Here is a 55831-nt window from a genome sequence, read left to right on the forward strand (position 1 = left end):
CTCGCGCGAAGTCAGACAACGCGAGTCACGCCCCAGAACACCGCGAGTCACGCCCCCACACACACCGAGTCGTCGATCTCGTGCACACACACCCCAACGACACCAGCACAAAACACACAACTCGCTACGCCCAGGAGCGCGACTCGCGCGAAGTCAGACAACGCGAGTCACGCCCCAGAACACCGCGAGTCACGCCCCCACACACACCGAGTCGTCGATCTCGTGCACACACACCCCAGCCGCACCTGCACGAAACACACAACTCGCTGCGTTCAGGAGCGCGACTCGCGGTGTTTGTGCGCGTGACTCGCGGGTTTGCTGGTGGATTGGGGGTGCGGGTTAGTGGACCTGTGTCATTAGGTCGCGTCGCGTTGCGAAGATGGTGGAGGTCGCGAGTGCGGCGGCCGCCACCAGCAATGGCGGGGCTGCCAGGGCGTCGACCGGCGTCATCAGCACGTACAGCGCTAGTGCGGCGGTTACCGCCAGCGGGGCCGACGGCCGCCACCCGGTCGACACGCCGAGTGCGAACACCAGCACCAGAAGTGCCGGCTCACGGACCTCGGTCGGCCCGAGCGCGACCGCGCCGAGCACCACCGCCCCCACCGCCTGCCCGATCGCCGCGGTCGTCCGCCCGAACGCGAGTGCCGCGGCCACCACACCGACGATCAGGACCGGCACGACGGGGTCCACCCACGGCACGACGCGGAGCACGAGGAACGCGGCGGCCGCGAACACCGGTGGCGTCGGGTGCCGGACCAGGAGCGGCACGGCGACGAGCACGGTGAGCAGGTCGAGCACGGGGGCGTCGAACGGTCGCGCGACCCCGAGCGCGACGAGCGCGACCACGGCCAGCGCGGGCCCGGCCGGGACGGGCAGCCAGTGCCCGAGCGCGGCCGCGACCAGCGCGGTGACGAGTGTGAGCCATCCGACCTGCACCTGCAGGGCGATCCCGACGAGCCCACTGGCGGCGACGACCGCGGCCCCGGCGGCGGCGTAGGCGGGCCGGATCCCCCGCGTGACCAGGTCCCGGACGCGCGGAAACCGGATCGCGACGAGCGCGAGGACGACGATCCCCGCGAGCGGCCACGCGTGCGCGGGCTCCGGCGTGACGAGAACGGTCACGGCGAGCAGCCCGGTGACGAGGTCCCGGCGCACCGCGGCCGTCATGAGCAGCACGGCGGCGACCAGTGCCGCGACAACGGAAACCTCTCCGAGCAGGGCAGCCCCGGCGACGGCACCGGCGAAGTCACCCCACCGGGCCCGCCTCGGCGCGAACACCACGACCACGGCGGGCAGGATCGCCAGAAGGGGCACGGGAGAGACCGCGAGCACGACCAGCACCCCCGCGCCAGACGCCCAGACCGGCGGCCCAGTGGCGGCGAGCGCAAGGAGGACGAGCGCGGGCAGCCCGTACCGGACCAGGTCGGGGTCGGCGACGCTCCCTAGCAGCCCGGCCCCGACGGCGACGAGCGCGGTACCGACGGTCCGCACGGTGCCGTCGGCGTCCGGCAGGAGGCGGACCCCGACCCCGACCGCCGCCACGGCGACCGCCACCAGCACGCGGACCACGTCACCGGTGACCGAGGCGAACCCGACGACGACCGCCGCACCGAACACCAGCGCGGCGGCCACCACGAGGAGAGGTGCGATGGGCCGGGTCACCCTCCCGTTCTAACGCAGGAGGGGCTCGCTGTCGCGGCGCGCCAGCGCCACCATGGCGGCGGCGAGCAGCACCACCGCGGGTACCAGCGTGCGCGGGGTCCCCTCCGGGACCACGAGCAACGCCACGGGCACGAGGCACGCCACCCCCACGACGAGGCGGCTGCGCTCGTACCGGGCCAGCGCCAACAGCCCCGCGGCGATGAGGACCGGGGCGAGCAGTCCAGGCGCCCAGGCACCCAGCACGACGGCGACTCCGGCACCGAGGCAGGCGATGCTGATCACCGCGGCGGTCCGGCGCCGCGCACCGAGCCGGGAGTACGCCCCGGCCAGGACCCCGAGCACGACCAGCGGCAGCCAGATCGACGGGACCGGCTCCCCCGGCCTGACGGTCGCGTCGGCGATCCCCGCGATGGCGTAGCAGACCCAGATGGCCGCACTGGCGCCCAACGCCACCGCCACGTGCCCCCGCACGGAGCGCCCGGCCCGCCGGGCACGCACGGCGTACCAGGCGACCGTCCCCACCAGGCACGCGGTGAGCAGCACCAGCCATCGCCCGGACAGATCGGGGTAGGTCGCGAGGAGCGGCACCGGGGAGTCGTGGTAGGCGACGGCGGTCAGCACGGTCTGGGACATCCCGGGGCCGGCCGACTCCGGGGCGTAGGCGAACCAGCCGACGTCCTCGGTGGTGGGCACGCTGTCCCAGACGAGCAGCGCCAGCATGCCGAACCCCAGCAACGCCAGCGGGAACCAGTACCCGGACCGTCCGTCGCCCGCCGTCCGCTCACCCATTCGCCGGAGCGTACCGAACCTGGCCATCTTCCCGCCCTGGCCAGTCCCATTGGGCATGATGTGCCTCGTGGACGCTCCCCCAGCCGCGTACCGGCAGGTCTCGCAGGCGCCGACCCTCCCGGGCGGCGCCCCGCACGAACCTGACTTCGACGTCGCCGCCCTGTACGAGACCCCGCTGGGCACCGGCCCGGCGCCCGGCACGCTGCCGCTCGACGAGAAGCTCCGCCAGGCGTACTTCTGGATCGTCAACCACGCGATCATCAGCCCGCACTACGACATGGAGTTCTCCGACGGCCCCTCCCCGTCGGTCACGCTCGGTGACACGAAGGCTCGTCTGACCCTCCCGAGCGGGCAGAGCTACTCCAGCTTCGTGCTCATCCCGCTGCTGACGTTCGCCGTCCGCCGCCGGTGCCTGCTCGTGGGCGGGCCCGGCCGCGGCAAGACCGCCAGCGCCATCCTCATGGGCGTGCTCGCCGGCTACCCCCTGCGCGACGTCCGGCGCGCGATGCAGCACGGCCACCCGCAGCTCACGATCTCCGACCTCCTCGGCACCCCGCTCCCGGCCGACCTGATCAAGGCCGAGCGCGCCCAGGACATCGACATCGCGTGGCGCAGCTGGCTGTCCATGCGCGTGAAGATCATCGACGAGTACAACCGCATCCCGACGCGCACGCAGTCCGCGCTGCTCACGCTGATGTCCGACGGGTACGCGGAGGTGTTCGACCAGATCTACGAGTCCGCCGACTCCGCCTGGTACCTCACGGCCAACGACGACGCGGGCGGCGGCACCTACCAGGTCATCGAGGCGCTGCGCGACCGCATCGACGTGGTGGTGCACGCGCTCGCGTTCAACTCCCGCTTCCTCGGCGAGCTGGTCGCGCGGGTCGAGCAGCGCCTCAAACCGGAGGAGCTGGTGCCGGAGGAGATCGTGTTCTCGCAGGACGAGCACGACCGGATGTCGAACGAGATCCTCCGCGTCCGCCTGCCGGACGCGGTGCGCCGCCGCCTCGAGTTCTTCTCCGCCCAGTTCGAGCTGCTCGAACCGGCGGGCGAGCAGTTCGAGTACCGCACGAAGGACACCGCGAAGCTCGCCGGTGTGGAGCCGCACCTGCTGGCCGCGGGCGAGACCGGGCGCGACCGCATCGCCGACATCGGCGCGCAGACCACGGGCGGCCTGTCGGTCCGCGCGTTGCAGAGCGTCCTGCACTACGCGAAGGCGCTCGCCTACTTCCGTGACCGCGACGAGGTCGGCCTCGACGACCTGCGCGCGGTCCTGCCCTATGTGCTGCACGACAAGCTGGGCGCCGACGACACCAACCCCGCCTTCGACGACCCGGGCAACCAGGCCTACCGCACCGACCGCGTCAGCTGGATCCGGCACCTGTTCGACCGCGCCTGCGCCGAGTACGACCGGCTCGACCTCGACGTGCAGGACCCGGTCGGCGAGCTGCTCACCGAGTTCGCCGACGGCCTCGACGGGCTGGACGAGCAGACGGTCACCGCCCGGCTCGCGAAGATCGAGGGGCTGCTCACCGAGTGGAGCGCGGGCCGCAAGCTGTACGGGCACGTCTACGACGACGCGCTCGCGCTCAAGTACCTGCACCAGCGGTACGTCAACTACCGGACGTGGTTGCGGTGGAAGCGCTGAGCCCGTTCCACACCGTTCTGGCCGCGCGCCGCGAGCGGTACAACCAGCAGTTCCGCCTCGCCCGCCACCACACGAAGGGCCTTGACCCGCAGGAGTTCCTCGCGCACCTGCGGGACGTCGTCGGGCCGATCGTCGACGCCGTGCCCGACGACCCGGAGCCGGTGTGCGACGCGCTGGTGGAGCTGTCGCTCGCGCTCGCGGCACGGGGGCGGCTGGGCTCGTCCGGCGCGGTCGCCGCCGGGCTGCGGCGGTTCCTGCCGGCCGTGCCCGGGCTGGTGGCGGCGCAACCGCGCAGGCTGCCGCTCGCGGTCGTGAACGCGGTGCACCACCTCGACGTCTCCCCGACCGGCGACCCCGACGGCTGGCTCGACACGATGCTCGAGCTGAGCCGGCACACCGCAAACGTTTCCGAACTGCTCGACGCGGGTGCGGTGGCGGCGTGGCGGCGCGGGCTCGCCCAACTGCGGACCTCGGCGCTGGCGACCGCGGCCCGGCTGCCCGAGGCCCTGGTGCGGATCGCGCTCGGCACGTCGTCCACTGTGGACCTAGCACGGTTGGCGGCGGACCCGTGGCTGGACCCCGCGCTCACCGGGCAGGAGTCCTCGGCGTTGTTGCTGGCGCGACGGGTCGGCGGCTTCCGCGGGTTCGGCGGCACGTTCCGCCGCCCGCCCACGGTGTCCACATCGGACGGTCGGTGGTACGCGACCGACGGCGCGGACGCGTGGCGGGTCTTCGCGGACCGGTTCGGGGTGAGCCTCGGCCGGGTCACGTCGTTGCCCGCCGGGCCGGGTGACGTGGGCCCGCTCGTGCTCAAGGCGGGTGGCGTGGTCGTCGACACGGCCAGCGGCGCGTCGCTGGAGCTGCCGGAGCTGGCCGACGCCACGGGCTGGGCCAGCGCGGACGGCACGCTCGCGGCGACCACCCCGTGGACGCACGGAATCCTGTTCGTGGCCCGGACGGTGGGCTGATGGACCTCGCGCAGACGTGGCGGACCCGCTGGCCGGACGCGCTGCGGGCGTGGGGCCCGTTCGTCAACCTGCACGACCCCGACCTGTTCGCGTCCACGGCGGCGGCCGCCGAGGCGGGCCTGACCGGCTCGTTCGCGGCGTTCTCGCTGTACGACCGGCAGGTGATGATCGACCTCGCCGCGGTCACCCGGCTCGGGCTGGCGGACATGCCCCTCGAGGTCCTCGCCCACGAGGTCGGCCACCACGTGCTGTGCCCGGCCGACCTCGCCGACCAGGGCAGGCTGCTCGCGCGGGTCCGCCGCGGCCTGCCCGGGCTGGAACAGCACGCGCCGCTGATCCAGAACATGTACGCCGACCTGCTGATCAACGACCGGCTGCAACGCAGCAGAGGCCTGCGCATGGCACAGGTGTACCAGCGGATGCGCGGCTCGGACGATCCACTGTGGACGTTCTACCAGCGGATCTTCGAGATCCTGTGGGCACTGCCGGCCGGCATGCTCGTCGCGGGCGAGGTCGACGCGGCGGCGGAGGGCGACGCCCAGCTCGGCGCGAAGCTCGCGCGCGTGTACGCGACCGACTGGCTCGGCGGGGCTGGCGGGTTCGCGGCGCTGTGCCTGCGCTACCTGGAGCAGTCGGTCCAGGAGGCGACGGAGCGCATGCGGCGGCTGCTGTGCGTCGGTGTCGTCGACGAGAACGCGCAGATCCCCGGCCTGGCGAGCCGCGACGACGGCGAGATCCTGCACCCGGCGCTCGACCCGAAGGTCAACGAGTACGCGGCCGAGCCGGTCACGGACCAGGACGGCCCGCCGTCCGGCGGCCAGTACCGGCAGCCGTTCGAGTACGGGCAGCTGTTGCGGCAGCTCGGGCTGGACGTGTCGGAGCAGGAGGCGGCGGCGCGCTACTACCGCGAGCGGGCGCTCCCCCACCTGGTGCGTTTCCCGGTGCGGACCACGCCGCTGTCGACCGAGCCGCTGCCGGAAGGGCTCGGCCAGTGGGACGTCGGCGAGCCGGTGGAGGCGGTGGACTGGCTCGCGACCACGCTGCGCTCGCCCGTGGTGGTGCCCGGGGTGACGACCGTGCAGCGACTGGCGGGCACGGTCGAGGGCGACCGGCGGGACAGGCAACCCGTGGACCTGGACATCTACGTGGACTCGTCGGGCTCGATCCCCAACCCGGCGCGGCACGAGTCGTTCCTGGCGCTGGCGGGCGCGATCCTCGCGCTGTCGGCGTTGCGGGTCGGCGCACGGGTGCAGGCGACGCTGTGGAGCGGCACGAACCAGTTCACGAGCACCGACGGGTTCGTCCGTGACGAGCGGGCCGTGCTGTCCATCCTGACCGGCTACTTCGGTGGTGCGACGGCGTTCCCGCTGCACGTACTGCGCGACACCTACCGCGACCGCGACCGCCCGACGCACATCGTGGTGATCTCCGACGACGGCGTGGACACGATGTTCCGCCCGCCGGACGAACACGGCACGCCGGGCGCGGTGATCTCGGCGAAGGCACTGGAGGCGGCGGGCGCGGGCGGCACGCTGCTGTTGCTGCTGCGGTCGGAGAAGGAACGCGAGCGGATCACCGCGCTGGCGCACGGCTGGGACGTGCACAAGGTGACGAGCTGGGCGGAGCTCGTCGACTTCGCGGCCACGTTCAGCAGGCGGACCTACGAGAGGAGCGACCGGTGACCGAGGTGCCCGTCGCACGGCTGACGCGCAGGCTGGCGGACACGCCGCAGGACTTCCTCGCCGACCCGGCGAGCGTCGCGGTGCCCGCGGTGGTGTCGGACGTGCTGCTGATGGCGGGCGGGCGGCCGTTGGACGCGCGCGAGGCGGAACGGTTCGAGGCGGACGAGCCGCGGTGGCGCCGCGTGCTGCTGGTGGCGTGCTGGCTGCTCGCGGACCCGGATCTGCTGGGCCGCGGCCCGGCCGTGCTGACGCGGTGGCTGACCGCGCCCGAACTGCTGAAGCTGTCGCGTCTGGTGGACCCGGCGCGGTTCGTGCAGGACCCGGACCGCCGCGAGGAGCTGGCGCGGCTGGCACTGCGGGCCCTGTCGCTGTCCCCGGCGGGCGAGTCGGCGGAACAGGCCGCGGACCGCCTGTCCACGGTGGACAGCGTGCGCCGCCAGGAGGTGCTGGTGGCGGCGAGGGCCGCGGAGGAACGAGCGGCCGCCGTACGCAAGGCCATGGAGGAACAGCGGGCCAAGGAGGCGGCGGCGAGGTACAGCCAGGTATGACACACGTGGACTACCCGGTGGCCGACTACGAACCGATGGCGGCGACCGCGCTGACCGACGAGGAACGGTGGCCGCTGATGACCCCTGCCGCCGAGGTGATGCTGGACCGGCTGCGCACACACCCGTGCGCCCCGCGCTACAACCACGCGTGCGGCGACCGCCTGTCGGCGAAGGCACGGGACAACCTGGTCGCGTACCGGTCCCAACTGGCGATGGGCCACCCGCCCGAGGACTGGATCATGCCGCTGGTGGAGCGGGTGTACGCGACGGTGCCGCGCTACCGGAACAAGCCGACCCCGACGTCCCTGGCGGAGGTGCCGACGACCGACCGGCACGACCTGCTGTCCCACGCGGAGGCCCACGTCCCCGACGACGCGGACCTGTCGGAGTTGATCGTCTACCGCACGTCGGGGTCACGAGGCCCGGCGGCGACGGTGCCGATGACCCCGGAGTTCTGCGCGCTGGACCTACCGGTGATGCAGTACCTGTTGTCGTCCCTGAACATCCAGCTGACCGGCGGCACGTCGAGGGTGTCGCTGGTGAACGTGTACGACCAGCCGGTGGCATACCAGTTCGCGTCGGTGTCGTCCTATCTGGATGGTGCGGGTGTGGTGAAGGTGAACCTGCACGAGTCCGGCTGGCACACCCCGTCGGACCGGACGACGTTCCTGGACGCGTGCGCACCGGAGCTGTACACGGGCAACCCGATCTCACTGGCCAGCCTGGCGACGCTACCGCTGACCACCCGCCCCAAAGCGATCTTGAGCGGCGCGATGGCGCTGGGTTCGGGCCTGCGGACACTGCTGTCGGACCGCTTCGGCTGCCCGGTGATCGACCTGTACGGCATCACGGAGGCGGGCTTGATCGCGTGGCGCCCCGGCAACGGCCCGCACCGGCTGCTCCCGAGAAAGCTGCACGTGGAAATCCTGACGCCAGAAGGCAACCCGTGCGCGCCAGGCGAACGCGGCGAGATCACGGTGACGTGCGGGGAGAACCCGCTGCTGCCGCTGCTGCGCTACAGAACAGGCGACCAGGCCGCCCTGGAGTGGGACAACGGCGAACCGGTACTGACGGGCCTGGAAGGCAGAGACCCGGTCCGCTACCGGGCGGCGAACGGAAGGTGGGTGAACTCGATCGAGCTGACACACGTGCTGTCCCCGCTGGCCCTGGCCGCATGGCAACTACACCAGGACGAACAGGGCGCGGTGAGGGTGGAAACACACGGAACAGCGGACCCGGCGGCGGTGGGGGCGGCGGTGCGCAGTCTGCTGGGCCAGGTCCCGGTCACGGTACGCGAAGGAAACCTGGCCCGGGACGCGAAACCACAACGCTATTCGTCCACCATGCCCGGTGCGCTGGTGTCCTGAGCAGACGAGGTCGGCCTCCGCCCGACCCGCCGCTGGGGCACGAGTGGCCCGCCTGGGTCCCGTCTCGTCACGTAGGCTTCGCGCCCCGGCCGTTGGCCGGGCTCATCTCGGAGGGTGAAATGGAATCGGTGGAAAGGCCGCAGCCTGATGTGGTTCTCGCTGCGTGGGCGCCGGCGGGGATGGGACGGATCGTCGTCGTTCTCGGTCAGGGCGTGGTGATCCACAAGGCCGTCGTGTCCGGCAAGGCCGGAGCGATCGGCATCGCGCAGGGTGTGGGCCTGGCGGCCGGTGTGAGTCTTGGCGCGGCCGGAGGTGCGATCGTCGGTGCTGCTCGTGTCAACGAGATCTACGGCAGTCCCTTCGTCGAGAAAGTGCTGCGCAACGGTGTCGACGGGCTGCTCGCGTCGCCGCGCAAGACGTTGGTGCGTTGGGACCAGATCATCTCGGCGGAGTACCGCAAGCTCGTGCTGGGCCGGGGCCGGATGACCATCCGCACGAGCGATGGCGAGCACGTGCTGAAGTTCCTGCAGAACACCTACGTCGCCGGTGATCCGTCGGCTGTCTTCGCGCATTTCCTGGCCGGCCGGTTCACCGGCCCCACATTTCGCTGACGCGTCCCGCGTCTGAACGACTCACTTCACACCGGCGGCATCCATCCCACGAAGTTCCTTCTTGAGGTCGGCGATCTCGTCGCGGAGGCGGGCCGCCAGTTCGAACTGCAGGTCGCGGGCGGCGTTCATCATCTGGTCGGTCAGCTGCTGTACCAGGTCGGCCAGCTCCGAGCGGGCCATGGAGCCCACGTTTTCCTTGACGTAGACCCCCGACGAGCGGCCGCCCGGCTCGCCCGCGGCGCGGCGGCCGCGCGAGGCGTTGCGGCCCGAGCCGCCGATCGGGACCTCTTCGCCGTCGGACGCTTCGGTGTAGACGCGGTCGAGGATGTCCGCGATCTTCTTGCGGAGCGGCTGCGGGTCGAGGCCGCGTTCGGTGTTGTACGCGATCTGCTTCGCGCGCCTGCGGTTCGTCTCGTCGATGGCGTGCCGCATCGAGTCGGTGATCCGGTCCGCGTACATGTGGACCTGGCCCGACACGTTCCGCGCCGCCCGGCCGATCGTCTGCACCAGGCTCGTGCCCGAGCGGAGGAAGCCCTCCTTGTCCGCGTCGAGGATGGACACCAGCGAGACCTCCGGGAGGTCGAGGCCCTCGCGGAGCAGGTTGATGCCCACGAGCACGTCGAACTCGCCCAGCCGCAGCTGCCGCAGCAGTTCGACGCGGCGCAGCGTGTCCACTTCGGAGTGCAGGTAGCGGACCCGGATGCCGAGCTCCAGCAGGTAGTCGGTGAGGTCCTCCGCCATCTTCTTCGTCAGCGTCGTGACCAGGACGCGTTCGTCGCGTTCCGCGCGGACCCGGATCTCGTGGACCAGGTCGTCGATCTGGCCCTCCGTGGGCTTCACGACGACCTCGGGGTCGATCAGGCCCGTCGGGCGGATGACCTGCTCGACGAACTCGCCGCCCGCCTGGCCCATCTCGTACGGGCCCGGGGTGGCGGACAGGTACATCGTCTGGCCGATGCGGTCCTGGAACTCCTCCCACGTGAGCGGGCGGTTGTCCATCGCGCTCGGGAGGCGGAACCCGTGCTCGACGAGGGTCCGCTTGCGGGACATGTCGCCCTCGTACATGCCGCCGACCTGCGGCACCGTCACGTGGGACTCGTCGATGACCAGCAGGAAGTCCTCCGGGAAGTAGTCCAGGAGGGTGGCCGGGGCGGTGCCGGGGCCACGCCAGTCGATGTGCCGCGAGTAGTTCTCGATGCCGGAGCAGAAGCCGACCTGGCGCATCATCTCGATGTCGTACTGGGTGCGCATGCGCAGCCGCTGCGCCTCCAGCAGCTTGCCCTGCTTCTCCATCTTGGCGAGCTGCTGCTCCAACTCCTCCTCGATGCCCTTGATCGCGCGTTCCATGCGCTCCGGGCCCGCGACGTAGTGCGTCGCCGGGGAGATGCGGACCGTGTCGACCTGCTTGACGATGTCGCCGGTCAACGGGTGCAGGTAGTACAGCGCCTCGACCTCGTCGCCGAAGAACTCGATGCGGACCGCGAGTTCCTCGTAGGCCGGGATGATCTCCACCGTGTCGCCGCGCACCCGGAACGTGCCGCGGGTGAAGGACACGTCGTTGCGGGTGTACTGGGTGTCGACGAGCGCGCGCAGCAACGTGTCCCGGTCGACCTCCTCGCCCACCGTCAGCGCGATGGTCCGGTCGAGGTACTCCTGCGGCGAACCCAGGCCGTAGATGCAGGACACCGACGCGACCACCACGACGTCGCGGCGCGACAGCAGGCTCCACGTGGCGGAGTGGCGCAGCCGCTCGACGTCCTCGTTGATCGAGGAGTCCTTCTCGATGTAGGTGTCCGTCTGCGGGACGTACGCCTCGGGCTGGTAGTAGTCGTAGTAGCTGACGAAGTACTCGACCGCGTTGTCCGGGAAGAACTCCCGCAGCTCGTTGGCCAGCTGGGCGGCCAGGGTCTTGTTCGGGGCGATCAGCAGCGTGGGCCGTTGCAGCCGTTCGATCAGCCACGCGGTGGTGGCCGACTTGCCGGTACCGGTGGCGCCGAGCAGGACGACATCCTTCTCACCCGCCCTGATCCGGCGCTCCAGCTCGTCGATCGCCGCCGGCTGGTCACCAGCGGGCTGGTAGTCGCTGACCATGCGGAATCGCCCGTCGGTGCGAGGGATGTCACCGATGGGCCGGAACTCGGAGCTAGCAGTCACGATTGCCACGGAAACAGGCTACGCCGGGGCACCGACAGTTTTCGTTCGCCCTGGTCAGGGGCGGTTTCAGCAGTCGCAGTCGCAGCCCCTGCCGCCGCACCCGTCGCAGGGACAGCAGTCGCAACCGTCGCACCAGGTGTCGTGGTGCTCCCCGGACCACGGGCCCGGCCACGGGTCGCGGCAGCACTGCTGGCAGGTGCAGCACTGCCAGAGCGCGATGCCGCAGCCGGGGAGAAGGCCCCGCCTGCGCGGCGGGACGCGCAGGCGGGGCAGCCACAGCCCGCCGCCCTTGCCGTCGTACACGTCGCCGGGCCCCACGTGCCGGTGCTGGTGCCCGAACGCGCGGACCACCGCCTGCTCCAGCTCGTGCACCAGCAGGGCGTGGACCAGCCTGCCGTCGCGGAACGACACGTCCGCGAGCGCCAGCCGCACCCCGAGCACCGCGTCGTCGCACAGCCGCCGTGCCTCCTCGAGCGACGTCCCGGTGGCGGTCAGCGGATTCCACACGCCTGACTCGGTGTCCTCGTCGAGGTCCTCCACCGCGTCCACGAGGTGGACCACACGACCGAACAGCCGCCCCACTTCCCGCAGCGGCGCCTCGTTCTCCGGACGACCTGCCAATACAGCCGTATGAGCACACGCCGCCGCGGTCGCCGTCTCCGTCGGCTCGGTGACCAGCAGGAGGTCACCGGGACCGGCCGCGGCCTCGATGGCCGACTGCCTGCCGACCGCGTCGACCAGTACGTCCGTATCGAAACCGACGCCCTGCCCGGACGCGCCGCCCTGCCGCGCCCACCGCCGCGCCACCAGCCGCGCCGCACCCGCGACCGGCTGCCTGCCGAACGCGCCGTCACCGTCCTCGACGTGGTCGCGCACCTTCGCCGACGCCAGCACCAGCGACGCCGCCGCGGCCAGCCGGGTGCCCGCGCCGATCGACACCTCCGCCGACCGCATGCCCCGCAGTGGGCACGGTCCCGCCACGCGGCGCGGTTCCCCGGCGGGTGCCTGTGCCTCGACCAGCGCCGAGATGATCAGCCCGTCGTAGTTGGTCGCGGCACGGCTGAGCTGCCCGTGCTCGTCGCGGAGGGCGAGGCAGAGCCCGCACAGGTGCGCCCACCACGAGGTGCGGAGCGACTCGGACAGCCGGTGGCGGCAGGGGCGGATGATCCCGAACACGCCGTGAGGCTAACCAGGCGGAGTTCTCGTGAGGGCAGGTTCCACCACAGTTGCGGGCGAATTTGCGTGACGGGACTGGCACCCTGATCACGTGACCGACCTGCACCCGCCGAAGATCGAACTGTTCGACGTCGCCGCGATGACCAACACCGATCCCAAGGGGTTCGTGCGCGCGGTGGACAGGTACCGGACCACCGACGTCGGGCTCTACATGGCACGGCCAGTCGACGGGCACCCCGACATCGCGTACTTCCGCGCGTGGCTGCTCCCCGAGCGGGGACTGCGGGTCAGCCGCTGGGTCCCGCACCCCGGGAAGCGCCTCGACCACGACGTCTACATCGACATCGTCGACATCGAGCCGGGGCCGGTGTGGCGGACCGTCGACCTCTACCTGGACATCCTCGTGTTCGACCACACGAGCCTGCGGGTGGACGACACCGACGAGGCCCTCGAGGCGCTCAGGGCGGGGCTGCTCGACGGGGTGACCCTCCAACGCGCGTTCGAGCGGACGTTCTCCGCCGTCGAGGGCATCGCGGCCGCGGGCTACGACGTCGAGGCGTGGCTGGGGATACCGTTGACCTGGGACGACGCCGAATAGCGACAGATCCACTCTCGGTCAATGGTTACTTCACGTCCGAGCGACAGGTTCATCAGATCGGTATCTCTCTGCGCACGAGACGTGACATAACGAATCAAACCCGTGGATCACTGACAGCATCGTGACGGCTACCCTTCGACGCGTGGGCACGGCGATCACCCCTCAGCTCGTCGACATCGTCGACACCTTCACCTCGTCGCGCACGTACTCGTCCGGAACGACCCGACATCTGCGGACGTGCCAGGTGGAACGCTGGGGCCTGCGCACCGAGTGCCCGACGCCGGAGGACCCGTTCCACGACGCCGAGGTGACGTGGCTGATGCCCACGCTCAGCCTGCGGCTCACCCACCAGAGACCCCGTTCCCGCCACGCGAAAGCGGCGCCGAGCGTGCTCACCGCCGTGCGCGCGACCAGCGACGGCCGGTACTGGCGGACCACCGACCTGCTGCTCGGGCTGGAGACGCCGACCGGCCAGCGGGCGCGGATCGTCCAGTCCGAGGAGTTCGCCGCCGCGGTCGCCGGCCGGGTGCTGCTCGTCGGCGACGCCGACCTCGCCCTCTGCACCGTGCACAAGACGCTCGAGGAGTTCAGCCAGTTCCGGCACGACCTGTCCGCGTGGCTGGCCTACAAGCACATCTTCGACGTCTGGCCACCCTACTGATCGGGGGTCCACCGATCGGTTGATCGACGGACCCACCTCAGCGGCCCACCGCCGCAGCCGCGCGGTCGATCCGGGGAAACCCCAGGTCACGGCACGCTTGCGGCATGGCAATCATCGAGGTTGACAACCTCGTCAAGCGCTACGGCGACACCACCGCCGTCGACGGGGTCAGCTTCGCCGTCGACGAAGGCGAGATCTTCGGCATCCTGGGCCCGAACGGGGCGGGCAAGACCACGACCGTCGAGTGCGTCGAGGGGTTGCGCTCGCCGGACGGCGGCACCATCCGGGTCGGCGGGCTCGACCCGCGCCGCGACGAGGACGAGCTGCGGAAACTGCTCGGCGTGCAGCTGCAGGAAAGCCGGCTGCCCGAGAAACTGCGGGTCGGCGAGGCGATGGAGCTGTTCAGCTCGTTCTACCGCGACCCGGCCGACTGGCGCGGGCTGATCGACAGCCTCCACCTCACCGACAAGGTGAGCACCCAGTTCCGGCGCCTGTCCGGCGGGCAGAAGCAGCGGCTGTCGATCGCGCTCGCGCTGATCGGCAACCCGAAGGTGGCGGTGCTCGACGAGCTGACCACCGGCCTGGACCCGCAGGCGCGCCGCGACGCGTGGGACCTGATCGAGGACATCCGTGCCCGCGGCGTGACGATCGTGCTGGTCACCCACTTCATGGAGGAGGCGGAGCGGCTCTGCGACCGGCTCGCCGTGATCGACGCGGGCAAGGTCGTCGCCGTCGACTCCCCCGCCGGGCTGGTGTCCTCGGTCGACGACCGGCAGCGCGTCCGGTTCCGCCCGTCCGCACCCATCGACCACGGGCTGCTCATGGCGTTGCCCGAGGTCGCGGCCGTGGAGCGGGCAGGCAGCCAGCTGGTCGTGACCGGCACGGGCAACCTGCTGCTCGCCGTCACCACCGAACTCGCCCGCAACCAGGTCGTCGCCGCCGACCTGCGGCTGGAACAGACCTCCCTGGACGACGCGTTCGTCGCCCTCACCGGCCGCTCGATCGACAACTGAGGAGACCGTCGTGTCCGCCCTGTCCCGTCTCACAATGACCGAGACGAAGCTGTTCTTCCGCGAGCCGCTCGCGGTGTTCTTCATGCTGGCGTTCCCGCCGATCCTGTTGGTCATCTTCGGCGCCATCCCGGCGTTCCGGGAGGCCGACCCGGACATCGGCGGGCTGCGGGTGATCGACCTGTACGTGCCGGTCGTCGTCGCGATGGCCCTCGCCATGACCGCCCTCAGCGGGCTGCCGCAGATGCTGGCCACCTACCGCGAGCAGGGCGTCCTGCGCCGCATGCGGACGACACCGGTCAAGCCCGGGTGGATGCTCGGCGCGCAGCTGCTGCTGTGCACCGCCGCGTCCGTGGCGGTCATGCTGGTGCTGCAGGCCATCGGCCGGGTCGCGTTCGACGTGTCCCTGCCCCGTCAGGCCGTCGCCTACCTGCTGGGTTACGTCCTGAGCACGCTGTCGATGCTGGCGCTGGGCCTGCTGATCGCGTCGCTGGCGCCGAGCGGCAAGGGCGCGAACTCCATCGGGACGCTGCTGTTCTTCCCCGTGATGTTCTTCGCCGGGCTGTGGGCGCCGCGCGACACCATGCCCGACCTGCTGCGGAGGATCAGCGACTTCACCCCGCTCGGCGCGGGCGTGCAATCATTGCAGGACGCCACCGCGGGCCACTGGCCGCAGCTGCTGCACATCGCGGTCATGCTGGGGTGGACGGTCGTGGCAGGCGGGCTGGCCGCGCGGTACTTCCGCTGGGAGTAGATCGTTGAGCATCGAGGCCGAGCTGCGCGAGGAGTTCGACCGGTGGGAGCGCCAGGAGAGCGCGGCCGTCAACGCCCTCCCCTACATCCTGCTGGCGGTCAGCATCCTGTTCGCGTTGCTGCAGCCGATCGTGGGCCTGCCGCCGGTGAGCTACCCGGTGATGTTCGGCCTCGCCGCCGCGGTCGTGCTGTGGCTGCTCTGGTTCCACACGCTCCACCCGGAGTGGCAGAAGAACAGCAGGCTGATGGGCCTGTACTTCGCAGGCTGGGTCGCGCTCGCCACCGGTCTCGTGACGCTCTCGCCGTTGTTCGGCTTCTTCACCTTCGTCGGCTACATCCACTCGTTCGCCTACCTGAAAGGTCGCTGGCGCTACGTGGGTGTCGCCACGACCGCGCCGATCGCGGCGGTGTCGTACATCGGCGGGGTGCAGAACATCGACGCCGACTCCTGGTGGGCGTGGGCGGGCATCAGCCTGATCACCATGACGCTGGCCGGGGCGTTCTCGTTCTTCGGCGACATGACCGACCAGCGCAACCGGAAGCAGAAGGAGGCGCTCGCCGAGCTGCACGAGGCCAACGTGAAGCTCGAGGCGGCACTGGAGGAGAACGCGGGCCTGCACGCCCAGCTGCTGGTGCAGGCCCGCGAGGCGGGGGTGCAGGACGAGCGGCAGCGGATGGCGCGGGAGATCCACGACACGCTCGCGCAGGGGCTCGCCGGCATCCTCGCCCAGCTGCAGGCGGCCGAGCAGGTGCCGGAACAGTGGCGGCGGCACGTCACGACCGCGATGAACCTGGCGCGTGAGACGCTCACCGAGGCACGCAGGACGGTGCACGCGGTCGAGCCGTCCGTGCTGGCCGAGTCCCGCCTTCCGGACGCGCTCAGCGACGTGACCAGGCGGTGGGCGGAGGTCAACGACATCGACGCGGTGCTGACCACGACCGGTGACGCCCGCCCCATGCACACCGACGTCGAGGTGGCCCTGCTGCGGACCGCGCAGGAGGCGCTCGCGAACGTGGCGAAGCACGCGAAGGCCAGCCGTGTCGGCCTGACACTGTCCTACATGGAGGATCTGGTGACCCTCGACGTGCGCGACGACGGCGTCGGTTTCGAACCGGCCGCGAAGCGCGTCAACGGTTCCACGAGCGGGGGCTTCGGGCTGGCCGGCATGCGGCAGCGGGTGCAGCGGCTCGCGGGCAGGCTGGAGATCGAGTCCGAACCGGGTGGCGGGACCGCGATCTCGGCGTCCGTGCCCGCCATCCCGGCCGGAGGTGCCGAGTGATCTCGCTGCTCATCGTCGACGACCACCCCGTCGTGCGGGACGGGCTGCGCGGCATGTTCACCGCCGACCCCCGCTTCGAGGTGCTGGCCGAGGCCGGGGACGGTGCGGAGGCCATCGCGGCGGCCGAGAAGCTGCGGCCTGACGTGGTGCTCATGGACCTGCGGATGCCGCGCACCGACGGGGTCACCGCGATCAAGGAGCTGGCCAAGCGGGGTGTGCCGTCGCGCGTGCTCGTGCTCACCACGTACGACACCGACAGCGACGTCCTGCCCGCGATCGAGGCGGGTGCCACCGGCTACCTGCTCAAGGACGCGCCGCGAGAGGAGCTGTTCCGCGCCGTCGAGGCCGCGGCGCAGGGGCAGGCGGTGCTCTCCCCCTCGGTCGCGACCAGGTTGATGGGGCAGATGCGCCAGCCCGCGTCCGAACCGCTGTCGCAGCGTGAGCTGGAGGTCCTGGAGCTGATCGCCCGCGGGTCGACGAACCGCGAGGCAGCCAGACAGCTGTTCATCAGCGAAGCAACCGTGAAGACGCACCTGCTCCACGTGTATGCGAAGCTGGGGGTCAACGACCGGGCGGCCGCCGTGGCGACCGCGTTCTCCCGTGGTTATCTGACTGCGGAGCGTTGAATTGCCCGCATTTTCAGAATACTTACAAATTGCGCAATAAATCGCACCTGTCACCATTATGGCGTGAATGCGTTTCGGCCTATAGATTGAACAGGTGTCCGAACGTAACGACGCGGGGCTGGTGCTCGACACCTACCGCCGCCCGCTGCGCAACCTGCGGATCTCCGTCACCGACCGGTGCAACCTGCGGTGCCGGTACTGCATGCCGGAAGCCGAGTACACCTGGCTGCCCCGGCGTGACCTGCTGACGTTCGAGGAGATCTCGACGCTGGTCGACGTGTTCATGGACCTGGGTGTGAACAAGGTCCGGCTGACCGGCGGCGAGCCGCTGCTGCGCCGCGACGTGGCCTCGCTCGTGTCGATGCTCTCGGCCAAGCCGCTGCGTGACCTCGCGATGACCACCAACGGTGTGTTGCTGGCCGGACACGTGGAGGAGCTGAAGAAGGCGGGCCTGAACCGGATCACCGTCAGCCTGGACACCCTGCACGCCGACCGGTCCAAGACGCTGTCGCAACGCGCCACGCACCCGTCGGTGCTGAAGGGCATCGCGTCGATCGCGCCCGCGGGCTTCACCGACACCAAGATCGACACGGTGGCGCTGAACGGGATCAACGACGACGAGCTGGTCGACCTGATCGAGTTCGGGAGGACCGTGCCCGCCGAGGTGCGGTTCATCGAGTACATGGACGTCGGCGGGGCCACCTCGTGGTCGCCGGACCTGGTGCTGTCGCGGGCGGAGATGCTCACGCGGTTGGCCGCGCACTACGGGCCGATCACGCCGCTGCGCAACCACGACGCGGCGCCCGCGGACCGGTTCGCGCTGCCGGACGGGACGACGTTCGGCATCGTGTCGTCGACGACCAAGCCGTTCTGCGCGACGTGCGACCGGAGCAGGCTCACGGCGGACGGCCTGTGGTACCTGTGCCTGTACGCGATGGAGGGCGTGAACCTGCGCGACCCGCTGCGCGACGGCGCGTCGAAGGCCGAGCTGTCGACGATCATCACGGACGCGTGGACGGCCAGAACCGACCGCGGCGCCGTGGACCGGCTCGCGCAACGCGACCGGACGCCGTTCATCCCGCTGACCGCGCTGAAGAACGACCCCCACCTGGAAATGCACACCCGCGGCGGCTGACGTGCGCTGAAGGACCCCTTCAGCACCACCGACACACCGAAGTCAGTGCGACGGGTGCCAGCCGGTGCGGGACGCCCACTCCTCCGCGCGCGGGCCCGCCGCGTCGAACCAGGACTCCTTGGCCACGGCGTAGTTCTCCGTGTCGTCGTCGCCCGCGAAGCGTTCGGCGAGTTCCTTCTTGGTCGCCTGGTACGCGTCGCGCTCGTCGGGGTTGGCGCGCAGCCAGTCCGGGAACAGCAGCGCGTACCGCCACCCGGGGCCGCCCTCGACGCGGATGTGCACGTTCGCGGGACGCCCCGGGTCCGCGCTGCCGTGGTAGCGCTTGCGCCACTGCTCCGGGTCCGGGGCGTACGGCTTCGGGTTGTCGCGGTCGATCGTGGGGTGCTTCGGGAAGCCCGCGGTGGCGAGCTGGTCGGCCATCGCGTCCGCGTCGGCGAGCGAGGCGACGGTGACCTGCAGGTCGATGACGTCCTTGGCCGGCAGCCCGGGCACCGACGTGGAGCCGATGTGGTCGACACGCCGCGCCAGGTGGCCCGCGGCCATCGCGATGCGCTCGCGCAGGCGCGTCGCCTGCGCCGGCCACGTCGGGTCGGGTTCGACGATGCGCGGGGTGCCGTACCGGGCACGGCGGCGCAGGCGGACGTTGGCCTCGTAGCGGACCAGTCGGTCGGCCCACAGCGCGTCGACGACGGCCAGCACCTCGTCGGGGCTGCCGCCGTTGTCGAGCCACACGTCGGCGGCCGCACGCCGCGCCTCCTCGGTGGCCTGTGCCGTGATGCGCGCGCGGGCGTCCTGCTCGCTCATGCCGCGGTCGCGGACGACGCGGTGCACCCGTTCTTCCTCCGGCGCGTCGACCACCAGCACCAGGTGGTAGGCGGGGCCGAGGTGGTTCTCCACGAGCAGCGGAACGTCGTGGACGACGATCCCGTCCTCGGGCGCGGCGGCCATCAGCTCGGCGGTCCGCGCACCGATCCTCGGGTGGACGATGCCGTTGAGGGTGGCGCGGGCGGCCTCGTCGGTGAACACGCGTCGCGCGAGCCGCGCCCGGTCGAGGGCGCCGTCGCTGATCACGTCGTCGCCGAACGCCGCCCGGATCTCGGCCAGCCCGTCGGTGCCGGGCTCGACGACCTCGCGGGCGATCCTGTCGGCGTCGATCACGACGGCGCCGTGCTCGGCGAGTCGCCGGGCCACGGTGGACTTGCCGGAGCCGATCCCGCCGGTGAGGCCTACGCGCAGCATGCGGGCATTCTGGCAGGCGTCACCGCGGGGTCAGTGCGTGGTCGGCGACCTGACCGAGCAGCATGCCGGCGTGGTCCTCGCGGACCAGCACGGGGATGACCTGCACGACGACCGTGACCCGCCCCCGCCCGGCGACGAGCATCCAGTTGTCGTCCCTGATCAGCACCCCGCGGTCCGCGCCGACCTTGACGTCGCTGACCGTGGCACCGGCTTCCCGTTCCTCGGCGATGGTGGTGGTGAGCCGTTTGCGGGCGGCCTGCTCGTTGACGTAGCTCGCGAGCCCGACCCAGACCTTGGCCTTGGCGAGCGGCTGCCGAGATGGGACCCCGTAGTAGCAGTCGATGCGCGCCGTGCGGCCGATGTTGTCCTGCGGCACCCCGATGACCGGCTGCACGGTGCCGGTGACCAGGTTGTTCAGGTCGCGGGTCAGCTCGTCGAGGGTGGCGACGTCCCCGCAGTCGTCGGGCACGGTCCGCTCGGCGCCGACGTTCGCGGGCGCGGTGCTGAACACGGGCACGGCGGGAGCGTTGCTCGGCGGCGCGCCCTGGGCACACCCGCCGAACGCGAGCACCGCTCCGAGGACGACGAGCCGCACACGCATCGGTCCACGGTAAGCGACGCACAGGTGCGGGCGGATAACGAAATGACCGGGCTTGGCCGCCGGCCCCCTCGAACCACGCTACCGGAGGCCACCGACGGTTTTCGGCGACGGCGGGCCGGTGGTGGACAGCCGGGTGGGCTGTGGACAGGTGCGCGCTGACCAGCGGGAACTGTCGGTGGTCGGGTCTAGGCTGGCTACCGGGGGCCGGAGGCCATCCCTCCCAGGGAGCGGTCCGGCGAAGCTGCCACGCCGCCGCCGAGCCGGCCCGGACATGCGAAAGGCCCCACCGATCCCGCGGGATCGGTGGGGCCTTGTCAGCTGGCTAGGCGTTCAGGATCAGACGCCGCCGGACAGCTTCTCGCGCAGGGCGGCCAGCTGCTCGTCGCTGGCCAGGGTGCCGCCGCTCTTCTGCTTGTCGGAACCGGCGGAGGAGTACTCGCGCTCGGTGCCCTCCTCGGCGCCGCCCTCGGCCTCGGCGGCAGCGTCGGCCTCGGCGGCCTTCTTGACCTGGGCCATGTGCTGCTCGTAGCGCGTGTGGGCCTCGGCGTACTGCCGCTCCCACTCCTCGCGCTGCTTGTCGAAGCCTTCCTGCCACTCCTGGGTGTCCGGGTCGAACCCCTCGGGGTAGATGTAGTTCCCCTCGTTGTCGTACTCGGCCGCCATGCCGTACTGGGTCGGGTCGAACTCGGTGTCCGGGGTGAAGCCCTCGTTCGCCTGCTTCAGGGACAGCGAGATCCGGCGACGCTCCAGGTCGATGTCGATGACCTTGACCATGACGTCGTTGCCGACCTGCACGACCTGCTCCGGGATCTCCACGTGGCGCTCGGCCAGCTCGGAGATGTGGACCAGGCCCTCGATGCCCTCGTCGACGCGGACGAACGCACCGAACGGCACCAGCTTGGTGACCTTGCCCGGCACGATCTGGCCGATCGCGTGGGTGCGGGCGAACTGGCGCCACGGGTCTTCCTGGGTGGCCTTCAGCGACAGGGAGACGCGCTCGCGCTCCATGTCGACGTCGAGCACCTCGACCGTGACCTCCTGGCCGACCTCGACGACCTCGGACGGGTGGTCGATGTGCTTCCAGGACAGCTCCGAGACGTGCACCAGACCGTCGACGCCGCCGAGGTCCACGAACGCACCGAAGTTGACGATCGAGGAGACGACACCCTTGCGGACCTGGCCGCGCTGCAGCTGGTTGAGGAACTCGCTGCGCACCTCGGACTGGGTCTGCTCCAGCCAGGCACGGCGGGACAGGACCACGTTGTTGCGGTTCTTGTCCAGCTCGATGATCTTGGCTTCCAGCTCACGACCCACGTAGGGCTGGAGGTCGCGCACCCGGCGCATCTCGACCAGCGACGCGGGGAGGAAGCCCCGGAGGCCGATGTCCAGGATGAGACCACCCTTGACGACCTCGATGACCGTGCCCTTGACCGGCTCGTCGCTCTCCTTGAGCGCCTCGATCGTGCCCCAGGCGCGCTCGTACTGAGCACGCTTCTTGGACAGGATCAGCCGGCCCTCCTTGTCCTCCTTCTGGAGAACCAGGGCCTCGACCTCGTCACCGACCTTGACGACCTCGTTGGGGTCGACGTCATGCTTGATCGACAACTCACGAGAGGGGATGACCCCTTCGGTCTTGTAGCCGATGTCGAGCAGGACCTCGTCCCGATCGACCTTAACGATGGTGCCCTCGACGATGTCCCCATCGTTGAAGTACTTGATGGTCTTGTCGATGGCGGCGAGGAAGTCCTCACCCGTCCCGACGTCGTTGATGGCGACCTGCTGCTTCGGCGCGGTGTCAGCCGGGACGATGGTGGTGTCGGTGGACATTAGCTAGGAGGCTCCGGTACGGCTTGGTTGAGAGTTGGCGGATGGGATTTGCAGTTGTCGTGCGACAGCGGCATAGTGCCGTCGGCGACGAACCCCGAACCAACGAGACAACCACCGACAACGCCGCGCGACCGGATCTGATTCCCGAGTTGAACAGACGGCAGCACGAAACCACTGCGCGGAGGTATCCTACGCGGCCGTGCGTAGACCGGGCAAACCTGGTCCTAGGGGATTACTCGCGCGGGGCGCACCGAGGGGGATTGGATGTCGACGCTGGAAGCTGGCGCCAGCATGCCGCAAGAAGGCGACAACCCGGGAACACCGCCGCAGCGGACCGCCGAGCGCCTGCTCGGGACGGTCGGCAGCGAGCGGCGCTGGGCGGGTTCCGCCGAGTCCGTGGCGGCCAACAGCGCCTGGTGGGACGCCGACGCCGACGACTACCACGTCGAGCACGGCGAGTTCCTGGGCGTCGCCGACTTCGTGTGGTGCCCGGAGGCGCTGCGTGAGAAGGACGCGCGCCTGCTCGGCGACGTGGCGGGCCGCGACGTGCTCGAGGTCGGCTGCGGGTCCGCGCCGTGCGCGCGCTGGCTCGCCGCGCAGGGCGCCAACGTCACCGCGTTCGACCTGTCCGCGGGCATGCTGCGGTACGCGGCCGCCGCCAACGAGGCCACCGGCATCGACGTGCCGCTGGTCCGGGCCAACGCGGAGAGCATGCCGTTCGCGAGCGGCTCGTTCGACGTCGCGTGCTCGGCGTTCGGGGCGGTGCCGTTCGTCGCCGACCTGCCCGGCACGTTCCGCGAGGTCGCGCGCGTGCTGCGGCCCGGCGGCTCGTGGGTCTTCGCGGTCACTCACCCGATGCGGTGGATCTTCCCGGACGACCCGGGGCCGAACGGCCTGCGGGTGACCGGCTCCTACTTCGACCGCACGCCGTACGTCGAGGTCGACGCCGACGGCGGCGCCACCTACGTCGAGTACCACCGCACGCTCGGCGACTTCGTGCGCGCGCTGAGCTGGGCCGGGCTGACGCTGGTCGACCTGGTCGAGCCGGAGTGGCCGGACGACCTCACGCAGGTGTGGGGGCAGTGGAGCCCGCTGCGCGGCGAGCTGTTCCCCGGCACGGCGATCTTCCTGACCCGGCGCGCGGCGTGAGGGTCGCGGGCACCCTGCTCGACGCACAGACCACCCGGTTCGAGCGGCTCGACCCGATGCTGCCGCCGGCCGCTCCCCCGCCGGACGGGCACGTGCTGACCGCCGCGCTGTCCGCCGGTGACCGGGTGGCGGGCGTGCTCACGCACGGCGAGTTCGAGCCCGGCAGCGCCACCACGCTGTGGTCGGCACTGGAGCTGTGGGAGCTGCACCCGCTGGTCGGCGCGGCGGGCGGCGCGGGCATGGAGGCACTGCTGCGGGAGTGGGCGCAGCTGCTCGCGCGCAACACGACCGGCGCGGACTCCGCGTGCCTGGTGACGTGGCCGAGCCGGGACGCGGAGGCGACCAGGGCGCTGCTCGCGCACGGTTTCACGCCGCTCACGAGCCTCGCGGTGCGACCGGTCCGGGCGGGCGGCGCGGTGCGGCGGGCACCGCAGGCCGGGGTGACGGTCCGCCCCGCGACCTCGGCCGACGTCGAGACGGTGCTGGCGCTGGAGCTGGCAGAGCTGAGGTACTCGGCGCTGGTCGGTGCCGCGGTGCTGCGACCGGACGCGGAGCGGATCAAGCGCGCGACCGTGGTCCGGCACTTCGAGCAGGGCGACCCGATGTGGCTCGCGGAGCGCGACGGGGTCGCCGTGGGGCTCGCGCACTGCAGGCTCATGGACGTGGTCGCGGACTCGCTGATCGCCACCCGGCTGCGGCCCGGGCGCTGGGGCTACGTGAACTGCGTGTCCGTGGTGGACGGGGCACGCGGTTCCGGTGTCGGCAGCGAGCTGATGGCCGTCGCGCACCACGAGCTGCACCGCCGCGGCGCGAGCGGCACGTTCCTGTACTTCAACCCGCCCAACCCGCTGGCCTCGGTGTTCTGGGCCCGGCAGGGCTACCGGCCGCTGTGGACGAACTGGGAGCTGCGCCCGGCGTCGGCACTGCGCTGAGACCGTCGGGAACCTGGTGCGCCGGTCGTGCCTCTTGCACGGTGAGAACGGAGCATTGGGGGCGCGATGGCCGACGAGACGTGGTTCGCGCAGCTGTACCAGGGGTCCTACCGGCGCCTGGTGCTGACCGCGTACGGCATGACGGGTGACCTCGGCACCGCCGAGGAGATCACCCAGGACGCGTTCGCGATCGCCTACGGCAGGCGCGGCAGGGTGTCGCGCACGGACAGCCCGGAGGCGTGGCTGCGGACCGTGGTGGTGAACCTCGCCCGCAGACGGTTCCGCCGCAAGGCGACCCTGGACCGGATCCTGCGCAGGCACCAGGCCGAGCCGCCACCCGACGTGAAACCTCCCGACGAGCACCTCGACCTGCACGAGGCGATCAAGGGCCTCGTGCCCGAGTACCGGGCGGTCGTGGTGCTGCACTACCTGGCCGACCTGCCCGTGGACGAGGTCGCCGCGGTGCTCGACGCGCCGGTCGGCACGGTGAAGTCGCGGCTGTCGCGCGCCCGCGCCGTGCTGGCCGAACGCCTGCACACGGAGGTGGACCATGTCTGAGCTGGACTCGAAGCTCGCGGCGCTGCGCGACGACCTGCACGAGTCGATCAGCCCACCCGAGATGGCACACGTCACCGCGCGGGCACGGCAGCGGACCACGCGGCGGCGCATGCAGGTCGCGGCGGTCGCGACGGTCGTGGCGGTCAGCGTCGCGGTGCCCGTGTTGCGTGCCCTGCCGGATGACCAGCAGCCCGCCAAGCCGCCGCTGCCGGACTCGATGACCTTCCAGCTGGACTTCGCCGACCCCGACCACGGCTACGCGCTGGGCAGCGACTGTGTCGAGCCCGACGGTCCGTGCACCCTGGCACTGTTCGCGACCGCCGACGGTGGCCGGACGTGGGAGCGGCGGTCCCTGCCGGACGGCGACAAGCGGTACGCGCTGGGCGATGTCAGCGTGCTCGACGCGGACCGGGTGCGGCTCGACCGCGTGTCCGGGCAGAAGCAGTGGGCGCGCGTCGTCAGCGACGACGGGGGCCGCACGTGGCGCGCCGCCACGGCGGGTCCGCCCGCGGCGCCCGCGCCGATTCCCGACGGGGCGTGGCTCCAGCCGGTGTGCGTCGGCGAGGAACAGGACGACTCGGGCTGTCGCCTGGGTGTCGGCGCGGTGTCGCGGGACCCGGCACGGGTGGCGCCCGCACCGACCCAGCCGCCGCTCATCGAACCCGTGATCGGCAGGTCGGCGACCGAGGGCGGCCGTTACTGGGCGGCGGGCGTGGAACGGTCGAGCGGCCGCTGGGCGATCTCGGTGACCTCCGACGACGGCCGGACCTGGTCGACGACTCAGGTGACGCTGCCGGGTGAGCCCGCGATGAACGACGCCTGGTCGGTGGTCGAGAACGACGGCGTCATGTACACGACGCTGCAGGGGTCGATCGCGAAGGGCCCGTACGGTCTGCTGGCCGTGTTCCGCAGCACGGACGGCGGCGTGACCTGGACGAACACGTGGCGTGCCACGCCGAAGACGGTGCTGCAGGCGATGCTCGGCGCCCCGGTCGCCACCGACGACGGGCGGCTGCTCGTGTACTCGGCGGCGACGGGCACCTACGAGAGCGGCGACGGCCGGACGTTCACCAGGTCCGACCGGCGGCTGCCGGGCGAGGTCCTGTGGACGCGCGGCGGCTACGTGGCGAAACGCGGCCCGCACGCGTACGCGATCTCGACGGACGGCCTCACGTGGCGCGACTTCGACATCCGCTAGAGAGCCGGATAACTGTGCGGAGTCTGGGCCTGACGAGGCGGACTGGCTAGTGGGCCACGCCCCGGAACTCGCCGACCTGGTGCACGTGCGGGGGCTTGCCGTCGAGCGCGCGGTGCACGGCGTCGAGCACGCCCGCCGAGACCTCCTCGTGGGTGAGCCATCGGGTACGTCCGGCGTGCCGGACGTACCCGAGCACGACCTGCTGCGTCGGGTGGCCGGGAAGGATCGGATCGGGGCAGCCGCCCAACGGGTTGGCCGACGCGCTGCCGTGCACCTCGACGACGGGCGCGCCGTCGGCGAGCAGTGGCGCCACCGCACGGAGGACGGACACCCGGACCTCGCGGTGCACCCAGGCGACCAGCAGGTCGGCGGGCCCGTCGAGGGCCTCGGAGACGGTGGCGACGAGCGCGGCGGGCTCGGTCCAGTCGGCCTTCACCCAGCTGGCCAGGTGCCCGTTGGTGGTCGGCATGGACGGTCTTCGCCTGCTGGGCAGCACCACCTGCCAGCCGTCGTCGAGCAGTGCGGCGGCCACACCCGCGAGCATGCCGGTGCCACCGAGAACAAGGGCGCGACGCGCGGTCATACGACCTCCGCAGGACGGCGACGGGCCCCCAGGTTACCGGCGTTTACCGGTTTTCCGCCCGCCACAGCGCCTGGGTGAGGCTGTAGACGTTGCCGGAGTCGTCGCGGAAGGTGGCTTCGATGCCGTAGGGCCGCTCGGTGGGTTCGGTGAGGAAGACGACGCCACGCGCCGACAGTTCTTGAAGGTGCCGTGGCAGTCGTCGGTCGCGAGGACCGCGCTGCCCATCGCGCCCTTCGCGACCAGCTCACGGATCGTCTCTGCGTGCTCGGGCGCGTGCCCCATCCGGCAGTCGGCCAGGACGAACCGCACGTCCGGCTGCCCGGGCGGGATGACGGTCAGCCAGCGGAACCCCTGACCCGCGCCGTCGAAACCCTCGCCCATCACGAGGTCCTCGCCCACCCGGAAGCCGAGCTTCTCGGTGTAGAAGGCCTTGGCGGAGTCCTGGTCGAGCACGTAGACGGTGGTGTGTGTCAGCGATGTGATCATGCGGCAACGCTAGGACCGAGTGTCGTCCGCGTGCTTGTCCGCGATTGCTGGTCTCCCCCACGTCATGGCGATGCACCCGGGGATGGCCGGCGGCGCGGCCCGCCGCTGGTACTCGCTGGGCGAGCACCCCACCAGCGCCCGGAACCGCCGCGAGAACGAACCGAGCGAGGAGAACCCCACCACCATGCACACCTCGGTGACGGTGAGGTTGGCGTGGGCGAGCAGGTCCTTCGCCCGCTCGACCCGGCGGCGGCTCAGGTACGCGGCGGGTGTCTCCCCGAAGGCGTGCCGGAACTCCCGCGCGAAGTGGAACCGCGAGTAGCCCGCGACGGACGCGAGTGCGTCGAGGTCGAGCGGTTCGGCGTACCGCGCGTCCATGACGTCCCGCGCCCGGCGCAGGTGCACGACCTGGGAGACACTCACGCGTCGACGGTAGCGCCCGGCAAAGAGTGGTGGCGGAATTGTGCCGGGTCGGCCTCCAGCTCCACGCTCCGGCTCGGAGGATCGCGCGACGCCCGGCGCGGACCCGCGAAGAGAACCCCACGCAAGGCACGACAGCCCGCCGCCCGGAGCACCTTCCGTTCGGCAGCAGCGGCTCCGGGTCAGTGCGCTGCGGCGTTCCACGAGCGGCCGAAGCCGACCGAGACGTCCAGTGGCACGTCCAGCTTGTAGGCGGACCCCATGCCCCTGCGCACCAGCTCCTCCGCCGCGGCGCGCTCCGGGGTGCGCACCTCGAGCACCAGTTCGTCGTGGACCTGCAGCAGCATGCGGGTCTGCAGCCCGGCGTCCCGCAGCTCGCGGTGCACGTTCAGCATCGCGACCTTGATGATGTCCGCGGCACTGCCCTGGATCGGGGCGTTCAAGGCCATGCGTTCTGCCATCTCGCGGCGCTGGCGGTTGTCCGACGTCAGGTCCGGCAGGTAGCGGCGGCGGCCGAAGATCGTGGACGTGTAGCCGTCCTTGCGGGCCCTCGCCACGACCTCCTGCAGGTAGTCGCGGACGCCGCCGAACCGGTCGAAGTACTCCTCCATCAACCCGCGGGCCTCCTCGGTGGAGATCCGCAGCTGCTGGGACAGGCCGTAGGCGGACAGCCCATACGCCAGGCCGTAGTTCATCGCCTTGATCTTGGCGCGCTGGGCGCCGGTGACCTCGGTCGGTTCGACCGAGAACACGCGGGCGGCGGTGGCGGCGTGGAAGTCGAAGCCCGAGTTGAAGGCCTCGATCAACGCAGCGTCGCCGGACAGGTGCGCCATGATCCGCATCTCGATCTGGCTGTAGTCCGCGGTCATCAGCTCGTCGAACCCGTCGCCGACGACGAACGTGTCGCGGATCGTGCGGCCCTCGTCCGTGCGGATGGGCACGTTCTGCAGGTTCGGTTCCGTCGACGACAGGCGACCGGTGGCGGCGATCGTCTGGCTGTACGTGGTGTGGATGCGGCCGTCGTCGGACACGGACTTGATCAGGCCCTCGACCGTGATCTTCAACCGGGTCGCGTCGCGGTGTTCCAGCAGGTGCGCCAGGAACGGGTGTTCGGTCTGCTCGAACAGACCGGTCAGGGCGTCGGCGTCGGTGGTGTAGCCGGTCTTGGTGCGCTTGGTCTTCGGCATCTGCAGCTCGTCGAACAGCACCACCTGCAGCTGCTTCGGCGAGCCGAGGTTGATCTCCTTGCCGATGACGGAGAACGCCTCCTGCTCGGCGTGCTTCACCCGCGACCCGAAGTGCGCCTCCAGCGACGCCAGCTGCTGCGTGTCGACCGCGATGCCGAACGCCTCCAGCTCGGCCAGCACCCGCAGCAGCGGCAACTCGATGTCGGTCAGCAGGTTCGTCTGGCCGGTCTCCTCCAGCGCGGTCGCGAGCGCGTCGGCCAGCTCGGCGATGGCGCGGGCCCGCACGATCTCGCCCTCGGCGATCTTCGCGTCGTCGCCCTCGACGCCGTCGAGCAGCGACAGCTGCCGCTCCTCTGGCTGCTGCTCGACCCGCAGCTCCCGCTTCAGGTACCGCAGCACCAGGTCGTCCAGCGCGAACGACCGCTGGCCCGGCCGCACCAGGTACGCCACGAGCTGCGTGTCGGTCGCCAGCCCGCCGAGCGTCCAGCCGCGGTGGCGGATCGCGTGCAGCGCGGGCTTCACGTCGTAGGTCAGCTTCGACACCGACTCGTCCGCGAACCACGTCGCCAGCGCCTGCTCGTCAGCTTCGCCCAGAGTGGTGACGTCGACGTACACGCCGGTGCCGTCGGCCTTCGAGATGGCGACCGAACGCAGCTCCACCGACTCACCGGCGACACCGGTCGAGCCGAGCTGGAACGAGAGCCCCACTCGCGCGCCCGACGGCGCGTTCGCCGACAGCCACGCGCCGAGCCGCCCCGGCTCGTACGCGCCACCGGACACCTCGAACCCGTGGTCGGCCTCCGGCTCGGCCGTCGTCAGCTCGCCGAACAGCCGGTCGCGCAGGATCCGGAACTCCAGGTCGTCGAACAGCTGGTGCACCGCGTCGCGGTCCCACTGGCGTCGCGCCAGCTCGTCCGGGCCCACCTCCAGAGCCACGTCCCGCACCAGCTCGGTGAGCTGCCGGTTCATCAGCACGCTCGACAGCTGGTTGCGCAGCGCGTCGCCCGCCTTGCCCTTGACCTCGTCGACCCGGTCGACCAGGTCGTTCAGCGAACCGAACTGGTTGATCCACTTCGCCACGGTCTTCTCGCCGACGCCGGGGATCTTCGGCAGGTTGTCCGACGGGTCGCCGCGCAGCGCCGCGAAGTCGGCGTACTGGTCGGGCCGCACACCGGTCTTGGCGAGCACCGCCTCGGGGTCCATGCGCGAGACGGCGGACACGCCCCTGGTCGGGTAGATCACCGTGACGTGGTCGTTGACCAGCTGGAACGCGTCCCGGTCGCCGGTACAGATGAGCACCTCGTAGCCGTCTGCGACCGCCTGCGTGGTGAGCGTCGCGATCAGGTCGTCCGCCTCGAAGCCGTCCTTCGACAGGAACGGGATGGCCAGCGTGGTCAGCACGTCCTGGATGAGGCTGATCTGCCCCTTGAACTCGTCGGGCGTCGCGGACCGGTTGGCCTTGTACTCGGCGTACTGCTCGCTGCGGAACGTCTTGCGGGAGACGTCGAAGCACACCGCGACGTGCGACGGTGCCTCGTCACGCAGCAGGTTGATGAGCATCGAGGTGAAGCCGTAGACACCCTCGGTGTGCTGCCCGGTCTTGGTGACCAGGTTGGCTTCCTTCAGCGCGTAGAACGCCCGGTAGGCCATCGAGTGGCCGTCGATGAGCAGCAACCGGCGCTCGGAGGTCTTGACAGGTTCTGTGGCGGGCGTCTCAGGCACACGGCGAGTCTAGGGTGAGGCACCGACAATTCCCGGCTGACCCCTTCTAGCTGCGAGGAGTGCGTGTGAACACCTTCCCGGAGAACCTGCCGGGCATCCGGTACGACCTGGCGGACCAGTTCCTGCCGACGAAGATGGGCATCGACATCACCGAGTGGGACCCCAAGCGGGTGGTCGCCACGATGCCGGTCGCGGGGAACCTCCAGCCGTACGGGCTGCTGCACGGCGGCGCGAACGCCACGCTCGCGGAGACCATCGGGTCGATCGCGGCCGCGCTCAACGCGCCGGACGGCCGGGTCGCCGTCGGGCTGGAGCTGTCCTGCACCCACCACCGCGCCGCCACGAAAGGCCTGGTCACCGGGGTCGCCACACCGTTGCACACCGGCCGGTCGACGTCCACGTTCGAGATCGTGATCACCGACGAGGACGACAAGCGCACCTGCACCGCCCGCCTCACCTGCGTCCTGCGCGACGCGGCCCCCGGGTCCTGACAGCACGGCGCCCCCGAGGAGTCCCCGGGGGCGCCGTCCGTCTCACGGAAACTACGTGCCCAGGTACGCGGCCCGCACCCGCTCGTCGGCGAGCAGGTCGTGGCCGGGCCCTTCGAGCGTGGTCTGGCCGAGGTCCACGACGTAACCCCGGTCCGACAGCGCCAGCGCGGCCAGCGCGTTCTGCTCGACCAGCAGGATCGTGGTGCCCTGCTGCTGCAGCTCGGAGATCGTGTCGAAGATGAGCTGCGTCATGATCGGCGACAGGCCCATCGACGGCTCGTCCAGCATCAGCAGACGCGGCTTGGACATCATCGCCCGCCCGATCGCCAGCATCTGCTGCTCACCGCCGGAGAACAGGCCCGCCTTCTGCGTGCGCCGCTCCCCCAGCACGGGGAACAGCTCGTACACCCGGTTCATGTCGGCGCGCACGCCGGACTCGTCCCTGCGGGTGTACGCCCCGAGCAGGAGGTTCTCCTCCACGCTCATCCGCGCGAACACGCGCCTGCCCTCCGGCGAGTGCGCGATGCCGCGGCTGAGGATGACGTGCGCGGGTTCCTGCGCGATCGACTTGCCCTCGAACCGGATGTCCCCGGCCCTCGGACGAAGCAGACCGGAGATCGTCCGCAGCGTGGTGGTCTTGCCCGCGCCGTTCGCGCCGATGAGGCAGACGATCTGCCCCTCCTCGACGACGAACGACACGTTGCGGACGGCCTCGATCGCGCCGTAGGCGACGCTCAGCTCGTCGACTTCCAGAAGAGCGGTCACGAGTCCTCCCTGTGCTGCTGAGCGGCGGCCTCGGCGACGTCCGCCTCGACCTCCTCGCGTGGCTTGCCGAGGTAGGCCTCGATCACGCGCGGGTCGTCGCGGACCGTCTCCGGTGAGCCCTCCACCAGCACCTCGCCCTGCACGAGCACGGACACCGAGTCGCACAGCGAGAAGATGAACTTCGTGTCGTGCTCGATGACCACGACCGACACCCCGGTGTCCCTGATCCGGAAGATCAGCTGCCGGGCGGCCTCGGTCTCCTGCGGGTTCATGCCCGCGGTCGGCTCGTCGAGCAGCAGCACCTCCGGCTCGGTGGCCAGCGCGCGGGCGATCTCCAGCCTGCGCTGGTCACCGTAGGGCAGGTTGCGGGCGGCCTCGTCCTCGGCGCCGCGCAGCCCGACGAACTCGAGCAGCTCGCGCGCCTTCGCCTTGGCCGCCGCCTCGCCCTTGCGGAACACGGGGCCGTGGAACACCGACGCCAGCGGCCCCTGACGCATCCGGATGTGCCTGCCGACCAGCACGTTCTCCAGCACGGTCATGTTGGGGAACAGGCGGATGTTCTGGAACGTCCGCGCGATCCCCGCAGTGGTGACCTTCGCCGGGTCGGACGGCAGCGTCTTACCGCGCAGCCGCACCGCGCCCCGCGTCGGCGTGTACAGCCCGGTCAGGCAGTTGAACAGCGTGGTCTTGCCCGCGCCGTTCGGCCCGATCAGCCCGACGATCCTGCCCTCGGTCAGCTCCAGAGACACGTCGTTGAGCGCCGTGAGACCACCGAAGATCATCGTCACGCCGGTGGCCGCGAGCACCGGTTCGGTCGCGCGATGCTGTGCCGCACTCATGCCCGGTCCCCCTTACCCACCGCGGGGAGCTGCGTGGTCTGCTCCTGTTCGAGCACCAGCTGTTCCCCTTCGCTCTCGATGGACTTGCCCTCCGCGGTCTCACCGGCCAGCTCGGCCCGCCGGTGCCGGTCGGGCACCAGGCCCTGCGGGCGGAACCGCATGATGAACACCAGCGCGAGACCGAAGACGAGCAACCGGTAGTCGTCGAACTCGCGCAGCTTCTCCGGCAGCACGAACAGCAGCGAGGCGCCGAGCACCGCGCCCGGGATCGTGCCCATGCCACCGAGGATGACCGCCGCGAGCAGCGTCACCGACTCGAGGAACCGGAAGCTCTCCGCCGAGGCGGTGCCCAGGTTGTGCGCGAAGATCGCACCGGCGAGACCGGCCACCGTGGCGCCCACGAGGAACGCGAGGATCTTGGCCTTGCCGGTCCGGATGCCCATCGCACGGGCGGCGTCCTCGTCCTCGCGGATCGCGATCCAGGCGCGGCCGATGCGGCTGTTCTTGAGGTTCGCGAACACCGCCATGATCAGGCCGACCACGAGCACGATGAGGAAGTAGTACAGCACGCCCGTCGGCAGCTCCGCGCCGAACAGGTCGACGGACTCGTTGAACGGCTGGCCGAACAGCTCCACCGGCGGGATGCCGGGGATCGAGTTCGACCCGTTCGTGAGGCCGCCGACGTCGTTCAGCGCCGACCGGTAGAAGATCTCACCGAACGCCAGCGTCACGATCGCCAGGTAGTCGCCGCGGACCCGCAGTGTCGGCGAGCCGACGATGGCACCGAAGATGCCGGCCACGACCGCGGCGATCAGCGCCGCCACCGGGAACGGCAGGTGGATGTCGAACTCGGCGGCGGTCGCACCGGACAGGTTCGCCGCGACGAACGCGCCGATGCCCAGGAACGCCACGTAGCCGAGGTCGAGCAGCCCGGCGAGGCCGACCACGATGTTCAGGCCGATCGCGGTGACCGCGTAGACGCCGATGGTCGCGGCGACCCGCATCCAGTACGAGTTGCCCGCCTCGGTGAACGGCAGCGCGAACGCGCACACCAGCAGCACCACGATGCTGAACGCCCGGTGCCGCTCCGACAGCTGGGAGATCACCCGCGTGACGCCCATGCCGTGCAGCGCGCCGAGCAGACCGCCCGCGAACCCGAGGAACGCCAGGAAGACGGGGCCCGCGTAGGGGAACGCCGCACCGCCGATGCCGCCCGCGGTGAGCGTCAGCGACACCATGTAGAGCACCCCGGCGAACGCGACCGCGAGCAGAGCCCACGCGGTGAGCCTGCCGCCCCAGCCGGTCATCCCGAACAGCCTGCCGGTCAGGTCGGGGATGTCGGTGATCCCGGTGGCCGTGCCGCCGAGGATCAGCGCGACGCCGGCGATGACGCCGACGATGCTGCCGAACGCGACGTTGCCGTCGGCCGCGGTGATCGCGCCGAACCCACCGCCCTCCGAGAGGATGAAGACGGCGCTGACCGCGGAGATCGCCAGCCCGCCCCAGCCGAGCGCACGGAGCACCCGGCCCTTGCCGGGCACCGGGATGAACGTGACCACCAGTGCCGCGATGCCGAACAGCAGCAGGTGCCAGCGGAACCCGGTGAGCTCGAACGGCGCGTCGAAGAACTGCAGCGTCGACTTCTCCGGGTACGGCCCGTCGTTCAGCAGGAACGTCGCCCACGGCAGCATCGCCGCCACGAGCAGGAGAAGGGCACCGACCACGCTCAGCGGCCGGGCGAGAGCGGGCGGGATCGCGCCCGTGAGCTTGCTCATGCGCGCACCCTTTCCGCCTCGCCGAACAGACCCTGCGGCCGGAACACCAGCACGAGGATGAGGACCACGAAGATCCACACGTAGTCGTACTGGGTGCCACCCGGCAGGTACTGGCCGCCGAGTGCCTTGATCAGGCCGATGATGAACGCGCCGATCACGGCGCCGCGTAGGCTGCCGATACCGCCGAGCACCGCGGCCGTGAACGCGAAGATGCCGTTCTGGAAGCCGATGGCGTTGTCCACGTTCGTGATGTAGGAGCCGTACAGGACACCGGCGATACCCGCCAGCGCGGCACCGAGGATGAACGTCAGGACGATGACCCGGTCCGGGTTGACCCCCATCAGCCGCGCGGTGTCGCGATCCTGGGACGTGGCACGCATCGCGCGGCCCATCCTGGACCGGCTCACGTAGGTCTGCAGCAGCACCGACAGCACGATCGACACGACGATCAGCAGCAGGCCGGACGCCGAGATGCTGATGTCACCGAGCCCGATCCGGGCGTCGATGAACACGCGCGGGAACGGCTGCGCGGCGTCGGCGTTCGGGTACCACAAGCGAATGGCTTCCTGCAGCGCCACCGAAACACCGAGTGCGGTGATCAGTGGCGCGAGTCTTGGTGCGTTGCGTAACGGCCGGTACGCGAATCGCTCCATGAGCACCGCGATCACCACAGCCACCACCACGCCGCCGACCAGCATCGCGGGCAGCGAGATGTACCAGTCGCCGCGCACGTCCTCTGGCAGCACCCACCGGTACACGGCGAGGCCACCGAACGCGCCGACCATGAACACCTCGCCGTGGGCGAAGTTGATCAGCTGGATGATGCCGTACACCATCGTGTAGCCCAGCGCGATCAGGCCGATCGTGGCGCCGAGCACGAGCCCGTTGACTATCTGTTGTAACAGAGTCGTCACATCTACCTCCACAGGCGGCGGGGGTGGGCTCGGCCCACCCCCGCCGTCGCGTCACTCATCGATGGATAGATCTACGAACTCGTGGATCAGCCCTCGAACTTCCCGGTCTCGACCGACTTCCAATCGCCGCCGGTGACCTGGTAAACGGTCAGCACGGTGTTGGTGCTGTCGCCGTTCTCGTCGAACGCGAGCTCACCGGTCGCACCGTCGCCCTTGTAGTTCTGGGCCTCCTCGACGACCTTCTCGCGCAGGTCCTCGGACCACTCGCCGTCACCGATGGCCTTGGCCACCGAGGCGATGATCACGTTCGCGGCGTCGTAGGAGAACGCACCGTAGGCGGAGAAGCTCTCCGCGTAGTCGGCCTTCTCGTAGGCGTCCACGAACGCCTTCGCGCTGTCCAGCTCCTCGGTCGGCGCGCCGACCGAGGTGGCGAGGTCGCCGTCCTTGCCGCCCAGGGCGATGAACTGCGGGTCGAAGATGCCGTCGCCGCCCATGACCGGGATGTTCAGGCCGGCCGCCGCGAACTGCTTCGACAGCGGGCCCGCCTGCGGGTACTGGCCGCCGTAGTAGATCGCGTCCGGCGCGAACGGCTTGACCGCCGCGATGACGGACGAGAAGTCAGTGTCCCGCTCACCGATCTTCTGGCGGGTGACGATCTGCGCGCCGTTCTTCTCGGCCTGCTCGATGAACGAGGCCGCGAGGCCCTCACCGTAGGTCAGACCGTCGGTGATCACGGCGATCTTCTTCTTGCCCGTCTTCTTGATCAGGTAGTTCGCCGCGAACGGCCCCTGCAGCGAATCGACCGTGCAGGTGCGGAAGTACGTCTTGTACGGCCGCTTCGGGCTGTTGATGTTCTCGCCCTTGGTGAGCGAGTCGGCGGTGTTCGCCGGCGAGATCTGCAGGATGCCCGCCTGGTCCAGAATGGGCTGGACGCTCTGGGACACCGACGAGTTCAGCGTCGACACCACACCGATGATCTCCGGGGTGGACGCGAGCTTCGTCGCGGCCTGCGCGCCGAGCTGCGGGGTCTTCTGGTCGTCCTCCGCCTGGAGGGCCAGCTTGTAACCCTTGACCGTGCACTTCTCGTTGGCCTGCTTGACCGCGAGGTCGGCCGAGTGCTCGATGCCCTTGCCCAGCGCCGAAAGCTCACCACTCAGCGGGGCGATCACGCCGAGGGTCAGCGTGCCCTTGCTGGTGTCGCAGGACTGGTTGCTCCCGCCACCCGCAGAGCCGCCGCCTTCCTCCTTGTTCGTGCCGCAAGCCGACAGCAGCAGCAAGCCCGCTGCCACGACAGCCGCGGCTTTCACCGTCTGGTTTCGCACGTGACGTGTCCCTTCTCCGCATTTCCGTCCGGCGTGTAGTCGCATAGCATGCCGAACCATGCCCTCGTCCATGTCGGAGGGCTGGCCGGAACCTAGTAACCGAGCGCAGTTCTAGTCACGTCCCAAGAGCGCTCGTGACCAGACTGCAACGAAATTGACCGTCCGTGTCCGCTCACCGGACGAACCGGGACCTTCCGGTCATGGCGGGGTAACACGATCTCAACTTCGCAACGGACCCCCTGGCAGATACCGGCCGAGCCTAATCTGCGGTGGTGCCCACCGGAAGGCGAGTGCTCATCTGGCTCGGCGCCATCGCGCTGATCGCGACAGCCGTGGTCACTCTCCGTATGACGGAGGGCCCTCATAGCAGCGACACGGACGGTGACGAACCGTCCGAGCCCGTGACGGTCGAACGGTTCTCGGCGGACAACGTGGTGCTGCCCGCGCCGGGCGACGACCCGGCCCCGCCGGCCCGGGTCGTCGCCGAACCGGAACGGGACGCGTTGCGGGTGGCGTGGGCGAACGCGCTGCCCGGTGGCCAGGTCCCGAAGGGTGCGGCCGGGTACGAGGTCCGCTGGCGGCCGTCGGACGGCAACGGCAGCGACCGCGACTTCGGCACCCGGCTCGTCGCGACCCCCGACGTGCGGCTGGCGGGGCTCACGAACGACCGCGAGCACGTCGTCGAGGTGCGGACGGTCGACGCGTTCGGGCAGCGGTCCGAGCCGACCAGGACCACCGGCACGCCCGGCGCGCCGCCCGACGACTGGACCGAGCCGCTGACCGGTCTGTACGACGACTTCGCCGACCCCTCGGGCTACGCCGGCCGCTGGCACCTGTCCGGGTACCGCGGCTGCGTCGACGTGGTGACCGAGCGGGGCCGGGGCCTGCCGATCGAACTGGGCTGCGGCGCCGACCTCGCCACGCTGCGGGCGAAGCAGCCGATGACGCTGACCGCGCCGGCACCCTCCGGCGAGCTCGGCCGGGTCGCGGTCCGGACCGACACGGCGGGCATCGGCGGGGAGCTGACGATCACGCTCGCGCCGGGCCCGGTGGACCGGGTCGGCGCCGACACGCGGCGCGCGAACCGGTTCCCACCGAGGGACGGCGCGCTGCCGGGCGGCACGATCCGGGTGGGCGTCGACGACGGTGGTGTGCACGTGAGCGCGGCGCCGGACGTGCCCGCCGTGACGCCGCGGCGGCTGGAGGTGTTGTCGGCGCCGGTGCGCGGGCCGTACGTGGAGCACCTGTTCGAGGTCGTGCTGACGACGTCGGGGCTGCGGGTCTACCAGGACGGGCTGCTGGTGGCGGTGGCCGGGGTCGTCCCGTCGTGGCGGTCGGCGTCGGTGCTGCTGGGGTTCCGCGGCCCGGAGCGACGGCGGTCGCGGGTGCACCTGACGGGCGCCGGTTTCACCGGGCCCGCCGCCGCGGTACCGGGCGTGGTGGACGTACCGGTGACCGCGGCCACGCAGCGGGTGCTGAACCTGACCGAGCCGTCACCGCAGGTCGGCATCGCACGCTCGCCGCTGGAGTCGGCACGGGCGGCGAAGCTGGTGGCGACGCTCGTCGTCGCCGAGGGCGTGGACCCGCGCGGGGTGGTCGTGCAGCTGGGCGACCTGCGGGTGCCCGCGCGGCCGGTGGTGGCGAGGCCGTCGGCGCAGGACGGCGCTGCCCTCACCGTGGCCGCCGACGTGCCCGCGGCCCTGCTCGGCGCGAAGGGCGGGGCGTCGATCACCCCGTTCGTCCTGCGTGCACCGGGCGCGACGCGGCAGGTCCGGCTGGTGGAGACGTACCTGCGGATCACGCCGGTGCCGGGGTGGCGACCACCCGAGCCGGAGCTGGTGGCAGGCCGCCCCCGCGGCGCGGACGGCCTGCCGTCCGTCGATGCCGTGCTGGCCAACTCGGCGGGCGAACCACTGACGTCGGCCGTGGTGGCGCCGAGGGGCCAGGTCGTGCTGAAGGTGAACCTGGACGCGTCCACCAACCAGTGGGAGACCGGGTCGGTGGGCGGCGTCCAGGGTTTCGAGGTGTGGCTCGACGGCGAGCTGATCGCCGGGGTGCCGACCAGAACGGACGGGCCGGGCCTTGGCGGTCAGCACGCGCTGTCGATCGCACTGCCGGGCATGGCCCGCGGCTCGCACGTGCTCGAGGTGCGCGAGTACACCATGTCCGGCGCGGACCGCCCGGTGTCGGCGGTCCTGAACTTCACCGTCAGGTGATGTTCTCCACCACGGCCTCCGCCACGGCCTTCATCGTGGCCCGGCGGTCCATGGCGGTGCGCTGGATCCAGCGGAACGCCTCCGGTTCGGACAGGCCCTGCTTGGTCATGAGCAGGCCCTTGGCCCGTTCGATGAGCTTGCGGGTCTCCATCCGCTCCGTCAGCGTGGCGACCTCGGTCTCGAGCGCGGCCAGCTCGGAGAACCGGCTGACGGCCAACTCGATCGCGGGCACCAGGTCGTGCTTGGCGAAGGGCTTCACCAGGTAGGCCATCGCCCCGGCCTCGCGAGCCCGCTCGACGAGGTCACGCTGCGAGAACGCGGTCAGTATCACGACAGGCGCGATCCGCTCCCCCGCGATCTGCGCAGCCGCGTCGATGCCGTCCATCCGTGGCATCTTGACGTCGAGGATCACAAGGTCGGGCCGCAGTTCCTTGGCCAGTGCGACGGCCTGCTCGCCATCAGCGGCCTCCCCGGCGACGTGGTAGCCCTCTTCCTTGAGCATTTCCACGAGGTCGAGCCGAATGAGCGCCTCATCCTCCGCGACGAGCACACTTCGTTGCACGGCCGGGACGGACTGGGCCTCGGCAGCCTGATCGGTCACCGGGGTCCTCCTGAATCGATCGGTCTGAGCCTCCAGCGTACCGGCGGAGAGGGGCCGAGGACCCGCACACAGGCCGTGATCAGCACAACGTTAACGCCGTGGCAACACACGCCCACCAGCAGGATGACGAGCACCACACCTGCGGGAACGTCGGTGAGCGTTCGTGACGCTGCGTGTAACGCTCATGGACGTCCGGCGGTGACGGATAACCCTGAAGACCAGCCGCCGAGCCATCCCGTAAAGTCTTCCCACGCGTACGCCCCCGTAGCCCAACCGGCAGAGGCAACGGATTCAAAACCCGTCCAGTGTGCGTTCGAATCGCACCGGGGGCACCCATCCAAACCGCCGTTGACCAGGCCGTTTGACCTGCATAGACACCCCAAAGCTGATCAAGGGGCACCCGGCTCTGTCCCGCTCGATCCGCTCGTGGGCCGCCGCCTCCAGGCCGTTGATGACCTTCGCGCAGATCTGGTGCAGCACCGCCACGCTGTGACCGGCCCACTCAGCGCACTGGGTCGAGGGCACTCCCGCCGCGAGCCACGTCGACACACACGCGTGCCGGAGGTCGTACGGCCGACGCGCCAGCAGCGAGGCGTACTCCTGCTCCGAGAACGCTGCCTTCCGCGCCTTGTCCCACACGCGGGCAATGGTCGACTCGGCGAGATCCCCGCCCGTCAGGTTCCGGAACAGCCGTCCGTCCGCCGCAGTCCCGAACCGAGTCAGGTGGTCGTGCAGGATCCGCGTCAACGGCGGCGAAGTAGGGACGTGACGTACCTCTCCGACAGCACGTTGCTTCAACTGCCGACGGTCCCGCCGCTCACCGGAGTCCGTCCACGAGCTACCCGCGATGGGGGCCGTCTCGGTCAGCAGCAACTCACCCCACCCCTCTTGCCCCGACGACCGCCGAGGCTGTCCCTCCACGACCTGAGCGGCCACAGCGTCGAGCAGCCGTTCCCCCTGCCGGACGTTGATCACAACCCGCTTGTCGATAGCCCGGACCGTCTTGGGCGCGGTCCACTTCACCGAGCCCAGGTTGTTCGCTCCGAGCGCCTTCAACTCAGCCGCGTAATCCAAGGCGTTGTAGAACACCGCCCGCTTCCGCGTGAACGTCTTGGCGGCAGCCTGCTTACCGTCGAGCTTCAACGACAGGGCATCAAGGCGGCGCGCAAGCGCGCCGCGCGGGCGGACGGCCTGCCGCTCCGCTCACGGCCGCCGCCCGCCAAACGCACAGCCTCGCCCCCGCCCTCAGTTCAGGATCGTCCCCGGTCCCGCACCCTTCCAAGACTTCGTCATGCTCGCGCGAGCCCATGCACCTCATCAAGAGGTCGCGTGCCGGGCTGCCCACTGTGCCTGCGAGGTCAAGCCCCCGTCGTTCAGCCTTGAGGCAATCTCTCGCTTGGTCGTCGCATCCAGGGTCTCCGGCAGGCTGTCGAACGACGTGGGCAGGACGTCGAGTAGCGAGATGATCTGCTGGCCATCACGGACGGTCAGCAATAGTGCGCACCGCCAGTGCGGCGAGACCTCCGGTCGGTGGTCCAACTTGTGGACCAACACAGGCCACAGATAATGAGTCACTGACTCGGCAGCGTGCAGGCCAAGCCATCCGGCTCCGTGATTCCTGTTCAGCCCGCAGCGTTGCGCCTCTTCATCCAGGTCGATGAGCTGGGTAGTGTCGACTGCTTTGACTGTCCGCGGAACTCCGGCACCCACAATCCGAGTCTCCCACGGCGCAACCTGCGCACACACCTCGCAATGCATCGCGACTCACCATCGGCCGTCCCTCGAACAGCCGGTGATCCTTTAACGCCAGCCCGCCGCCCTCACGGACGCTCCTCGGTCGCGTCGGATCCGCCGATGGGCTGCGCCCACCCTTGACACCGACGGCCCAGCGCTAACCGACGGCCAGTGCGAAGGAACGGACCTCTGCAGCGCCCGGCCCACAGGACAGGCGACCTTCTGACCGTCAGGCCTCGCCGGGCAACTTGGGGTCCGCCAGCAGGACCACACCACCCGCCTTGGGCTCAAACCCCAGCACTGGATGGCCCGCGTCCCCCTCTGGGGTCATCCGCACAGGCTTCCCCAACGTACGACCGATCGTGGTCAGAAATCTGCATTAGGAGATCAACCCCGGCCTGGCCCTGCAACTCGCGCAGATCGACTTCGAACGAGACTTCGCCAACGACGTACAGACGGAAGATCACCTCAACACCCCGAACCGGCCAGACCCGCAAGTCAGCCGTCACTTCGCGGTCCACGGCCGAGACCATGTCCGCAGCCGAGGCCAGCGGCACCGCCACGCCGTCTTCTCGGTACTCCCACTTCCAGCCGCGGTCGCGCACCAGATCCAGAACCGTCTGCCAGTCTTCTACTGTCGTCCCCGGCACAGCCACGTCCGGCAACGCACCCATCAACTCAGGGTCGAAGAAGTTCTTCACGTCGTCCCACAGCAGATCTGGCACCCCGCCATGGTGCCCGGTCATGCTGACTCACGCAGCCGCTTTGCAGGCGACCGCATGCCTCTCCCCATTTCCTCCCCACGAGGCAGCACGGCCCCCTGTTCGTGCAGGTCAGACGTACGTTCCAACGTGGGTTCAAACCCGTCCAGCGTGCGTTCGAATCGCACCGGGGGCGCCCCTCTCTGACCAGCCGCGATGTTCACTCGGCGTCTGGTTGCAGTGGGCGCCGGACAAGCTCTTGGTTCGCGCCGACGGCGGGTCGGGGCTGCTCAGCCTCGCCGGCTGAACGGTAAGATCGCCAGCCTGCAGGACATGCGCTCCTCGCTCGCCCGGCTCGCCGCCACCTGCACCCGACCACGGACCGAGGACCTCCGATCATGAGCCTCACGATCGAACTGTGGCACGTGCCGGGCTGTCCCCTGGTCGACCAGGTCCGCGCCACTCTCCAGGAATGCCTGCGAACGGCCGACATCCATGTGCCCGTCCACGAACGCCAGGGCGCCTACCCCTCACCGACGCTGGTCATCAACGGCATCGACGTCGTCACCGGCACCACGCCCAGCGACAGCGTGTGCTGCCGCCTCGACCTACCCACCCGGGCCCAGATCCACACCGCACTGGGCGAACGGCCCGCCGGGTAACCCGCGACAGTCCGGGTCCGGTGGTGCTTCGACGACGCCGGTCGTGCGTCTCGCGAGCGGGTCTCTGCCTCTACCGCGTCTTGCGTCTTCCACCGGTTTGGCCTGTCACAGCCTGAGGCGTCCCGGCACACCCGTTGAGGCGATGAACGGATCGTGTCACTGGCCCGATCGTATGTACACCTTGGGCATAGTGGGGTCATGAAGTATGTCTTCCTGATCTGTGACGATGAGTCGGCGTCGCCGTCCATGGAGGAGATCGCGGCGGACCCGGCGCATCAGGCGTACGACGCGGAGTTGGGGCGGCGGGGTGCCAGGCTCGGTGGTGCGCGGCTGCGTCCGGTGGCGAACGCGACCACGGTCCGCGTCCGCGAAGGCGAGACGCTGGTGTCCGATGGCCCGTTCGCGGAGACGAAGGACTTCGTCGGCGGCATCGACATCGTCGAGTGTGCCGACCTGGACGAGGCGATCGCGCTCGCGGCTCGGCACCCCTATGCGGGCTGGGGTTGTGTCGAGGTCCGCCCCGTGTGGGAATGACCGCGCCGCAGGCGGTTCGTGCCGCTGTCGATGCGGCCTATCGGGACGAGTGGGGCCAGGTGGTCGCCACGCTGATCGGGCTGACCCAGGACTGGGACCTGGCGGAGGACTGCGCGCAGGACGCGTTCGCCGCCGCGTTGGCGACGTGGGCGCGCGATGGAATTCCGGCTCGTCCGGGTGCGTGGCTGACGACGACGGCACGTCGCCGGGCGGCCGATCGGCTGCGACGTGACGCGACGGGGGCGGCGAAACTGCGGCAGCTCGCCGTGTTGGAGCGGGACCCGCTTGAGCCGTCGACAGAAGAGATTCCGGACGAGCGGTTGCGGCTGATCTTCACGTGCTGCCACCCCGCGCTGCCGTTCCCTGCCCGGGTCGCCCTGACGCTCCGCACGTTGGCGGGGCTGACCACTGGTGAGATCGCCAAGGCGTTCCTGACCGCCGAGCCGGCGATGGCGCAACGCCTGGTACGCGCCAAGCGCAAGATCGTCGAGGCCGGGATACCGTACCGGGTTCCACCGGCGGAGCTGCTTCCGCAGCGGCTGACAGCCGTCCTCGCGGTGCTGTACCTGATCTTCAACGAGGGCTACGACGAGGAGGACGGGCGCAGAGCACTGGCGACCGAGGGGATCCACCTCGCCCGGACGCTGGTCCGTCTCATGCCGACCGAGCCTGAGGCGCGTGGCCTGTTGGCGTTGATGTTGCTGCTCGAGGCCCGCCGCGCGAGTCGCACCGACGACGGCGTGCTGGTCACGTTGGAGAACCAGGACCGGTCCCGGTGGGATCGCGCGCTGATCGCCGAAGGCCTCGCGACGCTCGACGAGGCGTTGGCCGTGCGGCGCTCCGGGCCGTATCAGGTGCAGGCCGCGATCGCCGCCTGTCACGCCACCGCACGCGACGCCGCCGCTACCGACTGGCCACAGATCGCCGCCCTCTATACCGAGCTCGCCCGGTTGGCGCCCTCTCCCGTGGTGGACCTCAACCGCGCCGTGGCGGTCGCGATGGCCGAAGGCATCTCCGCCGGACTCGCCCTCGTCGACGAGCTCGCCGAGTCCGGCAAGCTCGCCGGCTACCATCTGCTGCCCGCGACGCGCGCCGATCTTCTCCGCCGGGACGGCCGCCCAGCCGAGGCCGCCACGTGCTACGAGCAGGCGCTGGAACTCGCGCCGACCGATGCCGAACGTCGCTATCTGAGGCGTCGTCTTTCCGAGCTCTGACCAGCGCAACGGTCATCGCGGCCGAGGCTTTTTCGAAAGTTCCTTCCCGGTGGATGTCGAATCCGGGCCGCCTTCTTCGTCGGTGTGGCAAAACTTACCAGACAGAGAGAGGCGAGAACGATGTCGAACACCGAGTACCTGACCGCCACCATGACCGTCGACCAGGCGCCGGACGAGGTTGTTCAGGCCATCACCAACGTCCGCGGCTGGTGGAGCGAGAACCTCATCGGCGACACGGCCGCGCCGCACGACGAGTTCGTCTTCACCGACGACAGCGAACACCCCGGTGAGGCCGCCCAGGACAAGAAGGGCATCCGCTTCGCCCGGTTCGTTGTCACCGAGGTCGTGCCCGGGAAACGGGTGGTCTGGCGTGTCGTGGACTCCTACCTCGACTTCATCGACGACCACCACGAGTGGACCGACACCACCGTCGTCTTCGACGTCACCACCGACGCGCGGGGCACGACGCTGCACTTCACCCACGTCGGACTCACCCCCAAGGAATCCGCCTGCTTCGAAGCGTGCTCACGCGGCTGGACCTTCTACATCACGAGGAGCCTGCCGCAGCTGATCACCACCGGTACCGGCCAGCCCATTCCGAGCTACCGCCGGTGAACCCTGGCAGGAATTCGCCGCGGCGAACCTCACCGCGTTCACGAAAGTAGTTGCAGCCTGGAACCAATTAGTTCTAGAGTGGAACTATGTTGGATGGTCTGGACGCCGAGGAGTTCTCCGAGGCGTTCGTCAGCTTCGTCCGCGGGTTCGGCTTGCTGGAGCAGGACACGACCCCGTGCGGCTCGCCGATGTCGACCGCGGAGGCGCACGCGATCACGGCCCTGCGCGCGGATGGCCTGCACCAGGGCGTGCTGGGTGAGCAACTCGGGTTGGGCAAGTCGTCGACCAGCAGGCTCGTCGATGGCCTGGAGGCACGAGGCTGGGTCCGGCGCGTTCCCGATCCTCATGACGGGCGTGCCCGCGTCCTCGTGTTGACCGACAAGGGTCGCGAGGTGGCCGCCGATGTGATCCGGCGCCGTGCACAGCGGCTGTCCAGGCTGCTCGAGAACGTTCCCACGGCCCGGCGCCGAGCCGTCATCGACGCACTGCGACTACTCACGGAAGCGGGACGTAACGATGCGCCGTAGTTCGCTGACGCTGCTGGTCTCGGCTCTGGTCGCCCTGGGCGGTTGCGCCGCGCAGCCGGATGATCCACAGCAGACCGGCCGCCAGGCCGAGGTGGCCGAGAAGGGCAGCTCGGTGATGCCGTTCGATCTGGAGAAGACCACCCACCGGTTCCTGCCGACTCCTGACGGGCTCCGCCAGGAAGTCGTGTCCGACGACCCGCAGGACGCGACACAGGTCGAACTCGTCCGCGAGCACCTCACCAGCGAGGTCGACCGCTTCCGCGACGGCGACTTCAGCGACCCCGCACGTATCCACGGCCCGGACATGCCCGGCCTCGCCGACCTGTCGGCTGGGGCCCAGTCGATCACCATCACCTACACGGACCTGTCCGATGGCGCCGCACTCGACTTCCGCACCTCCGACCCGTCGCTCGTCCAGGCGCTGCACGACTGGGGTGCGGCACAGGTGTCCGACCACGGAAGCCACGCGCAGGACCACAACTGAGCGGCTGATGCCCATGTCGTGCGCGTGGTTTCCTCACGCGTGCTGCCGGGTCACCAGCGAGAGCACCGTCCTGGCGAGCCGGTCCGGGGCGGTCGACGGGCTGGTGCGGCCCGCGTCGGCTTCGTCGGCCGCGGCGTGCAGGACCGCGTAGAACATGGCCACGAGCCAGTCGAGTGGCAGGTCGGTGCGGAACAGGCCGTCGTCCTGGCCTCGGCGGATCAGCTGGTCGACGTGGTGCAGAGTTCGGTCGTGGTGGCGGCGCAGGCGTTCGGCGCCGAGTTCTGCCAGCGCGGCGGTGCGCAGGCGGCGGAAGCGGTCGAGGATGGGCCAGGACGTGCGCACGAGGCGCTCGAGTGCGACGTCGGCCCGGTCGCGGTCGAGCCCGAGTGCGGTCAGCACCTCGTCCGTGTGGGTGATCGCGTGGGTGATGACGGCGTCGATCAGCTCCTCGCGGGACGGGAAATGCCCGTACAGGGTGGCCCGGCGTACTCCCGCCGCGGCGGCGACCTCGGCCATCGACGGTGACTGGCCCCGGCCGAACAGGTCGCTCGCCACGTCGATGATGGTCGCGATGTTGCGTTCGGCGTCCGCGCGGCGCCGGTGCTCCGCATTGGACAAGGTGGCCCCCTCAGGACGAGTGCTGGTCAGCGAACATTCTCGCGAGGTGGCTCTCGCCCGCTGGGAGGGGCTGCCGCGCGACCGCCCATGCCATCGCGGCGATCGCGCAGGCGAGCCCGGACCGGGCGGCAACCCCGGCACCGGCCAGGACGGCGGTCAGGGCGAGGTACCGCGGGTTCCGGTGGCGCCCGGCCACGGTGACCAGAGCACCCGCCACCGCGGCTCCGCCGGCCACGGCCGGACCAGCCCGCAGTGGCAGCGGCCAGGTCCGGTGCCGGACGGCCAGCGCGTAGGCACCGGCGTTCGCGAGAGCGGCGTTGTAGGTCAACACCGCCGTCCTGGGCGTGATCGTTCGTTGGCCCAGTAGTCGGCCGCGATCCTGCGGACCGCGCGGGCAGCGGTCAGGGCGGCGGTGGCCGCGAGTACGGGTTCGAGGAGTTGGCGCACGTCAGTGTCCGTGGCCGGTGACGGCTCGGGGGCGGCCGCCCGGCACGAGGGCGACGGCGACGAGCGCGGCGACCGCGGCGGCGATGCCGCACACGAGGTAGGCGTCGGCGAACCCGGTGGTGTCCGATGTGGACGCGATGCCGGCCGCGGCCACCGTGGACACGACGGCGACGCCGATGCTGCCGCCGAGCTCGTGGAACGTGTTGACCACACCGGACGCCACGCCGGCCTCGTCGTGCGGGACGTTGGCGAGGGTCGTGGTGGTGGCCGTGACGAACGCGGGTCCGATGCCGAGCGCGGCGAGCAGGAAGCCGGGCAGGACCTCGGTGTAGACGTTGCCGTCGGCGGAGATCCCGCTGAGCAGGACGGCGCCCGCGGCGGTGAGCAGGAAGCTCGCGACCGCGATCGGACGTCCGCCGACCTTGCCGATCAGGTGTGCGGCGAGCTGCGCCCCGATGGTGATGGCGATGGCGACCGGCAGGAAGATCAGCCCGGTCTTCAGCGCGCTGAACCCCCGGATCTGCTGGAAGTACAGCGAGGTCAGGAAGAACAGCCCGAGCAGCAGCCCGGTGGCGACCAGCATGAGGAACGTGCCGGACACCACCGGCCGACGCGCCATCGTCTCCGGCCGCATCAGCGGCGCCGCGACCCGGGACTCGACCAGCACGAACACGACGTACCCGGCCACCGCCGCGGCGAGCGGCACCAGCGTGGCCACCGCGCCCCAGCCGCCGTCACCGGCGTTGACCAGGCCGTAGATCAGCAGGCCGGTGGCCAAGGTGACCACGAGCGCGCCGGGGACATCGAGCCGCTGCCGCTCCTCCCGCACCCGGTCGGCCCCGATGACACCCGGCACGGTGGCCGCGACCAGGATGCCGATGGGCACGTTGACGAAGAACACCCACTCCCAGCCCGGTCCCGCGGTCAGCAGGCCGGAGACGAGCACGCCGAGCGCGGCGCCGGTGCCGCCGATCGCCGCCCAGATCCCGAGCGCGCGGTTGCGCTCGGCGCCGTGGAACGCGGTGGTGATGATCGACAGCGCGGCCGGGGACATCAGCGCGGCGCCGACGCCCTGCGCCGCCCGCCCCACGATGAGCAGGGCGCCGCTCGTCGCGAGTCCGCACGCCAGGGACGCGGCCGTGAACACCGCCAGCCCGGCCAGCAGCACCCGGCGTGCGCCGAGGGCGTCGGCAAGTCTGCCGCCGAACACCATCAGCCCGCCGAACACCAGCGTGTACGCCGTCACCACCCAGGTCAGCGCCTCCCTGCCGAGGGCGAGTTCGACGCCGATGCTGGGCAGCGCCACCTGCACGACCGTGATGTCCACGATCAGCATCAGCTGCGCCAGGCACAACAGCACCAGCGCGGTCCACCGACGCGGGTGCGGCGGCGCGCCGACCGCGGCATGTCCGTGACTCATGATCTCCCCTTAACTTGGACACTGTTGTCCAAGTTAATACGCCTAGGGGGTATCGAGTGTCAAGCGAGGCTTTCGCCGGAGACTCAGCCGACGACGGCCGCGCAGCCCTCCGACGATTCCGGGACCGGCTTGGGGCTGCTCGCCACGGTGGGCGCGACCAGAGTGGAAGCGAAGGACCTCGCACAGAAGATCATCGACGCCCAGGAGGCGGAGCCCGGCGTCGTGTGCCGTCAGCCGGTCTCGTCGGCGTGAACGGCGGGCGGTGACCAGGTCACCGTCAGGTTCTCGCGGTGGCCGAACCGTTCGAGGTCGGCCGTGATGATGCCCTGCATGCCACGCAGGTGTTCCTCGGCACCGGCTTCGATCCGCACGGTCAGGCCGTCCGGGTCGGCGTCCAGGACACACCGGCCCCAGGTCAGGTCGAGCCTGCCGTGCGTGTCGGAGAAGTCGACACCGAGCACGTCCGGCCGCGCGTGCGCGCCGGGCATGGCGCCGTGCCGCAGGTGTTCGCCCATCTTGGCGGCGTGCCGACAGAGGTGGGCGAGAAGGCTGTTCGCGTTCGCGGTCTCGATGCGGGACTCGGTGGTGAGCATGGTCATTTCTCCAGGGTGGCCGGACTGTCCACTGTGGCGCGTTCGATCGAGTCGACTCGCCGGCCGCCGGCGCTCAGGTGGGCGCCGGGAACGCTCATCGCCGGCTCCGGCGACGGAACGCGCCGACCGCCAGCAGGACGACCGCTGCCACGGCGACCAACGCCAGGGCCACCCCGTGTGCGGCCCCCAGGGAGACCGCCAGCCAGGACGGCAGGGCGAGGACGGCGACGATGATCGCGACCTTCACGGCGACGATGAGAACCCAGGACCGGCGTCCCAGGTGCCGCCGCGGTCGATGCCCTGCCGCATGCGGAGGCTCGTGCCTCGAAGCTGTCATGCCCGGAGTTTTGCAAAACACTCCGTCTTTATCAAGACACAGTGTCTACAAATCAGTCGAGTTGTACAGTTGGCGCGTGCCCAGGCTGTGGAACGAGACGATCGAGGCGCACCGCCGCGACGTGCGGGACGCGATCCTGGAGACGACCATGAAGCTGGTCGCCGATGAGGGTCTGCGATCGGCGACCATGTCACGCATCGCCGAGGAAACCGGCATCGGGCGCGCGACCCTGTACAAGTACTTCCCCGACGTCGACGCGATCCTGGTCACCTGGCACGGCCGCCACGTCACCGCGCACCTGGAGCAGCTCGCCACCATCCGGGAGCGGACCGCCGACCCCGGCGCCCGGCTCGACGCCGTGCTGGCGGCCTACGCACAGATCGTGCACGGGATGTCCCGACACGGGTTCGGCGCCGAGTTCAGCGCACTGGTGCACCGCGACGAGCAGGTGGCCGAGCCACGACGGCAGCTGCACGGCCTCGTCCGCGACGTGCTCGCGGACGCCGCGGCGGCCGGCCACGTACGCGACGACACCGCGGCCGACGAACTCGCCACGTACTGCCTGCACGCCCTCGCGGCAGCGGGAGATCTGCCGTCCCACGCCGCGGTCGAGCGGCTCGTCGCGCTCACCCTCGCCGGGCTGGCTCCTCGGCGCGTCACGACCTGAGCAGCCGCGCGACCACGTCACTCATCGCCCGCACCTCGGCATCCGTCGTGTCCACACCGGAGGCGATCGCCTCGGCCACGCATTCCTTGAGGTGCCGGCCGATCAGGCCGACCGCAGCCACCTCCAGCGCGCCGACGACCGAACACATCTGCGTGAGCACGTCGGCGCAGTCGGCGTCGTCGTCCACCATCCGGCGAATACCGCGCACCTGCCCTTCGGCGCGGCGCAACCGGCGCAGGAGGCCGCGCTTGTCACTGACAACACCGCGCATGCCGCCCTCCACTGTGGATGCCCGGACCAGCCGGTTCCGGGCCGACAGCCAGGAGCAAACCTCTTGTCGAAGATCGTACTATAAGCGATAGTAGGAAATCGGCGACCGAGGAGACACCTGTGGCACGACTCCACCCTGTCCGGCGGCTCGTCCCGCTGGAGACGAGACCGGGGAACCGGTGAAGGTGTCCGAGACGCAGGACACCGTCGCGACCGACGACGGCATCCACCGGTCCGTCGACGGCTGACTCCAGTGGTCTGAAAGTACGGTGGAATCATGATCAGCCCCACGGTGGTCACCGCGCGCTGGCTTCTGCTGTGCGTGCTGGCCTTCGGGTTGATCGGGATGCACCACCTCGGCTGGATGTCCCATCCGTGCGGCACACCGGCCGAGCCGATGTCCAGCACGTCGGTTCTGATGCCGGACGACGTGATGGCGCCCGCGGCGCCGTCAGCCGGCCAGCCGGACCCCTCCGCCGGCCATCGAACACACCACGGCGTTGACGACCTGCTGCATCTCTGCCTCGCCGTGCTCGTCGCGGCCCTGGCGCTCGTCGGGCTGTGGGCCCATGCGCGCAGGTCGGCCGGAAACCTGGCCGACGAACAACCGCCGCCGCTCGCCTCGTGGCGGCAACCGCCCCACCCACCTCCCGTACCGGCACCACCTCTGACCGCACTGGGCGTGCTCCGGCTGTGATCGGTCCCGTGGCGGCGTTCGGCTCCTCCGAGCACGAATGCCGCTTCCGCCTGCCTTGTTCACGCAGCGAAGGGACATCGAGGTCGACATGGTCACGCACGATCCACACGAGCTACTCCCCCGGGAATGGCAGGAGGCACTCGCCGGCACCGCGAAGAGAATCATCATCGTCGGTGGTGGTATCGCGGGCTTGCGCACCGCGGAAGCACTGCGGGAACGCGGCTTCGCGGGCCCCATGCTGGGCATCACCGCCGAGCCGCTACCACCGTATGACCGGTCCCAACTGTCCACAGTGGCGCTGAGCGATCCAGAATGGCGCGGCGTGTCGACTCCGTCGTCCGTCAAGGGGTTCTGGTGGTTCCTGGGCCACAAGGCGGTGGGCCTCGACGTGGCCGCGAGGCAGGTCGAGATCGACGACGGGCGCCGCATCGACTTCGACGGCCTGGTCGTCGCCACCGGCCTACGCGCCAGAATACTCGCGTCTGCGCCGCGGGCACTCCCGTTGCGCACGATGGCGGACGTGGAGCGACTGCGGCCGGTGCTCCACTCGCAACCGCGACATCTCGTGGTCGTCGGCGGTGGGCTGACCGGATCGGAGGTCGCGTCCGTCGCCACCACGCTGGGCTGGGAGGTCACGGTCGCCGACCGCGGCCCGCACCCGCTCGCGGAGAGCCTCGGTCCCACCGCGGCCGAGTGGGTGTGGCGCAGGCACCGGGACCACGGCGTCCGCCCGCGGTTCGGGCAGCCGGTCGTCGCGGTCGACGGCGGCGACCCGCGGCGGGTGGCCTTCGCGGACGGCGCGACGATCGACGCGAACGTGGTGCTGGCGTGCGTCGGTGCCGTGCCGAACACCGAGTGGCTGGCGGGTTCGGGCCACGACATCAGCGGTGGCGTCCGGACCGACGACCAGCAGCGGGTGCTCACCAGCGCGGGTAGGCCCGCGGACGGCATCGTCGCCGTCGGTGACGTGATCTCGCACCAGGTGTCGCTCTCCGACGGCCAGAGGTTCGAGTGGAACCACTGGGACCTCACCGTCAGCGAGGCGCACCGTGCGGCGGCGACGCTGCTCGGGCAGGGCCCGTCGGCCACGGCGGCACGCAGCTTCACGACCAGGCTCTACACGCACGAGGTCACCGTCGTCGGCTTTCCGTACGGCACCGAGTCCGTCGTGGAAGGCGATCGCTCCGGTTTCCTCGTGCGGTACCACGACAACGGAACCCTCATCGGCGCCGTCGCGGTCGATCAGCCGGATCGCGTGCCCGACCTGCTACAGGAAGTCACCCCCACGGCGCTGATCGAACCGGCGCGACGCGCTGGATACCCATAGGGGGTAAATGTATATTTACCGGGTCGCGGCGGCGGCACCGGAGCCATAGCATCTGCCCGGGTGGAAGGAACGGAGGCGAGCGTGACATCCAGCGTGGTGATGTTGCTCGTCGCCCTCATCGTCGTCGTTGGCGGGCTGTACGGGCTCGCGACGCTGGTCCGGCTCGGGCGAACCCTCACCGACGTGCGCCCGTTCCTGTCCGGGCACGAGCCCGTCGAGCACGCGGTCTCCCGCTACCACGTGCGCTGGTACACGCTGACGATGATCTTCCTGGCGTTCGACATGGAGATGGTGTTCATGTACCCGTGGACGCTCGTCGTCGCCGAGGAAGGTATGACGGCGGTCGTGGAGATGTTCGTCTTCCTGGGCATTCTCTTCGCCGGCGTCACGTACGCGTGGCGGGAGGGTGCGCTGCGGTGGACGTGACCTCGTGGCTCCTCCGCCGTACCGCGCCCCGGGTGTTGCTGCTCACCGCGCCGGGTGGCACCGGCGCTCGGCTTGCCGTCGAACGGTTCGCCCGGGAACGGGGTTGGCGCTTGGCGATGAGCCCCGCCGAGGCGAACACGGTGATCGTCGCGGGCGACGATCACCGGTTCGAGGAACACGTGCGCCAGGTCTGGGACACGGTGCCCGCGCCTCGGGTACGCGTCGACGTCGCGACCGCGGCGGACGCCGAACACGAGCTGGACACGGTGCTCGGCATGCTGCACGACACCGCACGGCAACGCGCGGAAGCCGCACGTGCCGCGTCACCGGTACAGACGGCGCACGCCGAGCACGTCGCTGAGGACGGACACGGCGACCACGATGAGCACGCGGCACACGAGGACCACCAGCCCCACGGCGGCCACGAGCCGCACAACGAGCACGGAACGCACGAGGGCCACGAGAGTCACGCCGACCATGGATCCCACGGCGACCACGGCGGTTCGGGCCACATGGGACACGGTGGGCACGACCATCACATGTCGGGCATGGAGCTGCCCGGCGGCCTGCCGATGGCCGACCGCGCGGAGGACCGGGACGGCCTCACCCTCGACCAGCTGCACGTGCCGCTCGGCCCGGCGCTCCCGCTCTGGCCCGCCGGACTCATCGTCCACACACGACTCCAGGGCGACGTGATCCAGCGGGCGTCCGTCGAACTGCTCGCCGCACACCACGACTCGTTCTGGTCCCACCACCCGGCGGCCCGCCGCCTGGACTCGTGCTACCGCCTCCTCGCACTGGCCGGCTGGGAGGACGCCGCCACCACCGCGCAACGACTCCGCGACGACGCGCTCAGCGGCGACGTCCCCGACGTGCGCCGGTGGGCGTCGCGTGTCCGTCGCTCCCGGACGTTGCGCTGGCTGCTGTCCGGCGTCGGCGTGACGACGGCGGGCGACGACGCGCTCGACCGCCTCCACCGGTGGCTCGACAGCACGACGGAGCCGCCGTCGACGCGGTGGACGGTCGACGTCCTGCCCGCCCTGCTCGAAGGAGCCGAACTGGGGACCGCCCGCCTGATCGTCGCCAGCCTCGACTTCGAAGTCCACACCGCCGGCGAGGTGCACCATGGTTGAGATCACGCCGTGGTGGGGCGCGTTCGCGCTGCTCGCGGTCCTGGCCTTGTTCGCGCTGGGCGCGGCGTCCTTCGACGCGGTCCTCGCGGGCCGGGCGGCGGGCCGGCGCGCACTTCCCTCAGCGGTCGAGCCGTTGCGGTCGACCGCCGGGCTCCTTGTGCGGCAACGACGGCGGCTGCTCGCCGCCGACACGCTGTTGTGGCGTGGCGCCGGTGTCGCGCTGCTGGTCGCGGCGACCATGGCGTCCCTCGCCACGCCCTTGGGCGGGTGGGCGGTCACCGACATGCCGGTCGGCATCGTGTGGTTCAACGCGATGGAGATCGTCGCGTGGGCCGCGGTGTGGCTCGCGGGTTGGGGGCCGAACTCGGCGTTCTCGCTCGTGGGCGGGTACCGGTTCGTCGCCCAGGGCCTCGCCTACGAACTGCCGCACATGTTCGTGCTGACCACGGCCGCCCTCGGGGCCGGATCGCTGCGCGTCGGTGACGTCGTCGCGGCGCAGCGGGACCTGTGGTTCGTGGTGTGGATGCCGGTGGCCTTCGTCGTCTACCTGGTGTCGGTGCTGGCGATGGCGTTCTTCCGGCCGTTCGACCACGCGACCGGCGGGGACCTCGCCGGCGGTGCCCGTGCTGAGCTGTCCGGGGTGGACCGGCTGGTGTTCGCGGCCGGGCAGTGGGTGCTGCTGGTGTCCGGCGCGGCCATGGCCGTGCCGCTGTTCCTCGGCGGTGGGAGCGGTCCGGTGCTGCCGGACTGGCTGTGGTCCCTCATGAAGACGGCCGCCGTGCTCGGCGTGCTGGTGTGGGCCGGGCGACGGCTGCCGACGATCCGGATGGAGCGGTTCACCGAGATCGCCTGGATGGTCCTCATCCCCGCCACCCTGCTGCAGGCGCTGTTCGTGTCCGTTGTGGTCATCCAGGAGGGATAGCGATGTGGCGTGAGATCCTGTTCTGGCTCTGTGCGGTGGGCTCTGTCGCGACCGGTGTCGCGGTGTTCCGGGTGGACTCGATGGCGCGGGCGACGTTCGCGCTCCTGGCGTCGTTCCTGTTCGCGGCCGGCACGGTGCTGCTGGTCGAGCTGACCTACCTCGGCGTGCTCGTCATCCTCATGATGGTCATGGAGATGGTCATCATGGTCGTGTTCATGTTGATGTACATGATGAACCCGGCCGGGCTGATGCCGATGACCATGGTGCACAACAAGAAGGGCTCGCTGGTCATCGCGGCCGGCACGTTCGTGGTGCTGGGCGCGGGCGCCTACCTGATCGACTGGCCGACCTCCGACGCACCGCGCCCCGCCGACCCGACCATGGCGCTCGGCGAGGCCTTGATGGGCCCCAAGATGCTGACGATGATCGTCCTGGGCCTGGCGCTGTTCGCCACGATCATCGCCACCGTCGTGCTGGCCACGAACCGGGGCCGGTACGACCGCTACGGCGACCGCCTCGACCGTGAGCGCCCCGACGATCCCGTGCGAGGTGGCCTGTGAGTCTCCCGGACTACCTGCTGCTCGCCGCCGGGCTGTTCAGCGTCGGCCTCTACGGCGCGCTGTCCCAGCAGTCCATCGTGATGATCATGATGGGGCTGGAGCTGATGATCAACGGCATCATCGTCGGCGGTGCCGCGTTCTGGTACTTCACCGCGCCCGACCGACCGGACGGGCAGGTCGTCATCGTCCTCGCGATCACCGCCATGGCGATCGAGATGGCCGCCGGCTTCGCGGTCACCACGGCCGTGTTCCGGGCGCGCGACGTGGACATGACCGACATGGCCGCGGACCTCAAGGACTGATCGGCCGTGTCGCTCTGGTTCCTCGTCGCGCTGCCACTCGTCGTGGGCGGCGCCCTGCTGGCCTGCGGTCACCGCGCCGACCGGTTCGCCGCGCCGGTCGCGACGGTCACGTCCGCGTCGGGGCTCGTCCTCGCGGTCCTCTCCGCGA

At 70.5% G+C, this 55831-nt stretch carries 59 protein-coding genes, 1 tRNA gene and 1 pseudogene (1 of these 61 cut by a window edge); 36 read left to right on the forward strand and 25 right to left on the reverse strand.

From position 1 onward, the window contains the following. Positions 1-339 precede the first annotated feature (339 nt). A complete protein-coding gene (locus ACIBVP_RS35270) occupies positions 340-1662 on the reverse strand; it encodes a hypothetical protein (protein ID WP_396110794.1) in 1323 nt (440 codons plus the stop codon). A 9-nt stretch (positions 1663-1671) separates the two neighbouring features. After that, positions 1672-2451: a hypothetical protein gene (locus ACIBVP_RS35275; RefSeq protein ID WP_396110795.1), complete on the reverse strand. Its 780-nt coding sequence runs from the start codon at positions 2449-2451 to the stop codon at positions 1672-1674. Between the two features lie 67 nt (positions 2452-2518). On the opposite strand from ACIBVP_RS35275, the gene ACIBVP_RS35280 reads away from it, so the two are divergent. The 6 genes from ACIBVP_RS35280 to ACIBVP_RS35305 all read left to right on the forward strand — a co-directional run bounded on the left by ACIBVP_RS35280 (position 2519) and on the right by ACIBVP_RS35305 (position 9275). Next, positions 2519-4099, forward strand: a complete 1581-nt coding sequence (locus tag ACIBVP_RS35280) for a hypothetical protein (RefSeq protein ID WP_396110796.1) — start codon at positions 2519-2521, stop codon at positions 4097-4099. Next, the gene (locus ACIBVP_RS35285) at positions 4087-5067 is read left to right on the forward strand and encodes a hypothetical protein (RefSeq protein ID WP_396110797.1); all 981 of its coding nucleotides are present in this window, start codon (positions 4087-4089) and stop codon (positions 5065-5067) included. Before ACIBVP_RS35280 ends, ACIBVP_RS35285 begins: the two co-directional genes overlap by 13 nt. After that, on the forward strand, positions 5067-6749 hold the full coding sequence (locus ACIBVP_RS35290) for a hypothetical protein (RefSeq protein ID WP_396110798.1): 1683 nt from the start codon (positions 5067-5069) through the stop codon (positions 6747-6749). Before ACIBVP_RS35285 ends, ACIBVP_RS35290 begins: the two co-directional genes overlap by 1 nt. Further along, on the forward strand, positions 6746-7297 hold the full coding sequence (locus ACIBVP_RS35295; protein WP_396110799.1) for a hypothetical protein: 552 nt from the start codon (positions 6746-6748) through the stop codon (positions 7295-7297). The genes ACIBVP_RS35290 and ACIBVP_RS35295 overlap by 4 nt, the downstream gene beginning before the upstream one ends. Then, positions 7294-8664 carry an AMP-binding protein gene (locus ACIBVP_RS35300; RefSeq protein ID WP_396110800.1) on the forward strand — a complete coding sequence of 457 codons (1371 nt, stop codon included), beginning with the start codon at positions 7294-7296 and terminating at the stop codon, positions 8662-8664. The genes ACIBVP_RS35295 and ACIBVP_RS35300 overlap by 4 nt, the downstream gene beginning before the upstream one ends. Positions 8665-8756: 92 nt before the next feature. Next, positions 8757-9275, forward strand: a complete 519-nt coding sequence (locus tag ACIBVP_RS35305; protein ID WP_396110801.1) for a hypothetical protein — start codon at positions 8757-8759, stop codon at positions 9273-9275. Between the two features lie 21 nt (positions 9276-9296). Here the strand turns inward: ACIBVP_RS35305 and uvrB are convergent, their stop codons facing one another. Together uvrB and ACIBVP_RS35315 are read right to left on the reverse strand one after the other, a co-directional pair. Then, complete coding sequence (gene uvrB, locus ACIBVP_RS35310; RefSeq protein ID WP_396110802.1) at positions 9297-11429, reverse strand: excinuclease ABC subunit UvrB; 2133 nt, start codon at positions 11427-11429, stop codon at positions 9297-9299. Between the two features lie 66 nt (positions 11430-11495). After that, positions 11496-12605: a DUF5685 family protein gene (locus ACIBVP_RS35315; RefSeq protein WP_396110803.1), complete on the reverse strand. Its 1110-nt coding sequence runs from the start codon at positions 12603-12605 to the stop codon at positions 11496-11498. Between the two features lie 91 nt (positions 12606-12696). Here ACIBVP_RS35315 and ACIBVP_RS35320 point away from each other — a divergent pair, with 91 nt between their 5' ends. The 7 genes from ACIBVP_RS35320 to moaA all read left to right on the forward strand — a co-directional run bounded on the left by ACIBVP_RS35320 (position 12697) and on the right by moaA (position 18668). Then, a complete protein-coding gene (locus ACIBVP_RS35320; RefSeq protein WP_396110804.1) occupies positions 12697-13203 on the forward strand; it encodes a DUF402 domain-containing protein in 507 nt (168 codons plus the stop codon). Positions 13204-13345: 142 nt separating this feature from the next. After that, positions 13346-13864, forward strand: coding sequence for a DUF402 domain-containing protein (locus ACIBVP_RS35325; RefSeq protein WP_396110805.1), 519 nt, complete (start codon positions 13346-13348; stop codon positions 13862-13864). 104 nt (positions 13865-13968) lie between these two features. Then, on the forward strand, positions 13969-14877 hold the full coding sequence (locus ACIBVP_RS35330; protein ID WP_396110806.1) for an ABC transporter ATP-binding protein: 909 nt from the start codon (positions 13969-13971) through the stop codon (positions 14875-14877). 34 nt (positions 14878-14911) lie between these two features. Beyond that, complete coding sequence (locus ACIBVP_RS35335) at positions 14912-15628, forward strand: ABC transporter permease (protein ID WP_396110807.1); 717 nt, start codon at positions 14912-14914, stop codon at positions 15626-15628. A 4-nt stretch (positions 15629-15632) separates the two neighbouring features. Continuing rightward, positions 15633-16907 carry a sensor histidine kinase gene (locus ACIBVP_RS35340; RefSeq protein ID WP_396110808.1) on the forward strand — a complete coding sequence of 425 codons (1275 nt, stop codon included), beginning with the start codon at positions 15633-15635 and terminating at the stop codon, positions 16905-16907. After that, on the forward strand, positions 16904-17533 hold the full coding sequence (locus ACIBVP_RS35345; RefSeq protein ID WP_396110809.1) for a response regulator: 630 nt from the start codon (positions 16904-16906) through the stop codon (positions 17531-17533). The genes ACIBVP_RS35340 and ACIBVP_RS35345 overlap by 4 nt, the downstream gene beginning before the upstream one ends. A 94-nt stretch (positions 17534-17627) precedes the next feature. After that, the gene (moaA, locus tag ACIBVP_RS35350; RefSeq protein WP_396110810.1) at positions 17628-18668 is read left to right on the forward strand and encodes a GTP 3',8-cyclase MoaA; all 1041 of its coding nucleotides are present in this window, start codon (positions 17628-17630) and stop codon (positions 18666-18668) included. A gap of 42 nt (positions 18669-18710) precedes the next feature. Here the strand turns inward: moaA and coaE are convergent, their stop codons facing one another. The 3 genes from coaE to rpsA all read right to left on the reverse strand — a co-directional run bounded on the left by coaE (position 18711) and on the right by rpsA (position 22335). Continuing rightward, positions 18711-19907 (reverse strand): dephospho-CoA kinase, encoded by a 1197-nt coding sequence (gene coaE / locus ACIBVP_RS35355; protein WP_396110811.1) that lies wholly within the window; start codon positions 19905-19907, stop codon positions 18711-18713. Between the two features lie 19 nt (positions 19908-19926). Continuing rightward, complete coding sequence (locus ACIBVP_RS35360) at positions 19927-20508, reverse strand: hypothetical protein (RefSeq protein WP_396110812.1); 582 nt, start codon at positions 20506-20508, stop codon at positions 19927-19929. A 336-nt stretch (positions 20509-20844) separates the two neighbouring features. Next, complete coding sequence (gene rpsA / locus ACIBVP_RS35365) at positions 20845-22335, reverse strand: 30S ribosomal protein S1 (RefSeq protein WP_396110813.1); 1491 nt, start codon at positions 22333-22335, stop codon at positions 20845-20847. 291 nt (positions 22336-22626) lie between these two features. On the opposite strand from rpsA, the gene ACIBVP_RS35370 reads away from it, so the two are divergent. The 4 genes from ACIBVP_RS35370 (at position 22627) to ACIBVP_RS35385 (ending at position 26172) form a co-directional block, all read left to right on the forward strand. Further along, positions 22627-23484, forward strand: a complete 858-nt coding sequence (locus ACIBVP_RS35370; RefSeq protein ID WP_396110915.1) for a class I SAM-dependent methyltransferase — start codon at positions 22627-22629, stop codon at positions 23482-23484. Continuing rightward, on the forward strand, positions 23481-24416 hold the full coding sequence (locus tag ACIBVP_RS35375) for a GNAT family N-acetyltransferase (RefSeq protein WP_396110814.1): 936 nt from the start codon (positions 23481-23483) through the stop codon (positions 24414-24416). The genes ACIBVP_RS35370 and ACIBVP_RS35375 overlap by 4 nt, the downstream gene beginning before the upstream one ends. A 66-nt stretch (positions 24417-24482) precedes the next feature. Beyond that, a complete protein-coding gene (locus ACIBVP_RS35380; protein WP_396110815.1) occupies positions 24483-24974 on the forward strand; it encodes an RNA polymerase sigma factor in 492 nt (163 codons plus the stop codon). Further along, entirely contained in the window at positions 24967-26172 is a 1206-nt protein-coding gene (locus ACIBVP_RS35385; RefSeq protein ID WP_396110816.1) for a hypothetical protein, read from the forward strand. The genes ACIBVP_RS35380 and ACIBVP_RS35385 overlap by 8 nt, the downstream gene beginning before the upstream one ends. Before the next feature lie 46 nt (positions 26173-26218). Here ACIBVP_RS35385 and ACIBVP_RS35390 read toward each other — a convergent pair whose 3' ends face one another. The 4 genes from ACIBVP_RS35390 to polA all read right to left on the reverse strand — a co-directional run bounded on the left by ACIBVP_RS35390 (position 26219) and on the right by polA (position 30498). Then, positions 26219-26755, reverse strand: a complete 537-nt coding sequence (locus ACIBVP_RS35390) for an NAD-dependent epimerase/dehydratase family protein (RefSeq protein WP_396110817.1) — start codon at positions 26753-26755, stop codon at positions 26219-26221. A gap of 33 nt (positions 26756-26788) precedes the next feature. Continuing rightward, positions 26789-27241: a VOC family protein gene (locus ACIBVP_RS35395; protein ID WP_396110818.1), complete on the reverse strand. Its 453-nt coding sequence runs from the start codon at positions 27239-27241 to the stop codon at positions 26789-26791. 9 nt (positions 27242-27250) lie between these two features. Then, positions 27251-27664: a helix-turn-helix domain-containing protein gene (locus ACIBVP_RS35400; protein ID WP_396110819.1), complete on the reverse strand. Its 414-nt coding sequence runs from the start codon at positions 27662-27664 to the stop codon at positions 27251-27253. A 179-nt stretch (positions 27665-27843) separates the two neighbouring features. Beyond that, on the reverse strand, positions 27844-30498 hold the full coding sequence (polA, locus tag ACIBVP_RS35405) for a DNA polymerase I (RefSeq protein WP_396110916.1): 2655 nt from the start codon (positions 30496-30498) through the stop codon (positions 27844-27846). A 137-nt stretch (positions 30499-30635) separates the two neighbouring features. Here polA and ACIBVP_RS35410 point away from each other — a divergent pair, with 137 nt between their 5' ends. Then, on the forward strand, positions 30636-31061 hold the full coding sequence (locus ACIBVP_RS35410) for a PaaI family thioesterase (RefSeq protein ID WP_396110820.1): 426 nt from the start codon (positions 30636-30638) through the stop codon (positions 31059-31061). A gap of 51 nt (positions 31062-31112) precedes the next feature. Here ACIBVP_RS35410 and ACIBVP_RS35415 read toward each other — a convergent pair whose 3' ends face one another. The 5 genes from ACIBVP_RS35415 to ACIBVP_RS35435 all read right to left on the reverse strand — a co-directional run bounded on the left by ACIBVP_RS35415 (position 31113) and on the right by ACIBVP_RS35435 (position 36676). Continuing rightward, complete coding sequence (locus ACIBVP_RS35415) at positions 31113-31826, reverse strand: ABC transporter ATP-binding protein (protein ID WP_396110821.1); 714 nt, start codon at positions 31824-31826, stop codon at positions 31113-31115. Continuing rightward, positions 31823-32665 carry an ABC transporter ATP-binding protein gene (locus ACIBVP_RS35420; RefSeq protein ID WP_396110822.1) on the reverse strand — a complete coding sequence of 281 codons (843 nt, stop codon included), beginning with the start codon at positions 32663-32665 and terminating at the stop codon, positions 31823-31825. Before ACIBVP_RS35420 ends, ACIBVP_RS35415 begins: the two co-directional genes overlap by 4 nt. After that, the gene (locus ACIBVP_RS35425) at positions 32662-34440 is read right to left on the reverse strand and encodes a branched-chain amino acid ABC transporter permease (protein ID WP_396110823.1); all 1779 of its coding nucleotides are present in this window, start codon (positions 34438-34440) and stop codon (positions 32662-32664) included. The genes ACIBVP_RS35420 and ACIBVP_RS35425 overlap by 4 nt, the downstream gene beginning before the upstream one ends. After that, positions 34437-35354, reverse strand: coding sequence for a branched-chain amino acid ABC transporter permease (locus ACIBVP_RS35430; RefSeq protein WP_396110824.1), 918 nt, complete (start codon positions 35352-35354; stop codon positions 34437-34439). Before ACIBVP_RS35430 ends, ACIBVP_RS35425 begins: the two co-directional genes overlap by 4 nt. A gap of 86 nt (positions 35355-35440) precedes the next feature. Further along, a complete protein-coding gene (locus ACIBVP_RS35435; RefSeq protein WP_396110825.1) occupies positions 35441-36676 on the reverse strand; it encodes a branched-chain amino acid ABC transporter substrate-binding protein in 1236 nt (411 codons plus the stop codon). Between the two features lie 272 nt (positions 36677-36948). Between ACIBVP_RS35435 and ACIBVP_RS35440 the strand changes: the two genes are divergently transcribed. Then, positions 36949-38892, forward strand: a complete 1944-nt coding sequence (locus ACIBVP_RS35440; protein WP_396110826.1) for a hypothetical protein — start codon at positions 36949-36951, stop codon at positions 38890-38892. On the opposite strand, the gene ACIBVP_RS35445 is transcribed toward ACIBVP_RS35440, so the two are convergent. After that, entirely contained in the window at positions 38885-39493 is a 609-nt protein-coding gene (locus ACIBVP_RS35445) for an ANTAR domain-containing response regulator (protein WP_396110827.1), read from the reverse strand. The genes ACIBVP_RS35440 and ACIBVP_RS35445 overlap by 8 nt on opposite strands. 258 nt (positions 39494-39751) lie before the next feature. On the opposite strand from ACIBVP_RS35445, the gene ACIBVP_RS35450 reads away from it, so the two are divergent. Beyond that, a tRNA-Leu gene (locus ACIBVP_RS35450) sits at positions 39752-39825 on the forward strand. On the opposite strand, the pseudogene ACIBVP_RS35455 reads toward ACIBVP_RS35450, so the two are convergent. Beyond that, positions 39785-40651: pseudogene (locus tag ACIBVP_RS35455) on the reverse strand (hypothetical protein); the annotation flags it as partial. The gene ACIBVP_RS35450 and the pseudogene ACIBVP_RS35455 overlap by 41 nt on opposite strands. 863 nt (positions 40652-41514) lie before the next feature. Continuing rightward, a complete protein-coding gene (locus ACIBVP_RS35460) occupies positions 41515-41952 on the reverse strand; it encodes a hypothetical protein (protein ID WP_396110828.1) in 438 nt (145 codons plus the stop codon). A gap of 374 nt (positions 41953-42326) precedes the next feature. Here ACIBVP_RS35460 and ACIBVP_RS35465 point away from each other — a divergent pair, with 374 nt between their 5' ends. The 6 genes from ACIBVP_RS35465 to ACIBVP_RS35490 all read left to right on the forward strand — a co-directional run bounded on the left by ACIBVP_RS35465 (position 42327) and on the right by ACIBVP_RS35490 (position 45964). Beyond that, the gene (locus ACIBVP_RS35465) at positions 42327-42590 is read left to right on the forward strand and encodes an alkylmercury lyase (protein ID WP_396110829.1); all 264 of its coding nucleotides are present in this window, start codon (positions 42327-42329) and stop codon (positions 42588-42590) included. 198 nt (positions 42591-42788) lie between these two features. Then, positions 42789-43124 (forward strand): YciI family protein, encoded by a 336-nt coding sequence (locus ACIBVP_RS35470; RefSeq protein ID WP_396110830.1) that lies wholly within the window; start codon positions 42789-42791, stop codon positions 43122-43124. Continuing rightward, complete coding sequence (locus tag ACIBVP_RS35475) at positions 43121-44338, forward strand: RNA polymerase sigma factor (RefSeq protein WP_396110831.1); 1218 nt, start codon at positions 43121-43123, stop codon at positions 44336-44338. Before ACIBVP_RS35470 ends, ACIBVP_RS35475 begins: the two co-directional genes overlap by 4 nt. 120 nt (positions 44339-44458) lie before the next feature. After that, positions 44459-44953, forward strand: coding sequence for an SRPBCC domain-containing protein (locus ACIBVP_RS35480; protein WP_396110832.1), 495 nt, complete (start codon positions 44459-44461; stop codon positions 44951-44953). A gap of 86 nt (positions 44954-45039) precedes the next feature. Beyond that, positions 45040-45480, forward strand: coding sequence for a MarR family winged helix-turn-helix transcriptional regulator (locus ACIBVP_RS35485; RefSeq protein ID WP_396110833.1), 441 nt, complete (start codon positions 45040-45042; stop codon positions 45478-45480). Further along, a complete protein-coding gene (locus ACIBVP_RS35490) occupies positions 45470-45964 on the forward strand; it encodes a hypothetical protein (protein WP_396110834.1) in 495 nt (164 codons plus the stop codon). The genes ACIBVP_RS35485 and ACIBVP_RS35490 overlap by 11 nt, the downstream gene beginning before the upstream one ends. 33 nt (positions 45965-45997) lie before the next feature. Here the strand turns inward: ACIBVP_RS35490 and ACIBVP_RS35495 are convergent, their stop codons facing one another. The 3 genes from ACIBVP_RS35495 to ACIBVP_RS35505 all read right to left on the reverse strand — a co-directional run bounded on the left by ACIBVP_RS35495 (position 45998) and on the right by ACIBVP_RS35505 (position 48449). Beyond that, a complete protein-coding gene (locus ACIBVP_RS35495) occupies positions 45998-46582 on the reverse strand; it encodes a TetR/AcrR family transcriptional regulator (protein WP_396110835.1) in 585 nt (194 codons plus the stop codon). A gap of 10 nt (positions 46583-46592) precedes the next feature. Next, entirely contained in the window at positions 46593-46913 is a 321-nt protein-coding gene (locus ACIBVP_RS35500; RefSeq protein WP_396110836.1) for a hypothetical protein, read from the reverse strand. A gap of 117 nt (positions 46914-47030) precedes the next feature. Further along, positions 47031-48449 carry an MFS transporter gene (locus tag ACIBVP_RS35505; RefSeq protein ID WP_396110837.1) on the reverse strand — a complete coding sequence of 473 codons (1419 nt, stop codon included), beginning with the start codon at positions 48447-48449 and terminating at the stop codon, positions 47031-47033. 129 nt (positions 48450-48578) lie between these two features. Here ACIBVP_RS35505 and ACIBVP_RS35510 point away from each other — a divergent pair, with 129 nt between their 5' ends. Then, positions 48579-48701, forward strand: coding sequence for a hypothetical protein (locus ACIBVP_RS35510; RefSeq protein WP_396110838.1), 123 nt, complete (start codon positions 48579-48581; stop codon positions 48699-48701). Here ACIBVP_RS35510 and ACIBVP_RS35515 read toward each other — a convergent pair. Both ACIBVP_RS35515 and ACIBVP_RS35520 read right to left on the reverse strand, forming a co-directional pair. Beyond that, positions 48680-49048, reverse strand: a complete 369-nt coding sequence (locus ACIBVP_RS35515) for a DUF2218 domain-containing protein (RefSeq protein WP_396110839.1) — start codon at positions 49046-49048, stop codon at positions 48680-48682. The two genes, ACIBVP_RS35510 and ACIBVP_RS35515, sit on opposite strands and share 22 nt — an antisense overlap. 88 nt (positions 49049-49136) lie before the next feature. After that, positions 49137-49289 (reverse strand): hypothetical protein, encoded by a 153-nt coding sequence (locus ACIBVP_RS35520; protein ID WP_396110840.1) that lies wholly within the window; start codon positions 49287-49289, stop codon positions 49137-49139. 166 nt (positions 49290-49455) lie between these two features. Between ACIBVP_RS35520 and ACIBVP_RS35525 the strand changes: the two genes are divergently transcribed. Further along, complete coding sequence (locus ACIBVP_RS35525; protein WP_396110842.1) at positions 49456-50046, forward strand: TetR/AcrR family transcriptional regulator; 591 nt, start codon at positions 49456-49458, stop codon at positions 50044-50046. On the opposite strand, the gene ACIBVP_RS35530 is transcribed toward ACIBVP_RS35525, so the two are convergent. Further along, on the reverse strand, positions 50036-50329 hold the full coding sequence (locus tag ACIBVP_RS35530) for a metal-sensing transcriptional repressor (RefSeq protein ID WP_396110843.1): 294 nt from the start codon (positions 50327-50329) through the stop codon (positions 50036-50038). The genes ACIBVP_RS35525 and ACIBVP_RS35530 overlap by 11 nt on opposite strands. A 264-nt stretch (positions 50330-50593) precedes the next feature. Between ACIBVP_RS35530 and ACIBVP_RS35535 the strand changes: the two genes are divergently transcribed. The 8 genes from ACIBVP_RS35535 to ACIBVP_RS35570 form a co-directional block, all read left to right on the forward strand. Continuing rightward, a complete protein-coding gene (locus tag ACIBVP_RS35535; protein WP_396110844.1) occupies positions 50594-51013 on the forward strand; it encodes a hypothetical protein in 420 nt (139 codons plus the stop codon). A gap of 88 nt (positions 51014-51101) precedes the next feature. Further along, positions 51102-52340, forward strand: coding sequence for an NAD(P)/FAD-dependent oxidoreductase (locus ACIBVP_RS35540; protein ID WP_396110845.1), 1239 nt, complete (start codon positions 51102-51104; stop codon positions 52338-52340). Positions 52341-52439: 99 nt separating this feature from the next. After that, positions 52440-52766, forward strand: a complete 327-nt coding sequence (locus ACIBVP_RS35545) for an NADH-quinone oxidoreductase subunit A (RefSeq protein WP_396110917.1) — start codon at positions 52440-52442, stop codon at positions 52764-52766. Further along, a complete protein-coding gene (locus ACIBVP_RS35550; RefSeq protein ID WP_396110846.1) occupies positions 52757-53899 on the forward strand; it encodes a hypothetical protein in 1143 nt (380 codons plus the stop codon). The genes ACIBVP_RS35545 and ACIBVP_RS35550 overlap by 10 nt, the downstream gene beginning before the upstream one ends. Continuing rightward, complete coding sequence (locus tag ACIBVP_RS35555; protein WP_396110848.1) at positions 53892-54821, forward strand: complex I subunit 1 family protein; 930 nt, start codon at positions 53892-53894, stop codon at positions 54819-54821. Before ACIBVP_RS35550 ends, ACIBVP_RS35555 begins: the two co-directional genes overlap by 8 nt. A gap of 2 nt (positions 54822-54823) precedes the next feature. Further along, positions 54824-55381, forward strand: a complete 558-nt coding sequence (locus tag ACIBVP_RS35560) for an NADH-quinone oxidoreductase subunit J (RefSeq protein ID WP_396110849.1) — start codon at positions 54824-54826, stop codon at positions 55379-55381. Then, the gene (gene nuoK / locus ACIBVP_RS35565; RefSeq protein ID WP_396110850.1) at positions 55378-55683 is read left to right on the forward strand and encodes an NADH-quinone oxidoreductase subunit NuoK; all 306 of its coding nucleotides are present in this window, start codon (positions 55378-55380) and stop codon (positions 55681-55683) included. Before ACIBVP_RS35560 ends, nuoK begins: the two co-directional genes overlap by 4 nt. A 6-nt stretch (positions 55684-55689) precedes the next feature. Next, a protein-coding gene (locus ACIBVP_RS35570; protein WP_396110851.1) for an NADH-quinone oxidoreductase subunit L crosses the window boundary here: on the forward strand, positions 55690-55831 show its beginning. The gene runs 1709 nt beyond the window's last position; 142 of the gene's 1851 nt are visible here — the first part of the coding sequence; its start codon is at positions 55690-55692; the stop codon falls past the right edge of the window.

Source organism: Actinophytocola sp. NPDC049390 (assembly GCF_044466355.1).
Taxonomy (GTDB): Bacteria; Actinomycetota; Actinomycetes; order Mycobacteriales; family Pseudonocardiaceae; genus Actinophytocola.

Excerpts from the sequence above, each read along its gene's own strand:
- ACIBVP_RS35540 (WP_396110845.1), top strand. The coding sequence starts at position 51,102 with ATGGTCACGCACGATCCACACGAGCTACTCCCCCGGGAATGGCAGGAG.
- ACIBVP_RS35385 (WP_396110816.1), top strand. The coding sequence starts at position 24,967 with ATGTCTGAGCTGGACTCGAAGCTCGCGGCGCTGCGCGACGACCTGCAC.
- ACIBVP_RS35380 (WP_396110815.1), top strand. The coding sequence starts at position 24,483 with ATGGCCGACGAGACGTGGTTCGCGCAGCTGTACCAGGGGTCCTACCGG.
- ACIBVP_RS35480 (WP_396110832.1), top strand. The coding sequence starts at position 44,459 with ATGTCGAACACCGAGTACCTGACCGCCACCATGACCGTCGACCAGGCG.
- ACIBVP_RS35425 (WP_396110823.1), bottom strand. The coding sequence starts at position 34,440 with ATGAGCAAGCTCACGGGCGCGATCCCGCCCGCTCTCGCCCGGCCGCTG.
- ACIBVP_RS35470 (WP_396110830.1), top strand. The coding sequence starts at position 42,789 with ATGAAGTATGTCTTCCTGATCTGTGACGATGAGTCGGCGTCGCCGTCC.
- coaE (WP_396110811.1), bottom strand. The coding sequence starts at position 19,907 with ATGCTGCGCGTAGGCCTCACCGGCGGGATCGGCTCCGGCAAGTCCACC.
- ACIBVP_RS35515 (WP_396110839.1), bottom strand. The coding sequence starts at position 49,048 with ATGACCATGCTCACCACCGAGTCCCGCATCGAGACCGCGAACGCGAAC.
- ACIBVP_RS35360 (WP_396110812.1), bottom strand. The coding sequence starts at position 20,508 with ATGCGTGTGCGGCTCGTCGTCCTCGGAGCGGTGCTCGCGTTCGGCGGG.
- ACIBVP_RS35535 (WP_396110844.1), top strand. The coding sequence starts at position 50,594 with ATGATCAGCCCCACGGTGGTCACCGCGCGCTGGCTTCTGCTGTGCGTG.
- ACIBVP_RS35275 (WP_396110795.1), bottom strand. The coding sequence starts at position 2,451 with ATGGGTGAGCGGACGGCGGGCGACGGACGGTCCGGGTACTGGTTCCCG.
- ACIBVP_RS35485 (WP_396110833.1), top strand. The coding sequence starts at position 45,040 with ATGTTGGATGGTCTGGACGCCGAGGAGTTCTCCGAGGCGTTCGTCAGC.
- ACIBVP_RS35545 (WP_396110917.1), top strand. The coding sequence starts at position 52,440 with ATGTTGCTCGTCGCCCTCATCGTCGTCGTTGGCGGGCTGTACGGGCTC.
- ACIBVP_RS35465 (WP_396110829.1), top strand. The coding sequence starts at position 42,327 with ATGAGCCTCACGATCGAACTGTGGCACGTGCCGGGCTGTCCCCTGGTC.
- ACIBVP_RS35490 (WP_396110834.1), top strand. The coding sequence starts at position 45,470 with ATGCGCCGTAGTTCGCTGACGCTGCTGGTCTCGGCTCTGGTCGCCCTG.
- ACIBVP_RS35395 (WP_396110818.1), bottom strand. The coding sequence starts at position 27,241 with ATGATCACATCGCTGACACACACCACCGTCTACGTGCTCGACCAGGAC.
- ACIBVP_RS35475 (WP_396110831.1), top strand. The coding sequence starts at position 43,121 with ATGACCGCGCCGCAGGCGGTTCGTGCCGCTGTCGATGCGGCCTATCGG.
- ACIBVP_RS35370 (WP_396110915.1), top strand. The coding sequence starts at position 22,627 with ATGCCGCAAGAAGGCGACAACCCGGGAACACCGCCGCAGCGGACCGCC.
- ACIBVP_RS35335 (WP_396110807.1), top strand. The coding sequence starts at position 14,912 with ATGACCGAGACGAAGCTGTTCTTCCGCGAGCCGCTCGCGGTGTTCTTC.
- ACIBVP_RS35555 (WP_396110848.1), top strand. The coding sequence starts at position 53,892 with ATGGTTGAGATCACGCCGTGGTGGGGCGCGTTCGCGCTGCTCGCGGTC.
- ACIBVP_RS35505 (WP_396110837.1), bottom strand. The coding sequence starts at position 48,449 with ATGAGTCACGGACATGCCGCGGTCGGCGCGCCGCCGCACCCGCGTCGG.
- ACIBVP_RS35300 (WP_396110800.1), top strand. The coding sequence starts at position 7,294 with ATGACACACGTGGACTACCCGGTGGCCGACTACGAACCGATGGCGGCG.
- rpsA (WP_396110813.1), bottom strand. The coding sequence starts at position 22,335 with ATGTCCACCGACACCACCATCGTCCCGGCTGACACCGCGCCGAAGCAG.
- ACIBVP_RS35390 (WP_396110817.1), bottom strand. The coding sequence starts at position 26,755 with ATGACCGCGCGTCGCGCCCTTGTTCTCGGTGGCACCGGCATGCTCGCG.
- ACIBVP_RS35330 (WP_396110806.1), top strand. The coding sequence starts at position 13,969 with ATGGCAATCATCGAGGTTGACAACCTCGTCAAGCGCTACGGCGACACC.
- polA (WP_396110916.1), bottom strand. The coding sequence starts at position 30,498 with ATGGCCTACCGGGCGTTCTACGCGCTGAAGGAAGCCAACCTGGTCACC.
- ACIBVP_RS35420 (WP_396110822.1), bottom strand. The coding sequence starts at position 32,665 with ATGAGTGCGGCACAGCATCGCGCGACCGAACCGGTGCTCGCGGCCACC.
- ACIBVP_RS35290 (WP_396110798.1), top strand. The coding sequence starts at position 5,067 with ATGGACCTCGCGCAGACGTGGCGGACCCGCTGGCCGGACGCGCTGCGG.
- ACIBVP_RS35560 (WP_396110849.1), top strand. The coding sequence starts at position 54,824 with ATGTGGCGTGAGATCCTGTTCTGGCTCTGTGCGGTGGGCTCTGTCGCG.